The 57671-nt window shown below is 35.0% G+C and carries 62 protein-coding genes (2 of these 62 only partly in view); 39 read left to right on the forward strand and 23 right to left on the reverse strand.

Features of this window, described 5'->3' with window-relative positions:
- On the forward strand, positions 1-233 hold the 3' portion of the coding sequence (locus B9N79_RS06220) for a PhzF family phenazine biosynthesis protein (RefSeq protein ID WP_040056391.1). 637 nt of this gene lie to the left of the window's left edge; 233 of the gene's 870 nt are visible here — the last part of the coding sequence; its start codon lies beyond the left edge, outside the window; the stop codon is at positions 231-233.
- A 65-nt stretch (positions 234-298) separates the two neighbouring features.
- Here the strand turns inward: B9N79_RS06220 and B9N79_RS06225 are convergent, their stop codons facing one another.
- The gene (locus B9N79_RS06225) at positions 299-571 is read right to left on the reverse strand and encodes an HU family DNA-binding protein (RefSeq protein WP_019392321.1); all 273 of its coding nucleotides are present in this window, start codon (positions 569-571) and stop codon (positions 299-301) included.
- Positions 572-941: 370 nt separating this feature from the next.
- Between B9N79_RS06225 and B9N79_RS26015 the strand changes: the two genes are divergently transcribed.
- On the forward strand, positions 942-1106 hold the full coding sequence (locus tag B9N79_RS26015; protein WP_019392322.1) for a hypothetical protein: 165 nt from the start codon (positions 942-944) through the stop codon (positions 1104-1106).
- A 39-nt stretch (positions 1107-1145) separates the two neighbouring features.
- Here the strand turns inward: B9N79_RS26015 and B9N79_RS06230 are convergent, their stop codons facing one another.
- Both B9N79_RS06230 and B9N79_RS06235 read right to left on the reverse strand, forming a co-directional pair.
- Complete coding sequence (locus B9N79_RS06230; RefSeq protein WP_019392323.1) at positions 1146-1283, reverse strand: YycC family protein; 138 nt, start codon at positions 1281-1283, stop codon at positions 1146-1148.
- Between the two features lie 58 nt (positions 1284-1341).
- Positions 1342-2565: an MFS transporter gene (locus tag B9N79_RS06235; RefSeq protein ID WP_019392324.1), complete on the reverse strand. Its 1224-nt coding sequence runs from the start codon at positions 2563-2565 to the stop codon at positions 1342-1344.
- Positions 2566-2739: 174 nt separating this feature from the next.
- On the opposite strand from B9N79_RS06235, the gene B9N79_RS06240 reads away from it, so the two are divergent.
- On the forward strand, positions 2740-4449 hold the full coding sequence (locus tag B9N79_RS06240; RefSeq protein WP_085117975.1) for an ABC transporter ATP-binding protein: 1710 nt from the start codon (positions 2740-2742) through the stop codon (positions 4447-4449).
- Between the two features lie 34 nt (positions 4450-4483).
- Here B9N79_RS06240 and B9N79_RS06245 read toward each other — a convergent pair whose 3' ends face one another.
- A complete protein-coding gene (locus tag B9N79_RS06245) occupies positions 4484-5716 on the reverse strand; it encodes a polysaccharide deacetylase family protein (RefSeq protein ID WP_046217652.1) in 1233 nt (410 codons plus the stop codon).
- Positions 5717-5977: 261 nt separating this feature from the next.
- On the opposite strand from B9N79_RS06245, the gene B9N79_RS06250 reads away from it, so the two are divergent.
- A complete protein-coding gene (locus B9N79_RS06250; RefSeq protein WP_046217651.1) occupies positions 5978-6232 on the forward strand; it encodes a hypothetical protein in 255 nt (84 codons plus the stop codon).
- 262 nt (positions 6233-6494) lie between these two features.
- On the forward strand, positions 6495-7838 hold the full coding sequence (locus tag B9N79_RS06255; protein ID WP_019392328.1) for a hemolysin family protein: 1344 nt from the start codon (positions 6495-6497) through the stop codon (positions 7836-7838).
- A gap of 122 nt (positions 7839-7960) precedes the next feature.
- Here the strand turns inward: B9N79_RS06255 and B9N79_RS06260 are convergent, their stop codons facing one another.
- The 3 genes from B9N79_RS06260 to B9N79_RS06270 all read right to left on the reverse strand — a co-directional run bounded on the left by B9N79_RS06260 (position 7961) and on the right by B9N79_RS06270 (position 10213).
- Positions 7961-8335 (reverse strand): hypothetical protein, encoded by a 375-nt coding sequence (locus B9N79_RS06260; protein WP_040056388.1) that lies wholly within the window; start codon positions 8333-8335, stop codon positions 7961-7963.
- A gap of 119 nt (positions 8336-8454) precedes the next feature.
- Positions 8455-9318 carry a TIGR03943 family putative permease subunit gene (locus B9N79_RS06265; RefSeq protein ID WP_085117978.1) on the reverse strand — a complete coding sequence of 288 codons (864 nt, stop codon included), beginning with the start codon at positions 9316-9318 and terminating at the stop codon, positions 8455-8457.
- A gap of 13 nt (positions 9319-9331) precedes the next feature.
- Positions 9332-10213 carry a permease gene (locus B9N79_RS06270; RefSeq protein WP_019392331.1) on the reverse strand — a complete coding sequence of 294 codons (882 nt, stop codon included), beginning with the start codon at positions 10211-10213 and terminating at the stop codon, positions 9332-9334.
- Positions 10214-10392: 179 nt separating this feature from the next.
- Between B9N79_RS06270 and B9N79_RS06275 the strand changes: the two genes are divergently transcribed.
- The 4 genes from B9N79_RS06275 to B9N79_RS06290 all read left to right on the forward strand — a co-directional run bounded on the left by B9N79_RS06275 (position 10393) and on the right by B9N79_RS06290 (position 15186).
- Positions 10393-12114, forward strand: a complete 1722-nt coding sequence (locus B9N79_RS06275; protein WP_040056387.1) for a pyruvate oxidase — start codon at positions 10393-10395, stop codon at positions 12112-12114.
- A gap of 62 nt (positions 12115-12176) precedes the next feature.
- On the forward strand, positions 12177-13751 hold the full coding sequence (locus tag B9N79_RS06280) for an FMN-binding glutamate synthase family protein (RefSeq protein WP_046217650.1): 1575 nt from the start codon (positions 12177-12179) through the stop codon (positions 13749-13751).
- A gap of 129 nt (positions 13752-13880) precedes the next feature.
- Positions 13881-14741 (forward strand): CvfB family protein, encoded by an 861-nt coding sequence (locus B9N79_RS06285; protein ID WP_046217649.1) that lies wholly within the window; start codon positions 13881-13883, stop codon positions 14739-14741.
- Positions 14742-14877: 136 nt separating this feature from the next.
- Positions 14878-15186, forward strand: coding sequence for a hypothetical protein (locus B9N79_RS06290; protein WP_046217648.1), 309 nt, complete (start codon positions 14878-14880; stop codon positions 15184-15186).
- A 77-nt stretch (positions 15187-15263) separates the two neighbouring features.
- Here B9N79_RS06290 and B9N79_RS06295 read toward each other — a convergent pair whose 3' ends face one another.
- On the reverse strand, positions 15264-15737 hold the full coding sequence (locus B9N79_RS06295) for a MarR family winged helix-turn-helix transcriptional regulator (protein ID WP_046217647.1): 474 nt from the start codon (positions 15735-15737) through the stop codon (positions 15264-15266).
- A gap of 122 nt (positions 15738-15859) precedes the next feature.
- On the reverse strand, positions 15860-16300 hold the full coding sequence (locus tag B9N79_RS06300; protein WP_085117980.1) for an Lrp/AsnC family transcriptional regulator: 441 nt from the start codon (positions 16298-16300) through the stop codon (positions 15860-15862).
- A gap of 137 nt (positions 16301-16437) precedes the next feature.
- Here B9N79_RS06300 and B9N79_RS06305 point away from each other — a divergent pair, with 137 nt between their 5' ends.
- Complete coding sequence (locus B9N79_RS06305; protein WP_040056382.1) at positions 16438-16845, forward strand: carboxymuconolactone decarboxylase family protein; 408 nt, start codon at positions 16438-16440, stop codon at positions 16843-16845.
- Between the two features lie 31 nt (positions 16846-16876).
- Here B9N79_RS06305 and B9N79_RS06310 read toward each other — a convergent pair whose 3' ends face one another.
- Positions 16877-17758 (reverse strand): 5'-3' exonuclease, encoded by an 882-nt coding sequence (locus B9N79_RS06310; RefSeq protein WP_040056381.1) that lies wholly within the window; start codon positions 17756-17758, stop codon positions 16877-16879.
- 308 nt (positions 17759-18066) lie between these two features.
- On the opposite strand from B9N79_RS06310, the gene B9N79_RS06315 reads away from it, so the two are divergent.
- Genes B9N79_RS06315 through B9N79_RS06335 form a run of 5 tightly spaced genes read left to right on the forward strand, consistent with a single transcriptional unit; the run spans position 18067 to position 21760 of the window.
- Complete coding sequence (locus B9N79_RS06315; RefSeq protein WP_040056380.1) at positions 18067-18705, forward strand: biotin/lipoyl-containing protein; 639 nt, start codon at positions 18067-18069, stop codon at positions 18703-18705.
- A gap of 43 nt (positions 18706-18748) precedes the next feature.
- Complete coding sequence (locus B9N79_RS06320; protein WP_040056379.1) at positions 18749-20362, forward strand: DHA2 family efflux MFS transporter permease subunit; 1614 nt, start codon at positions 18749-18751, stop codon at positions 20360-20362.
- Positions 20363-20394: 32 nt separating this feature from the next.
- The gene (locus tag B9N79_RS06325) at positions 20395-20928 is read left to right on the forward strand and encodes an NAD(P)H-dependent oxidoreductase (protein WP_026009551.1); all 534 of its coding nucleotides are present in this window, start codon (positions 20395-20397) and stop codon (positions 20926-20928) included.
- Between the two features lie 8 nt (positions 20929-20936).
- Complete coding sequence (locus B9N79_RS06330) at positions 20937-21302, forward strand: hypothetical protein (RefSeq protein WP_040056378.1); 366 nt, start codon at positions 20937-20939, stop codon at positions 21300-21302.
- Positions 21303-21325: 23 nt separating this feature from the next.
- The gene (locus tag B9N79_RS06335; protein ID WP_019392344.1) at positions 21326-21760 is read left to right on the forward strand and encodes a MarR family winged helix-turn-helix transcriptional regulator; all 435 of its coding nucleotides are present in this window, start codon (positions 21326-21328) and stop codon (positions 21758-21760) included.
- A 32-nt stretch (positions 21761-21792) separates the two neighbouring features.
- Here B9N79_RS06335 and B9N79_RS06340 read toward each other — a convergent pair whose 3' ends face one another.
- Positions 21793-22272: a hypothetical protein gene (locus B9N79_RS06340; RefSeq protein WP_046217646.1), complete on the reverse strand. Its 480-nt coding sequence runs from the start codon at positions 22270-22272 to the stop codon at positions 21793-21795.
- A 218-nt stretch (positions 22273-22490) separates the two neighbouring features.
- Between B9N79_RS06340 and B9N79_RS06345 the strand changes: the two genes are divergently transcribed.
- The 8 genes from B9N79_RS06345 to B9N79_RS06380 all read left to right on the forward strand — a co-directional run bounded on the left by B9N79_RS06345 (position 22491) and on the right by B9N79_RS06380 (position 31792).
- Positions 22491-24014 carry a 3-hydroxybutyrate oligomer hydrolase family protein gene (locus B9N79_RS06345; protein ID WP_082864739.1) on the forward strand — a complete coding sequence of 508 codons (1524 nt, stop codon included), beginning with the start codon at positions 22491-22493 and terminating at the stop codon, positions 24012-24014.
- A 276-nt stretch (positions 24015-24290) separates the two neighbouring features.
- Positions 24291-25058, forward strand: a complete 768-nt coding sequence (locus B9N79_RS06350) for a hypothetical protein (RefSeq protein ID WP_040056376.1) — start codon at positions 24291-24293, stop codon at positions 25056-25058.
- A gap of 136 nt (positions 25059-25194) precedes the next feature.
- Complete coding sequence (locus tag B9N79_RS06355; RefSeq protein WP_040056375.1) at positions 25195-25719, forward strand: PadR family transcriptional regulator; 525 nt, start codon at positions 25195-25197, stop codon at positions 25717-25719.
- Positions 25716-27329: an MFS transporter gene (locus tag B9N79_RS06360; protein ID WP_085117983.1), complete on the forward strand. Its 1614-nt coding sequence runs from the start codon at positions 25716-25718 to the stop codon at positions 27327-27329. Before B9N79_RS06355 ends, B9N79_RS06360 begins: the two co-directional genes overlap by 4 nt.
- Before the next feature lie 257 nt (positions 27330-27586).
- Positions 27587-28657 (forward strand): ABC transporter ATP-binding protein, encoded by a 1071-nt coding sequence (locus B9N79_RS06365; RefSeq protein ID WP_085117985.1) that lies wholly within the window; start codon positions 27587-27589, stop codon positions 28655-28657.
- Positions 28657-29580 (forward strand): carbohydrate ABC transporter permease, encoded by a 924-nt coding sequence (locus B9N79_RS06370; protein ID WP_085117988.1) that lies wholly within the window; start codon positions 28657-28659, stop codon positions 29578-29580. The genes B9N79_RS06365 and B9N79_RS06370 overlap by 1 nt, the downstream gene beginning before the upstream one ends.
- Positions 29577-30395, forward strand: a complete 819-nt coding sequence (locus B9N79_RS06375; protein ID WP_046217642.1) for a carbohydrate ABC transporter permease — start codon at positions 29577-29579, stop codon at positions 30393-30395. Before B9N79_RS06370 ends, B9N79_RS06375 begins: the two co-directional genes overlap by 4 nt.
- A gap of 20 nt (positions 30396-30415) precedes the next feature.
- Positions 30416-31792 carry an ABC transporter substrate-binding protein gene (locus tag B9N79_RS06380; protein WP_085117990.1) on the forward strand — a complete coding sequence of 459 codons (1377 nt, stop codon included), beginning with the start codon at positions 30416-30418 and terminating at the stop codon, positions 31790-31792.
- Positions 31793-33223: 1431 nt separating this feature from the next.
- Here the strand turns inward: B9N79_RS06380 and B9N79_RS06390 are convergent.
- Complete coding sequence (locus B9N79_RS06390) at positions 33224-33454, reverse strand: hypothetical protein (protein WP_085117995.1); 231 nt, start codon at positions 33452-33454, stop codon at positions 33224-33226.
- A 478-nt stretch (positions 33455-33932) separates the two neighbouring features.
- Positions 33933-34451: a hypothetical protein gene (locus B9N79_RS06395; RefSeq protein WP_085117998.1), complete on the reverse strand. Its 519-nt coding sequence runs from the start codon at positions 34449-34451 to the stop codon at positions 33933-33935.
- Between the two features lie 310 nt (positions 34452-34761).
- Here B9N79_RS06395 and B9N79_RS06400 point away from each other — a divergent pair, with 310 nt between their 5' ends.
- Complete coding sequence (locus B9N79_RS06400) at positions 34762-35124, forward strand: DUF4260 family protein (protein WP_085118000.1); 363 nt, start codon at positions 34762-34764, stop codon at positions 35122-35124.
- Positions 35125-35328: 204 nt separating this feature from the next.
- On the forward strand, positions 35329-35793 hold the full coding sequence (locus B9N79_RS06405) for a MarR family transcriptional regulator (RefSeq protein ID WP_085118003.1): 465 nt from the start codon (positions 35329-35331) through the stop codon (positions 35791-35793).
- Between the two features lie 68 nt (positions 35794-35861).
- Here the strand turns inward: B9N79_RS06405 and cypX are convergent, their stop codons facing one another.
- On the reverse strand, positions 35862-37085 hold the full coding sequence (gene cypX / locus B9N79_RS06410; protein WP_085118005.1) for a pulcherriminic acid synthase: 1224 nt from the start codon (positions 37083-37085) through the stop codon (positions 35862-35864).
- Between the two features lie 33 nt (positions 37086-37118).
- A complete protein-coding gene (locus tag B9N79_RS06415) occupies positions 37119-37832 on the reverse strand; it encodes a tRNA-dependent cyclodipeptide synthase (RefSeq protein ID WP_085118007.1) in 714 nt (237 codons plus the stop codon).
- A gap of 270 nt (positions 37833-38102) precedes the next feature.
- On the opposite strand from B9N79_RS06415, the gene B9N79_RS06420 reads away from it, so the two are divergent.
- The 3 genes from B9N79_RS06420 (at position 38103) to B9N79_RS06430 (ending at position 40431) form a co-directional block, all read left to right on the forward strand.
- Complete coding sequence (locus B9N79_RS06420; protein ID WP_040060589.1) at positions 38103-38588, forward strand: MarR family transcriptional regulator; 486 nt, start codon at positions 38103-38105, stop codon at positions 38586-38588.
- 69 nt (positions 38589-38657) lie between these two features.
- Complete coding sequence (locus B9N79_RS06425) at positions 38658-39872, forward strand: MFS transporter (RefSeq protein ID WP_085118009.1); 1215 nt, start codon at positions 38658-38660, stop codon at positions 39870-39872.
- 124 nt (positions 39873-39996) lie between these two features.
- The gene (locus B9N79_RS06430) at positions 39997-40431 is read left to right on the forward strand and encodes a hypothetical protein (protein WP_040060585.1); all 435 of its coding nucleotides are present in this window, start codon (positions 39997-39999) and stop codon (positions 40429-40431) included.
- Positions 40432-40600: 169 nt separating this feature from the next.
- Here B9N79_RS06430 and B9N79_RS06435 read toward each other — a convergent pair whose 3' ends face one another.
- Both B9N79_RS06435 and B9N79_RS06440 read right to left on the reverse strand, forming a co-directional pair.
- Positions 40601-41035, reverse strand: coding sequence for an ArsI/CadI family heavy metal resistance metalloenzyme (locus B9N79_RS06435; protein ID WP_085118011.1), 435 nt, complete (start codon positions 41033-41035; stop codon positions 40601-40603).
- Positions 41036-41085: 50 nt separating this feature from the next.
- A complete protein-coding gene (locus B9N79_RS06440) occupies positions 41086-41397 on the reverse strand; it encodes an ArsR/SmtB family transcription factor (protein WP_085118080.1) in 312 nt (103 codons plus the stop codon).
- Positions 41398-41822: 425 nt separating this feature from the next.
- Here B9N79_RS06440 and B9N79_RS06450 point away from each other — a divergent pair, with 425 nt between their 5' ends.
- Genes B9N79_RS06450 through arsC form a run of 3 tightly spaced genes read left to right on the forward strand, consistent with a single transcriptional unit; the run spans position 41823 to position 43930 of the window.
- Positions 41823-42173, forward strand: coding sequence for an ArsR/SmtB family transcription factor (locus tag B9N79_RS06450; protein WP_085118015.1), 351 nt, complete (start codon positions 41823-41825; stop codon positions 42171-42173).
- Positions 42174-42185: 12 nt separating this feature from the next.
- On the forward strand, positions 42186-43484 hold the full coding sequence (locus tag B9N79_RS06455; RefSeq protein ID WP_085118017.1) for an arsenic transporter: 1299 nt from the start codon (positions 42186-42188) through the stop codon (positions 43482-43484).
- A 23-nt stretch (positions 43485-43507) separates the two neighbouring features.
- Positions 43508-43930, forward strand: coding sequence for an arsenate reductase (thioredoxin) (gene arsC, locus B9N79_RS06460; RefSeq protein ID WP_085118020.1), 423 nt, complete (start codon positions 43508-43510; stop codon positions 43928-43930).
- Between the two features lie 154 nt (positions 43931-44084).
- Here arsC and B9N79_RS06465 read toward each other — a convergent pair whose 3' ends face one another.
- From B9N79_RS06465 to B9N79_RS06475, 3 genes are all read right to left on the reverse strand, one after another.
- The gene (locus tag B9N79_RS06465; RefSeq protein WP_085118022.1) at positions 44085-44648 is read right to left on the reverse strand and encodes a YdhK family protein; all 564 of its coding nucleotides are present in this window, start codon (positions 44646-44648) and stop codon (positions 44085-44087) included.
- A 301-nt stretch (positions 44649-44949) separates the two neighbouring features.
- Complete coding sequence (locus B9N79_RS06470; protein ID WP_085118025.1) at positions 44950-45630, reverse strand: response regulator transcription factor; 681 nt, start codon at positions 45628-45630, stop codon at positions 44950-44952.
- A gap of 1 nt (position 45631) precedes the next feature.
- Positions 45632-47008: a sensor histidine kinase gene (locus B9N79_RS06475; RefSeq protein WP_085118027.1), complete on the reverse strand. Its 1377-nt coding sequence runs from the start codon at positions 47006-47008 to the stop codon at positions 45632-45634.
- A 590-nt stretch (positions 47009-47598) separates the two neighbouring features.
- On the opposite strand from B9N79_RS06475, the gene B9N79_RS26455 reads away from it, so the two are divergent.
- Together B9N79_RS26455 and B9N79_RS06490 are read left to right on the forward strand one after the other, a co-directional pair.
- Positions 47599-48387, forward strand: coding sequence for a hypothetical protein (locus B9N79_RS26455; protein ID WP_239695476.1), 789 nt, complete (start codon positions 47599-47601; stop codon positions 48385-48387).
- 983 nt (positions 48388-49370) lie between these two features.
- Positions 49371-50345: a cation diffusion facilitator family transporter gene (locus B9N79_RS06490; protein WP_046217638.1), complete on the forward strand. Its 975-nt coding sequence runs from the start codon at positions 49371-49373 to the stop codon at positions 50343-50345.
- 191 nt (positions 50346-50536) lie between these two features.
- Here the strand turns inward: B9N79_RS06490 and B9N79_RS06495 are convergent, their stop codons facing one another.
- Entirely contained in the window at positions 50537-50809 is a 273-nt protein-coding gene (locus B9N79_RS06495) for an HU family DNA-binding protein (RefSeq protein WP_040058578.1), read from the reverse strand.
- Between the two features lie 291 nt (positions 50810-51100).
- Here B9N79_RS06495 and B9N79_RS06500 point away from each other — a divergent pair, with 291 nt between their 5' ends.
- The gene (locus B9N79_RS06500; protein WP_019390974.1) at positions 51101-51553 is read left to right on the forward strand and encodes a S1 domain-containing RNA-binding protein; all 453 of its coding nucleotides are present in this window, start codon (positions 51101-51103) and stop codon (positions 51551-51553) included.
- Positions 51554-51756: 203 nt separating this feature from the next.
- Here the strand turns inward: B9N79_RS06500 and B9N79_RS06505 are convergent, their stop codons facing one another.
- Both B9N79_RS06505 and B9N79_RS06510 read right to left on the reverse strand, forming a co-directional pair.
- On the reverse strand, positions 51757-52668 hold the full coding sequence (locus B9N79_RS06505; RefSeq protein ID WP_046217637.1) for a sigma factor regulator N-terminal domain-containing protein: 912 nt from the start codon (positions 52666-52668) through the stop codon (positions 51757-51759).
- On the reverse strand, positions 52653-53159 hold the full coding sequence (locus B9N79_RS06510) for an RNA polymerase sigma factor (protein WP_040060912.1): 507 nt from the start codon (positions 53157-53159) through the stop codon (positions 52653-52655). The genes B9N79_RS06505 and B9N79_RS06510 overlap by 16 nt, the downstream gene beginning before the upstream one ends.
- Positions 53160-53458: 299 nt before the next feature.
- On the opposite strand from B9N79_RS06510, the gene B9N79_RS06515 reads away from it, so the two are divergent.
- The 5 genes from B9N79_RS06515 to B9N79_RS06540 form a co-directional block, all read left to right on the forward strand.
- Positions 53459-53887, forward strand: coding sequence for a DUF4181 domain-containing protein (locus B9N79_RS06515; protein ID WP_046217636.1), 429 nt, complete (start codon positions 53459-53461; stop codon positions 53885-53887).
- Positions 53888-54398: 511 nt separating this feature from the next.
- A complete protein-coding gene (locus B9N79_RS06525) occupies positions 54399-54854 on the forward strand; it encodes a MarR family winged helix-turn-helix transcriptional regulator (protein WP_040060915.1) in 456 nt (151 codons plus the stop codon).
- A complete protein-coding gene (locus B9N79_RS06530) occupies positions 54851-56251 on the forward strand; it encodes an MDR family MFS transporter (RefSeq protein ID WP_040060917.1) in 1401 nt (466 codons plus the stop codon). The genes B9N79_RS06525 and B9N79_RS06530 overlap by 4 nt, the downstream gene beginning before the upstream one ends.
- A gap of 129 nt (positions 56252-56380) precedes the next feature.
- A complete protein-coding gene (locus B9N79_RS06535; protein ID WP_040060919.1) occupies positions 56381-57127 on the forward strand; it encodes an SDR family NAD(P)-dependent oxidoreductase in 747 nt (248 codons plus the stop codon).
- A gap of 116 nt (positions 57128-57243) precedes the next feature.
- Positions 57244-57671, forward strand: partial view of a DUF6022 family protein gene (locus B9N79_RS06540; protein ID WP_048896828.1) — the 5' portion only. It continues 277 nt past the right edge of the window; only the first 428 of its 705 coding nucleotides appear in the window; it begins with the start codon at positions 57244-57246; its stop codon lies off the right edge, out of view.

The following is a 57671-nucleotide window of genomic DNA, read 5'->3' on the forward strand; positions in this document are numbered from 1 at the left end:
CTTACTATGGAGTCCCGGAAGATCCAGCGACAGGAAGTGCTAATGGCTGTCTTGGTGCCTACTGCATCTACCACAACTATTTTAGGGAAAGCTCTATATCTATGACGGTCGAACAAGGGTATGAGATAGGGAGACCTTCTCTTTTGTTTGTAAAAGTAAAAAAGGATGAGAAATTTTATATCGAAGTTGGTGGATATGTCGAACATATTGCTTCTGGGGCATGGAACGTATAGATTATGTATGAAAAAAAGTCGCCTTCTCATTGAGAAGGCGACTCCTTTGTAGTGACATTTTTTGTTTACTTAACAGCTTCTTTTAACTCTTTCCCTGCTTTAAAGGCAGGTACTTTTGAAGCTGGGATTTGAATTTCTTCTCCTGTTTGTGGATTACGGCCTGTACGAGCTGAGCGCTCACGTACTTCAAATGTACCGAATCCAATGAGCTGGATTTTTTCTTCTTTTGATAATGTTGATGAAATTGTGTCAAACAAAGCATCAAGAGCTTTTGTTGCATCTTTTTTGCTTAGTTCCGCTTTTTCAGCTACTGCATTAATTAAATCTGTTTTATTCACACTAAACACCTCTTCATTTTAGCTTTTGTGTAGAAATATCCTTTATATGAAACATTTTACAAGCATCATCTCTTCTACACAAGAGAAATTGTTTAAAATAAAAAATTAGTCTGGTTATACATGAAGCATGATATGTTTTTATGATAACCTGTTATCAGTAATAACCGAATCTTTCATAGAATAAACCTTTTCTATTAAAAAAATTTATTTTGCTCTCCTAAGATGACATTTGTACAATAGGAAAGATGGGGAAAAAGCACTTTATAAGCGGGAAAGAACCATCTATTGGAAGAGGATCTAGAAAGAAAAGTTTGCTATAAAGAGAGAAAAACAATCTATTTTCAAAGGAAAAGATATCAGGAGGGATACAGTGGCAGATTGGACGATGCTAACAGAACAAGAACGAGAGCAGCTTTCAAATATGATAGAGGAAATGACGTCTTCAGAAAAAGAAAGCGATGTGAAACAAACAAGCGAGAAGATTCATCGCTTTATTGATTTATTGGAAGAAAAGCAGCAATCTAAAAAAAGATAGTATTATAAAAGGCAGAAGAATTTCTTCTGCCTTTTGTTTTTATTGTTCTTCTTTTTGCATTTCCGCAAGCTTTGCAAGTAGGATATGCTGTGGCATATGCATAATTTGCTCAAGCGGCATATTTAGCGACTGTGCTAGTTTTTGAGCTGTTTCAGCCGATATTTGTAAAGGTCTCATACAAGTTTCTCCTTAGCTTTTTTTTCATCATATCATAAATCAAAGCCGTACGTGACCTTTATTTATACCACTCTTGGATCCGTTCATCTTTTGGAAGAAGAAACGTTAAAAATCCAAGGATAGGGAGGAAACCGACGCTAATAATCGTTGGATTGAGACCTATTTTATCAATGAAAAACCCTAAAGCAACGCCACCAATAGCTCCCATTCCAAATGCCAATCCAACGGTTAATCCAGACATTGTACCAATTTTTCCTGGCACAAGTTCTTGTGCATATACAACAGTTACAGAAAAACTGGACATTAAAACGAGCCCAATGAGAGCTAGAAAAACGTAAGCTAAGAGCGGACTGACATATGGTAAGGAAAGTGAGAATGGAACGGTTCCAAGCATTGAAAATAATATAACGTTTCTTTTGCCAAAACGATCTGCAAGAGGTCCGCCTAAAAATGTCCCAACAGCTCCCATGAGAAGAAAAAGAAAAATATAGCTTTGAGATTCAGAGATGCTTGCTTCATAGTTTTGAATCGTATAAAAAGCATAAAAATTAGAAATGGCACTAATATACCAAGAACGGGCAAAGATGAGAAAAATAATGATAAGTAATGCGCCTTTAATTGCTTTTTTGGATTCTACATTCATCTGGCGCTCTGCTTTTCGCTTCTTCGGCGTATACATAACAAGGCGTGAACTATACCATCTAGCAATATAAAAAAGTAGAGCAACGGCCACCCCGCCGAAGATTGTAAACCAAGCAGCTCCCCCTTGCCCAAGCTTTGCTAGCACAAGCGCTGTCATTAAAGGAGCAAGCGCTTGCCCTGAATTTCCTCCGACTTGATAAATAGATTGAGCAAGCCCGCGTCTATTTCCAGCTGCCATGTAGGCTACACGCGAACCTTCTGGATGAAAAACTGCAGATCCAAGCCCGATAAAAAATACACAAAGTAAAATAGTTTCAAATGAAGGAGCAAAAGCAAGAAAAAACATGCCAAGCATACTGCTTGTAAGCCCAAGTGGCAGAGCATAAGGGATTGGTTTCTTGTCTGTATAAAGCCCTACAACAGGCTGCATGACAGAAGAAACCATGTTAAGGGTAAAAGAAATAAGTCCAAGTTGTGTGAATGTCAATCCCATTGATCTTTCTAAAATTGGAAACATAGCAGGGATAACAGCTTGTAAGGCATCATTTAATAAATGACAAAGTCCAATAATAAATAAAATGTTGTACACTGTTATTTTTTCTATGCTATCCGGTTTTGGTGCAGCAACAGTAGTTCCCATAAAAAAATCCTCCTTTCAAAATATGTAAAATAGAAAAGCTACTCTTTATGATAGGCACAAATGAAAAGGAATTCAAGATAAGGGGGAGAAAAGAGGTAAAAAAAAGCTTGTAAAACACAATGATAATCATTATCATTGTATGGAGTTATACTATAATGATAAGGGAGGAAAAAGGTGTTAAAACGTTTTTTTTCATATTATAAACCATATAAAAAACTTTTCATCCTTGATTTTTCATGTGCTGTTTTTGTTGGGATTTTAGAGCTTGCTTTTCCGATTGCTGTAAATGAAGTGATTGATCGTTTACTTCCTATGGAAAACTGGACTGTTATCTCATTGGCATGTTTAGGTCTTTTGGTTATTTATCTTCTTAATACAGGTCTTCAGTACATTGTAACTTTTTGGGGACATAAACTTGGTATTAATATCGAAACAGATATGAGAAGAAAGCTTTTTGGTCACATGCAAAAGCTCTCTTTTAGCTACTATGACGAAAACAAAACAGGACATTCGATTTCACGGCTGACAAAAGATCTAGAAGAGATCGGGGAAGTTGCTCATCATGGGCCTGAGGATGTATTTGTCGCTATTATGACGCTTCTAGGCGCATTTGGAATTATGCTTACAATTAATTGGAAACTTGCTGTACTTTCTTTTATCGTTATCCCACTTTTAATGATTTGTGCGGTTCACTTTAACAAAAAGATGACAAAAACATTTCGTAAAATGTTTAGTGATGTAGGGGATATTAATGCCCGCGTAGAGGATAGCATTGGAGGCATTCGCGTTGTAAAAGCATTTGCAAATGAAGAACATGAACAAAAACGCTTTGAAATAAACAATGAACGCTATCGCCAAACAAAGCTTCAATCTTATAAAATTATGGCTCAAAATATTATGGCCAACTACATGCTTATGCGCACTGTAACCCTCTTTACGCTTTTGTTTGGGACGCTTTTCGTTATAAAAGGTCAGCTTACATATGGAGAGTTTGTTGCGTTTCTTCTCCTTTCTAATATTTTAATAGGACCAATCCAAAAAATTAATGCGGTAATCGAAAGTTATCCAAAAGGAATTGCCGGGTTCAAGCGTTATACTGAAATCATGGATACACATCCTGATATCGTTGATGCAGCGCACGCTAAAGATATGACGGTAAAAGGAGAAATCCGTTACGAAAACGTTGCATTTCGATACAAAAATATGGAAAGAGTCTTAAATGGACTAACCCTTTCTATTAAAGAGGGTGAGACAGTTGCGTTTGTAGGTCCATCAGGAGCAGGAAAAACAACTTTGTGCAGCTTGCTTCCTCGTTTTTATGAGATTGAAGAAGGGCAAATTACAATTGATGGCGTAGACATTCGGGACTTTACTCTTCAATCACTGCGTAGCCAAATTGGCATTGTTCAGCAAGATGTTTTCCTTTTTTCAGGTACGATTCGGGAGAATTTAAGCTATGGTAAATTAGACGCAACAGAGGAAGAGATAGAGGAAGCAGCTCGTAAAGCCCAGCTGTCTGACTTTATTTCAAATCAGCCTGACGGACTTGACACGATTATTGGAGAGCGAGGAGTCAAACTTTCTGGCGGTCAAAAACAACGCCTTGCTATTGCACGAATTTTTCTTAAAAACCCACCAATTTTAATTTTAGATGAAGCAACTTCTGCTCTTGATACGGAAACAGAAGTTGCCATCCAACAAGCGTTAAATGAGCTTTCAAAAGGGCGCACAACCCTTGTTATTGCTCATCGTCTTGCTACAATCAAAAATGCCGATCGCATTATGGTTGTCACAAAAAGTGGTATAACAGAACAAGGAACACATGATAAATTGCTGGGAGAAGAAGGAATATATAGCCGTCTTCACCAAGCACAGTTTGGATAATAAAAAAAGATTCAGCAGTTATGCTGAATCTTTTTTATTTGAAAATCTCTTGAAACTTTTCCAATGTTATGTCTGGTCCAATACCAAAACGGTTAAGCAACAGTGGGTTATCCCCAGGAAAGACATAGCCTTTTTGGGTTGTAAAGGCTAGAGTGAATCCTGCATCTTTGACAGCTTGAACAGATGTCTCATTTAAATGTCCAAAAGGATAAGCGAAATATGAAGAGTGTGCTGGAAGTGCTTGTCTACTTTGGTTGAAGTCTGCTAACACTTGCTCATAAGGAAGTTGGGTAATCATCCCGCGTTTATTCTCCTCATTCATTGAATGGAGTGCGTTTGTGTGAGAACCAAACGAGAATACATCCTTCATTTTCTCCATATCTTGATAGCTTAAAAAGTCTAATCGATCTGGATTGAATGGTTTACTTTCCTTTGGAATTCTACCTGTAATAATGAAGTTTTCTGCTTTAAATCCATATTTTTTAAGAATAGGATAAGCATAATCTCTCGAAGAAATAATCCCATCATCAAACGTAATAACAACAGATTTTTCAGGTAACGCTTTTTTTCCTTGTATGTAAGGCTCTAATTCTTTGAGCGTAATAGCCGTATAGCCATTGTCATGAAGCCACTTCATTTGCTCATCAAAGGCTTCAGGAGTGATAGTTGTTGAAACACCTCTGAAGTTATGATTCTCCTCATCTTTTAAAAGGTGATGATACATAAGAACAGGAACGCCATTTTGTTTTTCAACACTATCTTTTGGAATGTAACCGATAAGACCGCCAACGTTCACTTCCATCCAATCTTTATCTGTATCTTTTGCTTCAATTTGAGTACGCTGATCAAATTCTCCAATTTTTTTAGACGTTTTAGACATTGAGCGATAAATCGGCGTTGCTTTTTTTACTAAAAATGTTTCTCCCTCAAAAGCGCTCGTTAACGACTGATTTTTGACAGCTGTTGCACTCGCTATTTTCGTTTCCTTGCGTGGAACATAGCCAACATCGTTTCCAACAGCAACTCGCCACCAGTCTTGGTTAAACGCTATATAGTTGCGATACTCAGTATCTTTCGTTAAATACCCTTTAACTTCTCTTTCTGTGTAAGGAGAAGGAACAGAATAGATTGGCGTGTATTCCTTTTCTGTTACAAGAGCTTGTGGAGCTTCTTTTGTATTTTCTTTCTTATAGAAGAGATATGAAGCAAATCCGACAATAAACACTAAGAATAAACAAGATAAAACAATAACCCCTTTTTTCTTCATCTCAAAAACTCCTAAATTTTTTTCTCTATTTGTGAGTATAATAGACTTTATTTACATTTGCAATAAAAATGTAACGAAAGTGTAATATATAAGGTAAAAAATGATAATTAACGGAAGATATTAACTAATTTAAATTTGCTGAATATTTTTTCTATGCTTTTTGTAAATCTTTACTATATGTTAAAATAAAGGGAAGGCATATATTTCGTAAACTTTTTGAAAAAAGAAGAAAAGGAGAAGTTTTGAGAAAGGGATGGAAAGATGGATCGCTTATGTAAAGCAGGTGGTATAGTTTTTTCTATTTTCACCATCATATTGGCTTTAACTATACTCATTATGGAAAAAAAGGGGGATACTGAGAATTTTAACGTTGTTTCTTGGATGCTAGTAGCTATGTCTCTGTCACTTATCTTCAATAACATAACAGAGTTTAAAAAAGAAAAAAGGGAAGGGCATGTATCATGTGTCGTTTTAGGAGGAGCTGTGCTTCTTCTGCATTTTACAAATGTGTTGTAAAACATAGTGAAAAAAGTAAAAAACGGTTCCGGAATAATAAATATACATAGAAGTTAATATATGCTAAAATATAAGCTAATAAAAAGGGGGTGAAGACGTTGGGAAGGCGCTATGGAGAACGATTAGTCAGAAGAATGTAACCGTATTAATTGAAAACAAAGGACCATTTTGGCTTGAGTACCTATCTCATGGTCATCACTCTACGGGTAGATATAAATAATTTTTATAGCGGAGGTGATTCCCTCTTTTTAGAGGGGATAAGTTGGACACGACCATTATCATTAATTTAATATTAGTAGCTCTTTTAATAGTATTGACAGCCTTTTTTGTAGGGGCCGAATTTGCTGTTGTAAAAGTAAGAATGTCGCGAATTGAGCAGCTTATCTCAGAAGGAAATAAAAAAGCGGTTGCTGTAAAGAAACTAGTAACCAATTTGGATTATTACCTTTCAGCTTGTCAGCTCGGAATCACAGTGACAGCTTTAGGTCTTGGGACGCTCGGAGAACCTACTGTAGAGCGACTTTTGCACCCTGCATTTCATGAATTGGGCATTCCTACAGCTTGGACAACAGTTGTTTCTTACGCGCTTGCATTAGGTATTATGACGTTTTTACATGTTGTCTTAGGAGAACTTGCTCCGAAAACATTGGCTATTCAGTATACTGAGAGAGTTACACTTTTGTTAGCTCAGCCGCTTGTGCTATTTGGGAAAATTTTATTTCCTCTCATTTGGCTTTTAAACGGCTCAGCGCGCATTATCCTTCGCATATTTGGGGTAAAGCCTGCCGGTCATGAACAAGCACACTCAGAAGAAGAGCTTAAAATTATTATGACGCAGAGTTATCAAAGTGGAGAAATCAATCAAACAGAGCTTTCATATATGCAAAACATCCTTTCATTTGATGAAAGGGTTGCAAAAGATATTATGGTACCAAGAACAAGAATGATTGTTTTTGATCAGGAGATGGAAAAGGAAGAGCTTTTACAAATTATTGATGAAAACCACTTTACACGTTACCCTGTAACAGAAGAAGGAGATAAAGACAAAATTATTGGTGTTGTAAATGCTAAGGAAATGGTCACAAACCTTGTGCTTGGACGATCATTAAATATGAAAAAACATATCCATCCGATTCCTTTTATTCATGAATCAACACGTTTGCAAGATGTGTTAGTGAAGATGAAAAAAGAACACATTCATATTGCCGTTGTTATGGATGAATATGGAGGAACGTCAGGAATTATTTCGATGGAGGATATATTAGAAGAAATTGTAGGTGACATCCAAGACGAATTTGATACTGATGAAATTCCAGACGTAGTAGAACAAGAACAGGGCTACTACCTTTTAAATGGACGCGTTCTTTTAGATGATTTAGAAGAGCGATTCGGAATGACGTTTGATCAGCGAGAGAACGTTGATACAATTGGGGGATGGATGCAAGTAAAGATGGCTTCAACCCCAGATGAGAATCCTGTTGTTGAAGATGAGCAATACCGTTTTGAAGTAGTAGAAATTGAAAATCATCAAATTCTTCAAGTCTCTTTCTTAATTAAAGAATTAAATGAAGAAATGGAAGAGGATACGGAACGAAAGCACGGATAGGGAAAAAACGTAGAAGCTCCTGCCAAATAGCAGGAGCTTTTTTGGGGGCGAAATTCACTTAAACTTGTCCAATTTTTATCAATGAAGGACTCCTTTAAGAGGAAGACCTTCCACTCTAGTGTTTACATCCGGACAATAATAGATCCGCCTCCACTTGGCGCTGTGACCGTTTGACTTTGTTCAGGAGCTTTTCGATCTAAACGCTCAAGGAGCTGTTTGTTTTGCTCAATAAGTTGCTGAACTTGGTAAGAAAGATAATTCAAACGATATTCTAAACTACCTTCTCCATGCGGAAATGGGGGAGCAGTATGGTGGGCAAAATTTTTATGATGTGGCAAAGAATAATTTTGTTCATAATTACCTTCTCCATATGGAAATGGGGGAGCGGTAGGATGGGCAAAATTTTCATGATGTGATGAAGAATGATTTTGTTCATTTTTGTCGTTCGGCTTATAGTTTCTTTGATAATAACGAGGAAAGTAAGAGTGATGATGCACATGTATTACCTCCTTTTACAAGTCTCTTATAATATATACGAAAGATAAAATTCGGGGATTTGTCCTATAAAAAATAGACAATTGCCTAATGAAAAAGCCGCATTAAGCGGCTTTTTTTATTAGTATTGACGATAAACATAAGTATCTTCTGGTTCGCTTATTTTCTCGTACTTTTTCACTTTTAAAACAGGAATTGTTTTTTTGAATGGTTGATAATACATTGTATCTAGTTCTCCGCTTACACGTAGCCATTCGTCATTTTCTAAGTCCATATCGTCTGGGAATTGAATGAGCATCCCATAGACACCTGAATCTGCTACACAGTGAATGATTCCGAATCTAAATAGAAAAACTTCATTCTTCTTCAAGTCATCACTATTATAAGAAAAACCGGTTAGTGATACCGTTTTTCCTGTGAACTCTCCAGGGAAGTTATAGATAGTTTCCATTCCCTTTAAATAATTGTCGTCATTTAGAATAATGGAGTTTTTCTTTTCATACTGTTTCTTTGATTTATCCATTAATTTGTCGTAATCTTCTGCTCCGTAATATGTGCTCGTATCAGGTTGCAAAATTTGATGGTTACTTGACGCATCATCACCTTCTAGAATAGGAAAGTGAAACCCTTTTGCTTCAACCATTTTTGAATCAAGAGTTGCAATTGGGAAGCACATAACAGCAACGAGAGGGAAAATCATAATTGGATACACAATGAGCTTTTTGTACCATTTATCTTCATCATGACTGTGATCATGGCCACAGCTGCATGAATGATCATGTTCATGATCATGATCATCATGATTTTTCTTATCGCCATCTTTTACGTAAAAATAAACTTGAGCAATGGTTAGTAAAATAAAGATAAATATCGTACTAAATGAGATATAGCTATATTTCATATTAATATATTTATTAATTGTTCCTGTAGCATGAAGGTGCATAAAAATAAAACTAAAGCCAATTAAGATTAAAATGCGTACCACTTTGTCTCCTCCTTTACAAATAAGAAATAATAAGTGCTCCTAAAAAGACAAAAATCGTAACGTAAAAGAGTAGGAAAAATACGAGTTTAGACTTAAAAGTTCCGAGCATAACAAGCATATTTTTAATATCAAACATTGGACCAAATACTAAGAATGCAACAAGTGAACCATTACTGAACGTGCTTCGGAAAGATGAAGCAACAAAAGCATCAGCTGATGAGCAAAGAGAAAGAACGAAAGCGAGTGCCATCATTATTATAATAGACATAATAGGCCCATCTCCTAAAGAAAGAAGTGTGGATGTTTTAACAAATGTTTGCATCGCTGCCGCAATTAAGGCTCCAATGATAAAAAATTTACCAACTGAGAAAAATTCATCTAATGTGTGACGTACCATATCCCCAAACTTCTTTGAAAAAGCAAGAGAATGGTCATGATGATGGTGTGTAGCCTCGTTGCGTAGCTGCCCGTCCTTAAATTGAAGGGAGATAATCCAACCAGCAAAAAGAGCTACAATAAAGGATAAAATGCACCGATAGCCAACCATCTTCCAATCATTTCCGAAAGCTACATATGTAGAGAAAATCACAACAGGGTTGATAACAGGTCCTGTTAGCATAAAGCTTGTAGCTCCATGAAGAGGAACTCCTTTTCCGATAAGTCGTCTTGTAATAGGGACAATGCCGCACTCGCAAGCAGGAAAAAGGCTTCCAAGTACAGAGGTCACTATAACAGAGAGAAAACGATTCTTAGGAATAATTTTAGCTAGCATATTTTCTGTAATGAACATTTGAATCACGCCCGAGATAATAACGCCAAGAACGACGAATGGTAGGGCCTCTACTAATATACTAATAAAAACCGTATTCATTTGTAAAAAAGATTCTTTTGACATAAGTCTTCCATCTCCTTGTAAAGTAATCGTAATCCACGTTGATGAAAGAGAACAACAAAGACACATAGTTACAAACGAATAGAGAGATAAAAAGTTTCACTATGTGAAGCTTTTTTATTTAAGAATGTTTGAATTTTAGACAGCGTGGAATATTTACCTAAAAAAGGAGGAACTACATTATGGCTAAAACAACGGCTGGTCAAGCGTTAATTCGTTCACTACAAGAATGGAATATTGATCATATATATGGTCTTCCAGGAGATTCTATCAACAATGTAATGGAGGAGTTAAGAAAAGCAAAAGAGCAAATTAAATTTATTGGAGTCCGCCACGAGGAAGCAGCATCTCTAGCCGCTTCAAGCTACGCAAAAATCACAGGGAAAATAGGAGTATGTTTATCAATTGCAGGTCCTGGAGCAGTTCATCTTTTAAATGGGATGTATGATGCAGCATCAGATAGCGTTCCAATGCTCGTTCTTGCTGGACAAGTATCAACTGAAAAACTTGGGAGAGATGATTTTCAGGAAATTAATTTGCAGCGCATGTTTGATGACGTAGCCGTGTTCAATAAAACGGTGCAAAAAGCAGACACGCTCCCAGATCTTTTAAATCAAGCAATTAAAACGGCATATGCTAAAAAAGGGGTCGCTGTCTTAACCATTCCAGATGATATCCCTGTTCAAGAAATTGACGAGAGTTTAATGTATACCTCATCAGTTTTTAGAGAAGCTCAGATTGTTCCAAATGGAGAGGATCTAAAGAAAGCTGTTACATATTTAAATGAAGCAAAACGTCCTGTTATCCTAGCCGGAAAAGGAGCACTGCATGCTAGAAAAGAAGTGGAGGGCTTTTCAGAAAGATTTGGGGCTCCAGTTGTTGTGACACTACCAGGAAAAGGAGTAATTCCCGACGAGCATCCTTCAAATCTCGGAAACCTTGGTCAAATTGGAACAAAGCCAGCATATGAGGCAATGGAGGAAACGGATTTACTTATCATGATAGGTACATCTTTCCCATACCGAGATTATCTTCCTGAAAAAGCAAAAGCTATTCAAATCGATATGGAACCTACTCAGATCGGAAAACGCTATCCTGTTTCAGTAGGAATTGTAGGAGATGCAAAGGAAGTACTTCCATGGCTTACTGCACACGGAGATTTTCAAGAAGATCGACATTTTCTTGAGAAATGCCAAGAAAATATGGAAAATTGGTGGAGACATATTGGAAAAGATGAGCAAAAAGAAGAAACCCCTATTACAGCTCATCAAGTCATTCCCCAGCTTCAAAAAATCGTAGAAGATGACGCTATTTTATCTGTTGATGTTGGGAACGTTACCGTGTGGATGGCACGGCATTTCCGTGTAACAAACCAACAATTTATCATTTCGAGTTGGCTTGCTACAATGGGGTGTGGGTTACCAGGAGCAATTGCTGCAAAAATGGCGTATCCTGAGCGCCAAGCAGTCGCTGTATGCGGAGATGGTGGATTTTCAATGGTTATGCAGGACTTCTTAACTGCTGTAAAATACAATCTTCCTATTATTGTTGTTGTATTGAACAATGAAAAGATCGGGATGATTAAATACGAACAGGAAGTGGGAGGTCACCTTGATTATGCAGTTGATCTACAACCATTTAATTTTGCTCGATTTGCAGACGTATCAGGAGGTATTGGCTATAGAGTAGAAGAATTTGAAGAACTTGCTCCTGCCTTTGAAAAAGCGGCCCTTGCCACAAAACCTGTTATTCTAGATATTCACATTAAAGAGGAGCCGCCTCTTCCAGGTAAAATTGGATACAGCCAGGCTTTCTCTTATTCCAAATATTTGTTGAAGAATTTCTTTAAAAATCATGAAGTAGAAATGCCGCCGCTTAAAAAGAGCTTAAAGCGTTTCTTTTAACAAAAGAAGAGGCATGAGAATTCTCATGCTTCTTTTTTATAAAGTAAAGAGGGGGATAAAAAATGGGATGGACAATTACAATTCTAGTGGGGGCACTGCTGCTATTATTATTAATCCCAGGAGCCATATTTTTATGGATTTACATAAGAGATGAAAAGCAGAATGAACATTCTGTGCTAAGGAATTTTCCTGTTTTAGGGAAGGTACGCTACATCTTAGAGAAAATTGGTCCTGAAATGAGACAGTATTTATTTCATAATGATAATGAAAGCAAGCCATTTTCACGGTTAGAATATGAGCAAACAATGAAATCTGCTAAATATAAAAGCAGGTTAATTGGTTTTGGTTCGGAGCGTGAGTTTGAGCGTCCTGGTTACTATATTGCAAATTCTCTATTTCCAGCTCAGCGTGAGGAGCTGAAGATTGATAATAAGCAAAAAGTAAAAACAAAAATTTATAAAATAGACGAAGATAACTTGTTGAGACGAAAAGAACATCGAGAAGAGGTGGAGGCTTCCCCATATCTTCTTCATGAAGAGGATGTGCAAATTATTGGAGAGCATACATGTAAAAAGCCTTTCTATGTAAAGGGAAACGTTGGGCAATCGGCAATGAGTTATGGATCGCTTGGGGACCGGGCTATTACAGCTCTTTCTAAAGGGCTGAAACTTGCCGGAGGAACGTGGATGAATACAGGAGAAGGTGGATTGTCTCCTCATCATTTGAAAGGGGGCGCAGATATTATTTGTCAAATTGGTCCAGGTCTCTTTGGAGTGCGAACGAAAGATGGAGAGTTTTCATGGGAAGAGTTTAAAAAGAAAAGTGAAATAAAAGAACTGAAAGCATTTGAACTTAAGCTTGCTCAAGGTGCAAAAACAAGAGGAGGTCATGTTGATGGCAGAAAAGTAACAGATGAAATTGCTAAAATCCGCCAAGTTGAGGCTGGAGAATCGATTGATAGCCCAAACCGTTTCAAACAGTTTAGTAGTAGAGAAGGAATGCTTGATTTTATTGAACAGCTCCGTAGTGTTGGCGGAAAGCCGGTCGGCGTGAAGCTTGTTGTAGGGAATATAAAAGAACTTGAAGAGCTTATCGCATATATTGCAAAAAGTGGGAGAAGTCCAGATTTTTTCACAATTGATGGAGGTGAAGGAGGCACTGGAGCATCTTATTCAGAACTTGCTGATGCTGCTGGGTTGCCGATTTATACAGCTTTGCCTCTTGTAGATGATTTACTACGAAAATACGGAGTCCGAGATAAAGTAAAAGTATTTGCTTCTGGAAAGTTACTCACCCCTGACAAAATTGCAGTAGCGCTTGCAATGGGCGCTGATTTTGTGAATATTGCTCGCGGCATGATGTTTTCGGTTGGATGTATAAGAGCACAAGTTTGTCATACAAACAATTGTCCTGTTGGGGTTGCAACAACAGATCCTAAACTGCAGAAAGCCCTTATAGTAGAAGAAAAATCATTTCGTGTATGCAATTATATCTTGTCTCTTCGAGAAGGATTATACAATTTAGCTGCAGCAGCGGGAATCACTTCTCCTGTACATTTTTCAAGAGAGCATATTGTTTTTAAAGATGAAAGAGGCAACATTGAAAAACAAGAAAAAAGGGCAAAAATGTCGAGTTGAAGAATAAAAGTAGGAGAAACTAGCGCAATCTAAAACGAGTCTTTCTTGAAATAATCTATACATCTATACTAAATCATGGTAGATTTAGTAGGAGCAACAAATGCACCATTGAGGAGGAAGAGAAAGAGCATGAGTAAGATTGAAGCAGGAACGATTGTGACGCTAGAAGTGGAGCGTGAAGCACCATTCGGCGTATTTTTAACAAATGGCAGTGAAGATGTATTGCTACATGAATCAGAAATTATTGGTGAAATTGAAGTTGGCGAAGATGTAGAAGTCTTCCTTTATCATGATAAACAAGAACGTATTACAGCTACAATGAAGAAACCAAACATTCAAAAAGGGCGCTATGGCTGGGCACAAGTTGTTGGTGTTCAACGTCATTTAGGGGTTTTTGTTGATATTGGCATAAGCACAGATTTGCTTGTTTCCCTTGATGATTTATCAGCGCTTGAACATTTGTGGCCTGAAGTTGGTGATTGGTTATATGTAAGTATTAAAACGGATCGTAAAGGTCGGCTTCTTGGCCGTCTTGCGACAGAAAATATTATGGAACAAGTAGCGCGTAAAGCTCCTAAAACTGCATATAACAGCGATATTACAGGAAATGTGTATCGTTTAATGAAAATTGGCAGCTTCATGATTTCAGAAGAGGGATATCGCTGTTTTATTCATGAAAGCGAACGTAAACGTGAACCACGTTTAGGAGAAAGAATAAGTGGTCGCGTTATTGATGTAAAAGAAGATGGCACTTTAAATGTATCTCTTTTTCCACGTAAGCAAGATAAAATGAGTGATGACGCAGAAGAAATTTTAGCTTATATGGAAGGTCGAAATGGTGCGATGCCATATAGTGATAAAAGCCATCCAGATGATATTTTAGAACAGTTCGGAATGAGCAAGGGAGCTTTCAAGCGTGCGCTTGGGGGGTTAATGAAGCAAAAGAAAGTGTATCAAGAAGATGGTTGGACATATATAACGAAATCTTAACAACAAAAGCCCTTTTAGAAAGGGCTTTTGTTGAAGTGATTGAAAATTCATAAATTTTTTACATTTTAAAGCAGGATATCTCCTCTTCGTAGCGAATATTAAACTAAATAACGCAAACTAGAGGAGGTTTCTACTTATGATTATAGTAGCAGAAAAACATGCTTTACACAAAGCCGTATCTCACGGTGAACAAACGATTATGGTGAAAGGAATGATCGGAAAGCTTCTATCACCGCTCGTAAACGTACAGCAAAAACCGAAAGATCTTTGTATTACGATGACTCCAGCCGTTGCGGCTGCTATTATTGCACCTCTTGCTGATATAACAACAGCTCTTGCTATTACGCTTATTCTTGTAATCGGCCTTGTCACAATCGTATCTATTTTCAAAGATTATCATATGGAAAATACATATGACGGACTTGTACTACACAAGAAAGCGTAGCATATTTTGTATTTATTAATTGACCTGCTAACTCATATTTTGATGTAGAAAGATAATAGAGATCAAAATGATTTCTGTTATCTTTTTATCCCATCTAAATTTTTTTCAATTCCGTTTTCGATTTTTTCAAGAATACGGAAATATTCCTTTGTTTCATCCTCTGTTAAAACCGCAAGCATTTTGCCCCAAAATTCATCACGCTTTTTTAGAGCGTTGCGAACAAGTTCGTTTCCTTGTTCCGAAAGTGTTAGCCAAACAATACGACGATCCCGGCTATCACGCCGTCTTTCAATTAAATCATATTCTTCAAGCTGATTAAGAGTAATAGTTGTGGCCCCAGACGATAACTCTAGTTTTTTGGATACATCAACAACCATGCATTTTTCTTTTTCGTAAATAAATTTAAGCATATAATATTTTGTCGGAGTAATGTTGTAAGGAAGCTTACTACATAATTCTTCAACAAGCTTTTTTTTATGGCGAAAAAACGTATCCTTCATACGATCCATATGTTCTAACTGTTCTTTTATCTCTTTTGGATATTCACTCATTTTTGGTAATGCCCCCTTTATAATAAAACCAAAACGCTTTTTATTCTCCTTCTATTATAATAATAATAAAACCGTTTTCAAATAAACGTTTCTAAAAATTGTTCTTTTCTCCTTCTAATGAACTAAGTAAAAAGACTTTCATTTTGAAGTTTTACGCTTGAAAAAATAATATTTGTAAACGTTGTTGTATAAGAGGTCACATCATTAATAAAATCTTCAATCTGTTCAAGCTTTTCCACAGTTAGCATGACCATAAAACAGGACTTTCCTGTAATACGATAGCAGAATAAAGTATTAGGATGCTGCTCAATAAATGTTTTAAATGCTTCGTGTTTTCCATTTTTAACGGTAACTTCAATGATACAGTCAATAGAATAACCAAGCTTCGTTCTATTGACATCAATAGTATAGCGTTCAATGACCTCTTCATCCTCAAGTCTTCTAACTCTTTCAGCTACAGACGGTGGAGATAAATTGACTTTTTGACTAAGTTGTCGTATTGAAAGCCTCGCATTTTTCTTTAGTTCTTTCATAATTTTAATATCTAACTCGTCAATTTTCATACGCAACCTTCTTCTTCAAAATTTATATCAAATAAAATTTCTTTCTTGTTTTTTAGTTTCATTTGAAATGTGAAAAAGTTCTTTTTCTTTCTATAATTGTAACATAATTTACTTGAAAACAGGAAGGAAGAGAAACGATGACAACAATATCCCTATCATTAAATGGAGAAACTTCATTTCAAAAGCTTTTAGGACATAATAAAGAAGTAATGAAAAAGTGGAGTGAACTAGGGGAAGTACTTGAAAATACCATGTCTCTTTCAAAAGATTTAAAGGAACATGTGCGAACAGCACTTGCCCATGGAAACGGCTGTCTTTATTGCAAAGCTAAAAGAGAACCAGCAAAAGATATCCAGGATGAAAAAACGATAAAGGCACTTGGATTTGTGAGCGTTTTTTTAAGAGTAGGGAGCGCTATACCGAAGGGAACTTTTGAAGTATTAAAAGAAACATTTAATGAAAAAGAAATAAGCGAACTTTGCGCTTTTGTCTGTTTTACAACCGCTTCTCAATATTTTGGTGAAATGATGGATTTACGTCCATAATATAAAAGCTCCCCTTATACAGGGGAGCTTTTTAAAAAGAAGCGAAAATACCTACCTTATTCATTTCTTTATATACAAGTGTTTCATTAAGATCAAGAGAAAGGGTATTAAAATCAAATGCTTGAAGTTCAGGAATAGAACAGAGAATTTGAGCTAGTTCTTTACTCACAAGAGTTGTTTCCCTTCCTTCTAAAAGCTTCTTCTTATATCGATTAAACTTCTTATCGAGCGTTTCCACATTCTCATAAAGGCCGTCAATAGACCCATAAAGTTGGATAAGAGGAAGAGCCGCTTTTTCGCCAACACCACGGCAACCTGGAATATTATCACTTTTATCGCCAAGCAGTGCTTTAACATCTACCCATTGAGAAGGTGAAATACCGTATTCTGTTTGAAAATCGTCCATTGTAAAAACACTATCGCCACGTTTTCCTGCGACAATTTGAGCTACATCTTCATTTAATAGCTGAAATAAATCCTTATCATTGCTATAAATGTAACACTTTCCTTCCTCTTGAACAGTCCATGAAAGAGAGAGAGAGCCAATAAGGTCATCTGCCTCATATGGAGCAAGAGACATCTGTTTAATTGAGAGAGCATCTAATATTTTTTGACATGTTTCGTATTGCTCAATAAGAGGAGGAGGAAGTTCATTACGAGTTGCTTTGTAAAAATCATATTTTACTCGGCGATCCGTCTCATTTCTTTTTACATCCCAAGCAACTAACGCATGTGTTACGTCATATTGTCTAAAAAGCTGAAATAGCTTTCGAAAAAATACATTTAAAGCATTAATATAGGTGCCGTCGATATTTTTTGTAAGATCTTCTTCATCTCGTCCATATGCTGTAGCAAAGTAACCGCGACTAAGTAAATTGAAGCCGTCAATTAACAGCAGCGTATTTTTCTTCATTATAGTAAGCTCCTTTTGAGTTATTCCTGCTCTATTATAGAAGAAAAGGAAGAGGAAAGAAAAGGGAGATTTCATTGAAAAAATAACCAAAAAAAATATGAGGAAAAATTGTTGCCTTTATATATATTCGTATGGTAAGATTCCATATGTAAATTAACTTTATAGAAAAGTAATTATCGTAGTGAATATACAATTTTATGTAGTAAAAAAGTAGCTCTCTTAAAACAAGAGCTTATTCTACGGTTTTTATTTAATAAAGTTAAATATAAATTTAATTAATTATTTTAAGAGAAGAAAGGAGCAAGATTATGTCAAGAGGTCGTTTAGTTTTAATCAACATCATTGGTATCATCGTTATTTTAGCATTAGTTGGAGGCGGCGGGTATTACTACTACCAAAACGCTAACTACATTAAAACAGAAAATGCACAAGTTATGGGAGATGTGAAAAGCATCACTGCTCCACAATCAGGAAAATTAGCAGATTGGTCTGTTGAAGAAGGCGAAGATGTTTCAAAAGACAACGCAGTTGCTAATGTAAATACAGGAGAGGGCAGCGTAGATGTAACAGCTCCTGAAGATGGAAAAATTGTTAAAAAAGATGTTTTAAATAATGAAGTAGTGCAACAAGGTCAAGCAGTTGCTGAAGTAGTGGATATGACTCAACTTTATGTAACAGCTAACATTGAAGAAGATAAGCTAAAAGATATTGAAAAAGGTGACGATGTAGAAGTTACTGTTGATGGTGACGAAGGTACAACAATTGATGGGAAAGTAGAAGAAGTAGGTACTGCAACAAACTCTCTTTTCTCTTTAATGCCAAGTACAAATACCGACGGTAACTATACAAAAGTAACACACACAATTCCAGTTAAAATTTCAATCTCTAACTACTCTGAGAATGTTTTACCAGGAATGAATGCACAAGTAAAAATTAATAAAAACTAATTGAAATAAGTAATTCTTTTAAAAAGGGAAAGGAGGAAATTTAATGGCTTCATCTGTTAACGAAAATTCAGGTTCAAAAGGCTCTGGCCAGGGCGCTCTTCTTGGTATCGTTATGCTCGGTTTGTTCTTGGCTATTTTGAACCAAACGCTATTAAATGTAGCCTTGCCCCATTTAATCAATGAATTTGGCGTAACAGCAAGCAGTGCACAGTGGCTTTTAACAGGTTATATGCTCGTCAACGGAGCTCTTATTCCACTGTCTGCTTTCTTAATTGAACGTTTTGGAGTTCGTAAACTGTTCCTATTTGCGATGTTTGTATTTACCCTTGGATCGCTTATTTGCGGAATTGCGACAACGTTCCCAGTTATGCTTGCTGGTCGTTTAGTTCAAGCCGTTGGTGGCGGTGTACTTGCCCCACTTGTTATGGCAATTATTGTTCAGATTTTCCCGCCGGAAATGCGCGGAAAAGGAATGGGGATTTTTGGTCTTGCGATGATGTTCGCACCTGCCGTTGGTCCAACTTTATCAGGTTGGATTGTAGAAAATTATGATTGGCATCTTTTATTTGAAGGAATGGTTCCACTAGGTGTAATCGTATTTGTTTTTGCTTACTTCAAATTAAGAGATATCCAAGAAGGCAAAAAAATCAAGGTTGACGTTTTTGGAGCAACAACTTCTTTACTAGGTATGGGATTCCTTCTTTACGGATTTAGTGAAGCAGGTCAAGATGGATGGACAGATCCTATTGTTCTTTCAACAATGATTATCGGAGTTATTCTACTTGCGATGTTTGTAATTCAACAGCTGCGTTCACCACATCCAATGCTAGACATGCGTGTGTTTAAATTTAATATTTTCACACTATCAAGTGTTATTAATATCGCACTTACAATTAGCATGTATGCTGGTATGTACTTAGTGCCAATTTACTTACAAAATATTCGTGGGTATACGCCACTTGATTCTGGTTTATTACTACTACCAGGAGCGATTGTAATGCTTATTATGTCGCCGATTTCTGGGATTTTATTTGATAAGATCGGTCCAAGACCGCTTGGTATCGTTGGGATGATTATCACTGTAATTACAACATACCAATTCACACAGCTTACGTTAACAACATCATATGCTCATTTGTTAATTGTATATATGTGCCGTATGTTCGGAATGTCACTTCTTATGATGCCGATCATGACAGCAGGTTTAAACCAGTTGCCATCTCGTCTGAACAACCATGGTTCATCAATGTCAAATACGCTACGTCAAGTTAGTGGATCAATTGGAATTAGTCTTGTTACAACGATTTTTACAAATCGTACAACGTTCCATTTAGGCGCTTTAACTGAGAATATGAATACATCAAACACTGGTTTTATGCAAAGCTTTCATGAGCTAACAGTCAAAATTGCTTCAGCTATGCATTTGCCAATGGAGCAAGCACAACAAACAGCTGTAAAACAAGTGTATGCTAACGCAAGTGAGCACGCTACTGTAATGGGCATTAACGATGCTTTCTTCTGGGCAACAGGAATTGCTTTTATTGGTTTGATTTTGAGCTTTTTCTTACGTGATGTTCGTAAAGGTTCACAGCCAAAAGAAGCAATTGAACCTGTACAAGAAGAAACCAAAATGCTTCCAGCTCCGAAAACTTCTTAATAATTTAAAGGGAAAAAGGGGGAGAAATGGTTATGAAGATTTGTATTGTTTATGATAGCGAAGGCGGACATACTGAAGAGCTTGCACAATCAATTGCTGAAGGAGCTCGTATGGTACAAGGTGGAGAAGTTTTTCTCCGCTCTGTTCATGAGGCAAATGTAAGAGAACTTCCAGAAATGGACGCAATTATCTGGGGATGTCCAGGTCACTTTGGAACAATTAGTTCAGGCTTAAAAGCTTGGATTGATAAGCTTGGATATCTTTGGGCAGAAGGAAAATTGATTAATAAAGTTGGGGCTGTATTTTGTACAACAGCGACAACACATGGTGGACTTGAAGCTACGATGCTTAATTTAATTACACCAATGCTTCATCAAGGTATGATTATTACAGGTCTCACTGGAAATATCCCAGAAAATGCCCTTTACGGTTCTTACTACGGTGTAGGCATTACTTGTCCTGTTGAAAGCAATGGCCTTCTTTCTGAAGAGGACAAACAGCTAGGAATGGCACTAGGAAAACGCGTTGCAGGAGTAACAGCTAAATTCAAAGGTCAGCAACTGTAGGTGATTATATGTTAACAATTATAATCATTGCGGTTATTGCTGTTGTACTTATTGCACTTATTGTTTCTGTGAATATTAGAAGTCTTTCTCGTTCAAATGAGAAAAAAACAGTGAAAACACAGCCTTCCGAGGAAAAGACACAACAACCAACAGAAACGAAGAAAAGCGAAAAGCCTGCTGTTGAAAAACGTGAAGAGCCAAGAGTTGTAAAAAGAAATTCAAACGAAATGAACGATAATGCGTATCGCCAAGCGCTAAAGAACATGAGTGATAAAGAAAAGAAACCAGCGTCTTCATCATCATCATCTAATGAAATGAACGACGATGCTTTTCGAAAAGCACTTAAATCTATGAACAAAAAAGATCATGAATAGCGATGGAGAAGGGATGAGACAGGATGGCTAACGGAGAAACGATTAATAAAGCCCACAAAACGATGATGAGTATTACAAAGAAAATCAGGTTAGCGGCTAAGCATAATCTTCATCCTTATAACATCACGCCCCTTCAGTTTCAAACGTTGTTTTTACTTGACTGTGAACGTTCTCTCTACGTGAAAGAACTTGTTACAGAGCTTAATATTAAGCCAAGCGCTGCAACTCTTATTGTGGATCGACTTAGTGAACAAGAACTTGTGCATCGCTATCATGATAAGAAAGATCGCCGCATGGTTAAGGTAGAACTTGCTACAAAAGGACGTGCGCTTGTGCGAGAAGTAAAAGGAAAGCATTTAGAAATGCTAACGGCCTATTTCGCTGTTCTAGCGCCAAAAGAGCAAGAAACGTTGGTGGATTTGCTCGGCAAATTAGAGAAGAATATCCCTGTCGCTTAAAAAAAAACGCGTGCCTATCGGCGCGCGTTTTTTTATATAGATACTTCCTTTATAGGTTCTGCGCTTTTTTCATCATCAGGTTCTTCTATTCTTCTTAGAATTTCATCTTTTATAAAGGGAAGCGAACTCCCTATTAGAAGGAGGATAGCCGGAAGAAAGGTCAAGCTGAATGAGAATATAAGAGAGATCAGTGCACAAGAAGCGATTGAAATGGAATATGCTTTAATCTGAATAGGAGACAGAATCAACAAAACCATCGTAATGCTTGCAATAAGACAAAGGTAGCTCCCAGAAAGTCCACTATACTGCCCTGTTGCTTGAAGATTGACTAGTAAAAGGCCGATGTAAAAAAGGAGAAAACCACCTACGCTGTTTAAGATAAAGCTTTCTTTCTTTATATGATATCCACGTTTTTTTTGAAGCAAGACTCCGACTGTGAGTAAAAGAGAAAGACAGAAGGCAAAAGGAATAAAGGTAAGGAAACTATACAGAACGCTAATAACTTCAAGCAATAAAAAAACTCCTTTCTTGCATTGTTTATTAAATATATGTGAAAAACAAAAAGAAAAGTACCTTGTTTTTACTAGTTTCTTGTCTTGTTCTTTTCCCCTTTTTTTTGTTTTTTAAGCTTTTTTTCATAGGACAAAAAGAGCAGGACTTTACAGAAAGAACAAGAATATAAAAGGTACGTAAGTTGGGAGAAAGCGTTTTCTTAAAAAGGAGGAGTACAGTGAAAAAAAAGCTTTTAAAATGGGGAATAGCTCTTTTAGCTTTAAGCTTTGTCACGGTAGGAGGAGGAAAGAAAACAGAGGGGGCATTCTCGCCTGTTGTGAAAGGGGCTCATGGTGTAGAAGTTACTGTATTTGATGGGAAAGAAGGAAGATTTCTTACAACAGTAAATAGTGAGCAGTATCAAAAAGCTGCACTTTTTGGAAACGAAAGCTTAATTCCTTATAAATGGGGAAGCAAAGCAGACAATACGGGATGGTATAACTACTATAAGCCCCAAAAGATAACGGGAAGGGAGATAAGTGGGAACTTTGACGATTCAAAATTTATCATCCGGGTGCCAGATAAATGGAATGGAAAACTGGTTGTTTCTGCTTCACCAGCTACACGAAATGAAACAAGTACAGATTTGTTGTTTAGCGACTATATGTTAGGAAAAGGCTACGCTTATGCAGTAACAGATAAAGGAACACAGGGGGAGATTGGTCCTAATGATGCTCTTGCCAAAGTGAAAAATGCGCTTATTTCCGAGGAAGACAGCATAAAAGAATGGAATGAGCGATTTCGACAGCTAACGAAAGCTGCACAAACCTATTTAGTGAACAACCATGCTTCATCCCTGATTAAAAAAGGAGATAAATCAAATAGCGCGAGTAAGCTTATTACAAAAGACCATAAAGTTCCAACATATGCTATTGGAATTTCTAACAGTGGCTATGTTGTTCGCTACGCCCTTGAGCATGACGGAGTAAAATACAGCGGAGAGCCACCTTTATATGATGGTGGGGTAGATTGGGAAGGTGTTCTTTGGCAAAGTAATAACGATAATTTAATTACTTCTCTTACAGATGTTGTAAATAATGCTGAGCCTGCTCTATATGGAGAAGGGAAGGAAAAGCAAAAAGCAATAAAAAAAATGTATAAAGCAGGATTACCAAAAGGATCTGAAGAACTCTGGCCTTATCATGATTTAGCGTACTGGTTTGTTACGCTAAATATATACCGAGATGAATTCGATCCTAACGCTCCAAAAAAACTAACATGGGAAGATTATTTAACGATCATAAACGGAGTACGTGATCGCTCAAATGACCGTATTTTTAAAAATTATAACTACTTCAAGCGTCCTAAACAAGTAAGAGAAAACGTGGCTCAGATTGAGAATACAGGAAACATCCAGGCGCCTCTTATTAGCATAGCTGGATCGCTTGATGCTCTCATTCCACCAAGCATTCATGCAAATCCGTATGAAAAGCTCGTAAAGAAAAATAAAAAGGACCATATACATCGCCTTTATACGATTGAAAATGGCAATCACGTTGATAGTCTTGTTTGGGATCCAAGTGCTGATTCAAAAAAGAAGCTTCAGCCACTCCTTCCTTATGCCCATCAGTCATTTGATTTATTAGTTAATTGGGTAGAGAAAGGGACGCCACCACCATCAAGCGGCACAATTCAGGCACCTACAAACCCTCTTCATGTAAGAGATATTGTAACAGGTAAAGAAAAAGATCCTTCTATGTAAATAAAGCTAGGAGCAAACAGTCTTGTTTTGTTAAAAGCAAGGCTGTTTGTGTTTTGTGGGAGATTGATGAAAGTGTATGCCTTTAATAAGGTGAGATAGGAGCTGAAACTTTCAAAAAAATTTGAAATACGATACAATGAAAATAAGTCTTATTACAGAAGATTTCAAAAATACTCCAGCGGATGCTAGGAGATTTATTTTTACAAGATTATAGTGTTCAAGTGGTATAAAAATAATTCAGCAACTAAATATTATGATGAGAAAGGAGAGGTGTTTATGAAACAAGTATCCTTTTCGCTGTTGCCTAGACAAGCAGGAACGTATAAATCACTTGTTGATTCGTCTATGCAGTCTAAAATTTTGCGGAATTATATTTTACATGAATATCAATTGCCAGAGCAGCTTAGCATTATTAATGAAGGAGATAAGAAAGGATTAAAACTTGAGAAATTTTTATTTGATGAACCTACAAATATAAGACTAAATGAACTTGTAAAATATGTTCGAAAAAACGGTTATATTGCAAATAGATCTTCTCTTATGAGACATATTTTATCCCAGCTTATCACAAACTTAAAGAAAAACAGCACCATTCCTCCAAAAGAAAGAGCTGTGCGCCCACTTAACTTTTATTTTAAAAAAGGGACAAAAGAAGTACTGGAGCAATTCGTATCTTTTCGCAATCGGAATGCCGTTATTGAGCGATTTATCCTTGAGGACTACAAGCCAAGTGATGTGAAACACCTTCTTGATAAACCAAAAGAACTAGAACAAATGAGAATAAGTGTAGATAGGACAGCAATTGAAAAGCTTGATGAATTTGTTGAAAACATCGCACAAAAAGGTGTTACAAGAACTGCTCTTATGCGAGACGTCGTTGAAAATATTATTGCTAAATTGTCAAACACAGATACACGGAAGCTTATTGCAGAAGCCCGTTTGCAAAATGCTCTTTTTGAATATGAACAAGCATTTGGGAAAGATGTGCTAAGAGACCAACTCTACAAATATGTCACATATGATGAATCAGACCCTGTGCATTAAAGGCTAACAAAAAGGAACTTATAAAGAAAAAGTAAAAGGAATGATTTTAAAATCATTCCTTTTTTTGTATAAAGAGATTGATTTTCATATTAACAATGTTAATATTAATATTGTTAATATGAAAGGGGAACTGTTGATGAATATTAAACATGTTATACTAGGATTCTTACTGGAGGAGCCGATGAGCGGATATGATTTAAAAGGGAAGATAGAAAACTCTGTCTCCTATTTTTTTGATGCTTCCTTTGGGGCTATCTATCCAGCACTCAAGCGTCTTGAAAAAGAACAGCTTATTTACAAACAAATTATTCAACAAGATGGAAAGCCTAATAAAAATCTATTTGCGATAACTGAACAAGGAAGAGAAGAGTTTTTAAATTATATAGAAAGTCCGCTTCATCCAACTCTTATTCGTTCAGATTTGCTTATTCGCATCTTTTTTGGAAGGCATACGAGCAGGGAAAAGTTAATAGAGTGGCTCTTAGTAGAAAAACAGAGAGCAAGCAAACAAGCTGAACATCTAACAAGTTTGAATGAAAAATATCCTAAAATGGAACGTTATCGAAAAATTACGCTTCTCTACGGAATTGATGAAGCACTATTTACGTTAGAGTGGATTAACAGGGAACTAGCTTCTTTAGAAAAAGAGGAAGAGAGATGAGAGGAAAACGGATTGTATTTATCATGTGTATTGGAATGTTTCTATGCATGTTAGATTCTACTATTATGAACATTACGCTGCCAGCCATCCAACATGATTTAGGCACAACGCTTGAACAAAGCTCATGGATGTTGAATATCTATACGATGACAATTGCTGTATTAGCTATTCCACTTACTCGCTATGCTACAATGGTGGGGAAGAACAAAGTATATATAGGAGGGCTACTTTTATTTGGACTTGGTTCCTTACTATGTGGATTTTCCTCAAGCGGTACATTTTTAGTTTTTTCTCGCTTTGTTCAAAGCCTAGGAGCCGCTGCTCTTATTCCCTTAAGTCTTGTTATTAGTATAAGTGCTCTTCCTAATACAAAACGTGCTTTTGCGTTAACGCTGTTAGGAGCTACGCAAGGCCTTTCCACAGCTCTTGGCCCTTCAATAGGAGGAGCTATTACAGAATTACTAAGCTGGCACTGGGTTTTTTATATAAATATTCCTCTCTGTTTAATAGGAGTGCTCGCATGTCTACGTTTTCTAAACGTAAAGAATGAAGAGAAAGTAAAAGCAAAAATGGATGGTGGTGGCCTTCTTTTTTCGACCGTTTTTTTATTTTCTGTGTCACTCGTGCTCATTAAAGGAAATGAGTGGGGCTGGAATAGCGGCTATGCATGGAGCTGTTATATCTTAAGTTTTCTATCTTTCCTTTTCTTTATTTTCATAGAAAAGAGAGTGAAAAGCCCAATGATTGATTTCTCACTTTTTAAAGATCGACTTTTTCTCGGTTCTATTTTTACAGCTTCAACAGGTTACCTTTTTTTAATAGGTGTTATGGTTCTTTTACCTCAGTTTCTGACACGCTTTCAAGGGAAAAGCGAGCTTGAAGCAGCTTTTCTTGTAACACCTGTTTCAGCAGCTATCTTTCTTTTTTCTCAATTTGCAGCTCTTCTGGTGAAAAAAATAGGATTTATTATTCCTGTTGTCATTGGTTTTTGTACGATGGGGGTTGCATATTATTTACTATCAAAACTGACTGTTGAAAGTACATCGCAACAAATTGTAACGTTGTGTATTCTACTTGGAATAGGATTTAGTTTTCTTATTGCGACTTCTACAATTGCAAGTACGTCTAACTTTGAAGGAGAGTTGTTAGCTTCTTCGCAAAGTGTCTTCTCAATGCTTCGCGGTGTTGGGACTGTGCTTGCTGTAGCTATCTTTGTTGGTTCTTTAACAGCACAAATGAACACCGAAAAACAGAAAGTTGTAAATTATGCACAAGGAGTACTTGAAAAATCAAACTTGATTCAAAATAAAGAAGAATTGCTACAGTTAACAAGTAACGTAATCGATGCAAACAACGAGATGATGCAAGAAGAAATTATTAAAAGTTCCATACATAGTAAGTTTGGGAATCAAAATGAAGAAGAAAATGTTCAAGAAGCTCTTGCTGTGAAAAGGGAGCTACAAAATTACGTTGCTAATGTTTCCAAAGAAGCAAAATATAAAATGGGAGAAAGCTTCGGCAATTTATATAAAACGGCATTTCCTTTTCTTTTCCTCTGTGCTTTTCTTGGCCTTTCTTTACGCTTTCCCTTTATCAAAAGAAGAATTTAATAACAGAAACCTCCTCCGGGAAACAGAGGAGGTTTTTTCTTTCTCTTTTTTCTTCTTCCTTTAACAAAATCTACAACATCTATTAAAACTAGCTTAATATATCAACGATATAGTAAAGACCATAGAAGGATTCTGGTAGAAGTTAGCTAAAAATACCTCTTTTTACTAATGGCTTTTTCTTATAAGTAAAATATGGTAAAAATCACTGTTCGGCTAGTGTTGGAACGCTTGGAATAGAAGTTAGAGGAGGATGTAAGTTGATTACATTAAATGAAATTTCAAAAGTGTATGCTAACTCACAGAAGAGGGCAGTAAATACGGTTTCTGCAACAATTGAAAAAGGAGAATTTTTCGTTCTTGTCGGTCCATCAGGTTGTGGAAAGAGTACGCTTCTTCGCATGTTAGCGGGTCTTGAAGACATTACAGATGGAACGATGTACATAAAAGGAGAGTGTGCGAACTCTTTGCCACCTAAAGATCGTCATCTCTCAATGGTATTTCAGAATTATGCTCTTTATCCTCATTTAACTGTAGGAGAAAATATTGTTTTTGGACTCAAAGTCCGAAAAGTCAAAAAGGATGAGCGAGAAAAAAGATTGAAAGAAGCTGCAGAAATGGTTGGATTAATAGAATACTTAAAGGTAAAGCCAGGGCAGCTTTCAGGTGGACAGCGTCAGCGTGTTGCCTTAGCTCGAGCTATCGTCAGCCAAACGCCTATTTGTCTTATGGATGAACCACTTTCTAACCTTGATGCTAAGCTTAGGGGGCAAATGAGAATTGAAATTAGAGAAATTCAACGGCGGCTTGGTATTACGATGATTTACGTTACACATGACCAAATTGAAGCAATGACAATGGGAGATAGAATCATGGTTTTAAACAATGGAGAAGTTCAGCAAATTGGAACGCCACTTTGTATTTATAATGAGCCCGAAAATGAATTTGTTGCTTCTTTCATTGGGTCACCCTCCATGAATATCGGAAAAGGAACTTTTATAGATAACGGGGTAGAAATAGGAGATCTCCATATTCCTTTTTATAGTAATAAGAGAGGGGGAGTAAAAGTAGGAATTCGCCCTGAACATATTCAACTAGATGAGAATGGGCAAGAAGTTACCATTCATTCTGTTGAGGTATTAGGTTACGAATCAATTATTAATTTTTATATGGGAGAGTCCGTTTGGAAAGCAAAAGTTTCTTCCCAAGTGATGTTAGGAAAAGGGGACAAAATAAAAATTGGTTTCCCTTTAAATAAACTTTATTACTTTGATGCAGAAACTTCAGAACGCATTCTTATACAAGAAATGAAGGAAATGGTGGGCGTGTAATGGAACTTGCTAGAGATATAGATCAAGAACCAAAGTCTAACAAGACGTCAGTGAGAAAATCTGATTTAAAAGTAGGGCTTCTTTTTCTTGCTCCCTCTATTTTGCTGTTTTCTGTTTTTCTTTTTTATCCGCTTGTAAGAACCGTCTACTATAGCTTTCATATTACAGATATAACAGGAGAACAAAGCGTTTATGTAGGACTGGAAAATTATCTGTTTTTATTTCAAGACCCCGTCTTCTATGAGAGTTTGAAAGCTACTTTCTTATTTGTACTCTATACTGTGCCAACAAGCATTGTAGCAGCTCTTTTTCTTGCACTTCTCTCAAATGAAAAACTAAAAGGAATTGGTTTTTTTAGAGTGATTTTCTCCTCTACGATGGGCATATCAGCAGCGGCAAGTGCTGTTATTTGGCTGTTTTTATTTCATCCAAGCGTTGGCTTTTTTAACAACGTATTAAATTCACTAAACTTACCTGTTGTTCAGTGGCTTATCAATCCAGATTGGGCGCTTTTGTCTGTGTCTATCACAACAATATGGATGAACCTTGGGTTTTCATTTTTAATTTTACTAGGTGGTCTGCAAAATATTGATCAAACATTATATGAAAGTGCAGCTATTGATGGGGCTGGGTATTTTACTAGACTATGGCGCATTACTCTTCCATCCCTTTCCCCGACGCTCTTTTTCATTACAACCATTACGCTTATTAACGCATTTCAAAGCTTTGGGCAAATTGATATTTTAACAGGAGGAGGGCCAAATGATGCGACAAACTTACTTGTCTATTCCATTTATAAAGAAGCCTTTGTTAACTATCACTTTGGAACAGCAAGTGCACAGGCCATCGTACTTTTTGTCTTCATCTTCGTTCTTACCATTTTACAGTTCAAATTTGCTGAACGAAAGGTGCATTATCAATGAGAGAGAAAAGGAGCAAGAAATTTATTTTTTATACACTATTAATTATTAGTGCTCTCGTTATCTTCTTTCCAATCTTCTATGCTGTTTCTGTGAGCTTTATGAGTGAGGGAGATGTAAGAGCGAGAAAATTGTGGCCGTCAAATTTTACATTTTCTAACTATAGAAGTGCTTTTGAACAAATGCCTCTTCTTCATTACCTAAAAAATAGTTTTATTGTTTCATCAGTTGTGATGATTGGTCAGCTTGTTTTATCAAGTCTAGCAGCTTATACATTTGCTTTTTTGCAGTTTAAAGGAAGAAATGTACTATTTTTTATCTTTATTTCTACAATGCTCATTCCTTGGGAAGCTACGATGATTCCGAACTTTCTTATGGTTCAAGGTCTTGGTTGGACGAACTCTTATGTTGGCTTAACTATTCCTTTTTTCGCAACAGCTTTTGGCATCTTTTTATTAAGGCAGCATTTTCTTACTGTTCCGTATGAACTTCGGGAGGCATCTTTGATTGAAGGATTGGGACACTTTGGTTTTTTAACGAAAGTCGTTGTGCCGTACTGTAAAACAAGTTTTATTACGCTTGGTGTATACAGTTTTCTTACAACATGGAACATGTATCTTTGGCCACTTCTTGTCACAAGCGATGATAGTGCAAGAACGGTTCAAATTGGAATGAAGCAGCTTCGCTCTCAAGAAGTTGCAACAGATTGGGGAGGTGTTATGGCAGGGGCTACGATTATTGTAATTCCAACGTTAATACTTTTGTTTTTAGGACAAAAACAGCTACAGCAAGGATTAACAAAAGGAGCTATTAAATAAGGAAAGGAAAGGTGAAAATTATGATGCTTTTGAAAAAAGGTACGGCCGTATTGGCGGCTGGATTTATGGCCATGAGCTTAGCGGCCTGTTCCTCTAATAGTAGCAGTGGAAATGCAAGTGAAAAAAAAGAGGTAGCTCCTGTTGAAAAAGAAGGAGATAAAACGGTTGTTAGGTTTTGGCATGCTATGGGTGGGGATACCCAAAAAGTATTAGATGATATCGTACAAGATTATAATGAATCACAAGATAAGTATGAGATTAAAGCAGAATTTCAAGGCACATATGAAGAATCTTTAACAAAGTTTAGAAGTACAAAAACATCTAAGACTGCTCCTGCTCTTGTCCAATCAAGTGAAATTACAACGAAATATATGATTGACAGTGGGAAGATTACCCCTGTGCAAGAGTGGATGGATAAAGATAATTACGACACATCTCAGCTAGAAGAAGCCATCACCAACTATTACACAGTGGACGATAAAATGTATTCGATGCCTTTTAACTCATCTACACCTGTTTTGATTTATAATAAAGACGCATTCAAAGAAGCTGGATTAGATCCTGAGAAAGCGCCGCGTACATATTCAGAATTACAAAGAGCAGCAAAAGCTTTAACAAAGAAAGAAGGAAATTCCACAAAGCAATACGGATTTTCAATGCTTAACTATGGATGGTTCTTCGAGGAACTTCTCGCAACGCAAGGCGGTCTTTACGTTGATCAAGAAAACGGTCGCGAGGGTACAGCAGAAAAAGCAACATTCCAAGGTAAAGAAGGGGAGCGTATTTTTAATTTATTAAATGATATGAATAAAGAAGGTTCTCTTGGAAACTATGGTACAAACTGGGATGATATTCGAGCAGCCTTTCAGTCAAAGCAGGTTGCGATGTATTTAGATTCTTCAGCGGGCGTACGGAATACTATTGATACAGCAGACTTTAACGTTGGTGTTGCTTATATTCCTCATCCTGATGAAGTAGATCCAGAAGGTGTGATTATTGGAGGAGCATCTCTATGGATGACAAATATGGTAAGTGATGAAACTCAGCAAGGAGCTTGGGATTTTATGAAGTATCTTGCTACAAAAGAAGTACAAGCAAAATGGCATACAGGAACAGGATATTCATCAATCAATCCTGAGGCTTATGAAGAAGAGCTTGTGAAAGAGCAGTATAAAAAATATCCACAGCTTCGAGTAACCGTTGAACAACTTCAATCAACAAAGACATCTCCTGCAACGCAAGGAGCGCTTATTTCAGTATTACCAGAGTCTCGTGAAGCCATTGTAAAAGCTTTAGAATCGATGTATGAAGGAAAAGATCCAAAACAAGCTCTTAAAGAAGCAGCAGAAGCAACCGAAAGAGCAATGAAGCTTTCAAATCGTACAACTCAAAAATAAAGGATAAAGAAGTCGGCCTTATAAAGATCGGCTTCTTTATCCTTTATTTTTAATCAAATACTTCGTCTTGCCATTTTTGATACTGAATCATCTAAAAAGGAGAGGACTAAAGTGGAAATAAGTAAGTTGTCTATATCAGAATTTTTTCAACGAGAAGCAGAGAAAGTGAAAGAATTAAAGATTACAAACGGATTTTGTGCTTAAGGCAAGGTAAAAAGAGTATGGTCGTTCACGCCTTTGCAGTGCTTCATAGTGAATGTGAACTGGTATATTACCAAAATAAGAGGTTTTTTAAAATTTTCTTAGAAGTTAAAGATAATATGCCTCTTAAAAAAACAAAGAAGGGGAGAATAGATTAACCGACGGCCGATTCAAAACCTGTGTTTTGATTTATCTTATTACAAAACTTTTGTTCTATTCTTTTAAACAATATGAAGACAGAAAAAAGAACAGGGTATGATAATGAAGATAATTTTTCCTCTAACAATATATTTGTAAATTATATACATTTATTCCAAGTATATTCTTCTAATCAAGAGCGGCTTTTTTCATTTCCTCTCTTCTCCAACATTTCACTGAAAATGTTCGTTAAAATTTATATGTTTTAGAGAACGTCCGAAATAGATTGTGGACTTAAACAAACATTAAAAAGAAGAAACTTCTTTTAAAACTTATTAGTTTGTAAAAGTAAACTTTTACGGACGTCCTCTTTGCGAACTATAAAGTTATATTTACTTTTTGTGGAGTGGAAAGGTAATTAAAGGATATAACAAGTATGCTTATTCATGATATAAAAAAAGCACTGACTTGTTTACGATAAACAATTTTTTCCAATTGAAAACTTTATTGTTATATTTACATAAACTAGTCCTCTATATTACATATGAAACGAACTAATTCCATTAATTTGTTAGAATGTAAATATAAAGATTTTTATAGAGGGGTTCTGCGCGTGCAAATCAATAGCAAGAAAACAATATATTATCTTAGCTTCATTGCTACTATAATATTTTCGTTTATCCCAAAGATTGGAATTCGAGTTGCTAATGAAGTTTTTCAAACTTATTACTTTGGCTTCCCAACGCAATGGTTAGGATATCATGAAGGTGGCCAATTCAGTTTTCAAGTATTTAATCTATTGTTTAACTTTTTTGTCTTTTACTTCTTGTTTCGTATAGTGATGAAAATTCTGAAGTCCTTAAAAAATCGGTGACTTATCAATTCTGATAATAGCATCTGTAGATACAAAATCAATGTAAATCTTTAAGAACGAATAGAAGAGATAAAAGAAATTATCACTAGATATAATGAAGAAGATTTAGAAGCCTAATAGCAATTAGCAATCCATCTGTAAAAGTATAACTATGAGAAAAGAAAAAGCACAAACCCGTTGGTAATCAATCAGTTTGTGCTTTTTTACTACATTTAACATTAACATGTTTTATCTTTTTCTTTTATATAATTGTTATAAGCTGTTTCCACTTTGTTTGGTTTTGGAGATGTTTTTGAAATACTTTGGCTTATATCTTTCAATAAATATAAAGCTCTAAGCAAGCAGCCTACTATAATACCGAAAGCAATAATTCCTCCAAGTAAAGGACCAAGAAGAAATAAAAGATAACCCACAATGGTTGATAAAATGATACACAATAATAAATACATAGTAATCCTCACTTTAACCTTATAAAAAAGGATTTATTTAGTAATGAATGAGGTGCAAGTATATCGCAAATCGTACCCTTTGAGAAGCCGAAGTAACAAAGTTCCTAGTTTAAAGTAATGTTTTTCATTTACATTCAAAGGAATATTGGCTAGTAATCGGGTTATGTATTTCTAATATGACTTCACCGTCATTTTCATAACATTGTGAGCTAAAGTTTTGTATCTCTTTACTGTTAAAATAATGATCGCAATTGATTAGAATGGAGATTACAAATAATAAGATAAATATAATAACAAATATTTCTTTAAATCTTCTTTGAATAAGGGATTTAATGTTTTATTCTCCTTTACTAATGAGTTTAGTTTTTATTAACTTTTATGTAATATAATACTATAAAAAGAACCTTCTTTCATTTTTAAGCAACTTACTTCTCTCTGAACAGAACTTTAATACATCCACAAGTATAGTATGAAAATCTTAATCAATCTTTGATACCATAATCCCTTCTACATGATCAGTAAGAGAAAATTCTATATTAACTTTTCTCTTTTTATCAAAATACCCGATTATCTTCAAGCCTGTCTCATCTCTCTGATAGTAGCTTTTACCATAATTTTTTATAATCTCTTTTTTAGAAGCGCCCTTTGTTATACCTTTTGTTGCGCTATATTTGTCACTATAGAAGAAATATCTACTGACCTTTCCATCAGAAATTTGTAACTCTATTTCTGGTTTTTCCTTATCCCGTCCATAAATAAGGTTATTAAACATCTTATCCTCTGACTTTTCAATAAAGTCAGGTTTTCCTAATACCTCTTTAACTTTATCTTCTGTTGCATCTAAAGATATACCATTTACTTCTTCCGACAACTCTGTACTTTTTGTATCATCGTAATACTCCATTTTATCTACTGTTCCACAACCAAATAGAATAGCAACTAATAACGATGATAAAATAAGCAAAATGAACTTACCTTTGTAAAAATATTTAAACATTATACGGTCTCCTATAATTATCTTCTCTATATTAGATGATACAACTATTGGAAAAAATGTTCAAATCGGTATTTTTGTAAAATTATAGATTTTAATTACCTCAATAGAAAATATAACTCCTTTTCATATCAAAAATGCTGAACAAAAGTAAAACCCATAAGTCCGTAAAAGTATACTTAAAGGGCAAGAAAAAGCCCAAACTCGTTGTAATTCGATGAGTTTGAGCTTTTATTACTTACTAGAAACTCTATTATGTAAACCAAATAATTAACTAATTGTGTTAAAATAAGGAAAAGTTAGGAGGGCTTATTTGATTAAGAAAACCTTACATCTAGAAGCATTACTATTTTTCTTGATAGTAGTATGGATTTATTTTTATCATTTTCATTTTAGCTTACTTTGGTTTTTAGTCTTGCTTTTAAGTCCAGATTTTGCTGCTTTTGGTTATCTTATTAATAAGAATGTAGGATCTATTACTTATAACCTTTTTCATACATATCTCTTCTCTGTTTTATGTATTATTTTAGGGAACTGGATAGATAACAAATTAATAACTATGCTTGGACTAATTTGGACATCTCATATTGCTATGGACCGAGTAGTAGGCTACGGTTTAAAGAAGAAAAATTCGACAAAAGAAACACACTTACAAATGCTTGAACAAAGAACCTAATTGATATCAATTAGGTTCTTTGTTCCGATAACATGTTATATGTTAACTAGCATTTACATATAATATGTGTTCTTTTATATGGGTAATCAAATCTTGAATTTATTTAATGAATAATTATATTTAGCTTGACAACAATTTTATTAACCAGTAAACTTTATTATATAGTTAACTAGTAAACAATATAATAAAGTTGGGGTGTTTTGAATGGAAGATCTTCATAGAGAAGTAGTTCAAGCCATTGAATGCTTAATAATGACTAGAGAAAAGAAAGTCCAAAATAGACAAGCAATTGCAAACAAGTTAGCTCAAGATGTAAGCAGTGCTGATAACAAGTGGACTATTACTCAATTGCATATTGTTTCTTTAATAAATAGGCACAAGGATGTAAATAATACTTTTCTTGCTAACGAACTTAAAATTTCAAAACCTGCAGTATCTAAGGCAATCCATATTCTTATCCAATATGCCATAGTTATAGCTCATAAAAATGAGGGCAATAATAAGGAAACCTTTTACTCCTTAACTAGTGAGGGAGTAAAATTAGCTACTATTCATGATAAGATGCACGAAATAACGAAGGAAAAATATTTAAAATTGCTTAATAAATTTTCAGATTCTGAATTGAAGATTATTATTAGGTTTTTAGATGAGTGGGCAAAACAGATCTAATATTAAAATTATGGCATGCTAAATTAACATGCCATAATCAAATGTCTTTAGTAAAAACAGAGCCGAATTTATTCTTTAATTGGAGTAAATGTTAGTGGAAGGGAGACAGGGCCACGTGTATAGAGACCATTTTCTTTATAATTAAATCCATCTTCTAGTTTCATATTTTTCAGTTTATCTAAAACAATGTTAGCTACTACTTCAATTTCTGTGCCTGCAAAAGCTGCACCTACACAATTATGGATACCAGAGCCAAAAGCTACATGTCGAGCAATACCTGTAAAAGCTGTTTTAACATCTAAATCTGGACGATGAAGGTTAAAGACATCTGGATTTTCGAATGCTTTAGGATCTCGATTGGCAGCTCCAATCATACAAAATACTGTCGTTCCTTTAGATAAGGTTTTCCCAGCTATAATAGCATCTTGAGATAACTGTCTTGGTATAAGTTGAACTGGAGGCTTAAATCTCAGAGTTTCTGCGATTGCCTGTTTTAATAATGAACGATTCTCCATCACATCTTGCATCTGTAAAGGATTATTTAGTAGATAGTAAATCAATAAGGCTAGTGTCTTGTCTGCAGGTTCTGTAGCTGCTAACAATATATTAAGAATGAGTGCTAAGATATTTGTATCGGACATCTCTACTCCTTCATATTCAGACTGGCACAATATTGAAATAAGATCCGATTTAGGATTCTTTCTACGCTCTTCTATAATTGGATAAAGATAGTTTGCTAATTGCTCACTACAATGTAATGAATGGGCGCGCTCCTCAGGTGATAACTGTATACTAGTGATAAAGTTAGCTACTCCACTATGCCAATCAGCAATAAGTTTATGATCTTTCTTGTCTAGACCTAGCATATCCATTGTGACATACACTGCAAAAGTTTTTCCGAAATCATTAACTAAATCTATTTTACCCCTGCTTAAGTGTGGTGCTAGTAATACTTCTGCATTTTCTTTAATTAAGGGAATTAGTCGTTTAAGTGCATCTCCTATAAAGCTTTTTACTACAATTTTACGCTTAGCCGTATGTTCCTTACCATGCATTTGAGCAAGGACAGGACCTCGCATAACAGGTTCTGCACGTTTTGCTAAGGATTTAGTTGTGAAAATATCTGTGTTCTGCAAGACGTATCTTACGTCTTCATACCTACTAATAAAGTAACTATCAATCTCTTTTTCATAATAAACAGGATGTGAATCCCGAAGCTCCGCAAAATGTTTGTATGGATCTTCATGGAATTGCTTTGATAAAATACTAAATGCTTTAACTGACGTATTCATGTCTACTCCTCCTAAAAGTTTAGGTATATAGATTTATCGAACTTCATCGACAACTATGTATCCTTGATTTTTTTGCATTTTTATAGAAAATTGTTCAGCTTTTATTTGTTCGCCTAATTTCCATGGTTTATGGTACGCAAGTACAGTTTCTTCAATTCCTAAGATATCAGGTGCCCCAATGAAGAATGGGAGCTCAGCTAAAACATATTGAACAGCAGTATTTAACATTTCATCACTAACCGATGAAATATCCATATTTGTTCCAGAAGCTCTTCCTAAAATGGCTGCATGTGACATTTCTAAACAGGCATTACGAAAATTTGGTTGATTTAAAAAGGCATTCTCTATTTCTCTACGCATCTCAGAATATATAGGTTGAGTATTAAAGTCAGAAAAAGTACAAATGGATTCCGGGTTACCACCGTTTGCGGCAAGTGCTCTTTCAGCAAACCGGCGATTACGATTCACTTCTTTTCTAACCTTACGTTCAGCTTTAGTTCTAGGTGTACCTAAAGCTTCCAAGAGATTTGCAGCCTCATTTCCGGCTAAAAGGACCGATACATCCTTGAACTCTTGAGTTCCCCATTCAATTAGTCGATAAATATATTCTTCTGAAAATCTGCTGTTGAAAGGGCTAATCCCAATTAATAAATGCTTTTTTCTGTTGAAAATATTTTCGCAATTTTTCGATAGATGATGGACGTTAAATAGTTTTGTAGCTAATTTCTCTAAAAAGACCTGGGTCATAGCTATTTTCACTCCTATAAATAAACAATTAATGTTTACTAGTAAACAAAACCTATTTTAAATCTATGTATTTGTAAAAGTCAACATTTTTTAAAAAAATTGTAAATTATGAGGTGAATAAAGTCTTACGTATTAGTCTTTATTCACTTCATAATTTATTTAATAATGTTACTTAAACCTATATTTGACATATGGGTAATAAACGGTTAATATTTTATTGTTTACCTGTAAACGATAAAATATTAACTATTGGAAAGGTAAGGAATTTATATGTCTCAATTATCGAAACATTTAATATATGAAAGCTATTTACAATTACTACACCTTAATGAACAAAAGGTTGACACAGTCTCCCAAACATTTTCTCATTATCTTGATGAGCAAGAATTTAATCAATTAGAACTATTGCCTAGTAATATGAGTAGTATCCATGTAATTGAATGTATAGGACATAATGAACCTATTAATAATATAGGAATAGCTACGAAAATGAATTTGTCAAAGGCGAATATTACCAAAATCACCCGTAAATTAACAAAAGATGAGCTAATTAAAAGATTTCAATTGTCTGATAATAAAAAGGAAATCTATTTTAAGCTTACATCGAGAGGAAAACAGGTATTTGCCCTTCATGAAAAATTACATAACAAAAAGAGAGACCAATTCTATGAATTAATAGATAACTTTTCAGATGATAAGCAAAAAGTAATATTAGAGTTCCTTGGAAAAATGATAAATCAGTTAACTGAAGAATAATAAAAACTTAAATTGTAAAAATATGTAATTAATTGTTATTTGAATAAATCTATAAGGTAGGAGATCAACATGAAATATCGGAATCCTAAATCTTCAGTTGTTTTGTATATAGTTTGTGTAAGTGCTTTTTTTGCATCTTTAAATCAAAATATTTATTCACCCATTATTCCTTTAATTAAAGATTCATTTCACGTAACAACAACAATGGTTAACTTAACGGTTTCGTTATTTATCTTTATCACGGCTATTATGCAAATCGTCTATGGTACAATTCTTGACTTAAAAGGAAGCCGTTTTATTCTCTTTCCATGTCTCATACTTACAGTAGTCGCTAGTGTTGGATGTGCGGTTACAAGTAACTTTACTTTATTTCTAATTTTTCGCTCTTTGCAAGCCCTTGGGACAGCAGCTATTCCATTAATTGCTGCTGCAACCATTACAGATCTTTTTGATGGAAATAAACGCGGAAGTGCTATGGGTACTTATCAAACTCTTTTATCCATTGCTCCTGCAGTAGCCCCAATTTTAGGGGGGATAATAGGTGAACAATATAATTATTATGGTGTGTTTTGGATACTAGTAGGTATATCTGTACTTTTACTTATTATTAATATTTTATTCTTTCCTAAAGATCAAAAGAAACAAAAGAAAAATAAGGGTAATACCCTTAAGTTTTACCCCATAATTATTCAAGATAAAATAGGGAGTTTATTATTGTCATTAAGCTTTTTAAACTTTCTAGTCTACTTCTCAATCTTGGTCTATCTGCCTATATTACTAACCGACCATTATCACTTAAATCTAAATGTTGTGGGTTTGCTTTACTTACCTATGACTATAAGTCTTATAGCTGGGAGTTTAATTTTTAAATATGTTCAAAAGAATATTTCTTTAATGAAAGTGTTTACGTTTACTAATCTTATTATCACTCTTAGTATTATCGGTTTTGGAATTACACATAAGGTTTCCTTAGTTCCCATGTCTCTAAGCTTATTAGTCTACGGAATAGGTATTGGAATTTTAACACCTTGTTACGCAACCATATTAACTAATAAATTTGAACAATATAGGGCTAGTGCTATGGGAGTATTTAACTTTGTAAGATATATAGGTATGGCTATAGGCCCTATCTTATCAAGTTTATTACTCGAAGTTTTACAAAGTAAGTTGGTATTTACATTATTCGGTGTTTCATTTGGTATTATAAGTTTTTTTGCGTACTTATTGGTCCATAGAACAGAAAACGCAAGTAAAAGAAATTCTACCAATAAACCTTCTTTTTAAGGAGATATAGTTATTATATAGAATACACGATTCAGCATTATAGAAATTATATTTCTAGTAACGACAATTCCACTTTTATACAAATGGAATACAGAAGAAAAAGCAAGGAGTTGAGGAATAAAAAATGGAAAAACTATATAAATGTATTGAATATGGAGACTTTAATGGAGCTCTTGAAATAGTTCAAAACTCTAGAATTAAAGATGTAGAAGAAACTCTAATAAAAGCCATGTTTGAAACAAGAAGTATGATTCCTTATACAATAGTCTGTCATCTTATTTCTCATAATGAAAACGCATCTTTACACCACATGGCTTCTGTAATGTTATCTCAGCCTTTATGCATTATACCAGGATCCTATCAATGTTCACTTTTCCATCTTAAACAAGCAATGAGATTGGATCCTTATAATATTGATTTAAAAGAATACTTTTTATTTTTTTATGGTAATCCAGATAAACTTATTACTATAGAAGAAGCTATTGATATGGCTAATTTTATACTTTCTGTTGACTCTAATAACCAAACAGCATTAAGATTCTTATCAGAAGCAATTTAAAAATAAAAAAGCATGAATTTGTTATTTCTCAACAAATTCATGCTTTTTTTACTTCCTGTAAACTGTGTTATGTTAACTGGAAAATTACATATTATAAAGTAAAACAGAGCTTCCAAACCAAGGAGGCTCTGCTTTTTTAAAGATGTTGTTCTTTCTTAGTAAGAATCCATTAACAACATGAGTTGTTAGAAGGTGCTGTTTGATTAGATTCCGAAGGGTTTTCAATTTTGTGTACTTCACTGTCTGATTTAGTATAGAAAAACTCCCATTCGTTTCCGTCAGGATCAGTTACCCAGAATTTATCTTGAACAGCATAACAGCACGTCGTATCCATTTCCTCCCGAGCAAAGAAGCCTTCTTTCTCTAGTCGTGTTTTATGTGATTCAATTTCTTTCTGTGTTTCCACTTGAAAACCAAAATGATTAACTTGATTTCCTTCAACTTTGTCACGCACATTTAAGGTAAAATTCAATCCTGGTTCATCCAATAAGAATTTAGCATAGTCATCTTTCACCTTCACAGGCTCTGTCCCAAAAACTTTTTGATAAAACTCGATAGACGATTCTAAATTAGTAACATTAATTCCTACATGTACATATTTCACTTTTTATTCCTCCTGTTAAATCAAATTTTTTTGATGTATTAATTAAAAAATTAAGAGCATGAACAGCTATCTGTATTTTCTTTTCTAAAAAGACAGCAAAGCTCTTCGGATAATACATGATTGACTTCTTTATCATTTAAATCATAGTAACTCCATGTTCCCTTCGTTTCTTTTGTGATAAGGTTGGCATCTAATAAGATCTTCAAATGATAAGAGAGTTTGGATTGTGCCATCTCAAAATGTTCCGTTAAATCACATACACAGGTCTGGCCTCGTTGGCAAAGTTCATACATAATCTCTAGTCTCTTTTGATCGGCAAGTGCCTTAAATTTTTTTTCATATTGTTCAAAGGTTTTTTTCATATCCTTTACTGTCTCCAATATCATCCCTCTTTATCAACTTTTTTTGATTTAATAATTAAAACTTTGATAGGCTTTTTCAAAGTTTCTGTAGGTAATCGGACCTCTAGACATAGGATTTTGATTAAAGAAACGATGAAAGATGAAATGTTTAGCTTCTTCTTTTTTCATTTGTTGCGTATTCATAATGAGTTGAAAATAAGATTGAAAATACGCTATGGATAAGTTTCCCGAGTTATTAACGATCATCTTATAGACCTCACTTCCTATTAATCAAATTTTCTTGATGAATCTATAGTATCTGAAAAATTAACCAAAAGCAAACATTAAATCAAGAAAATTTGATGAAATAAAAAAAGGAGATTTCAGCTTGAATATATAAGCGTATAATTATATAATGATTTTGTTATCAGAAAGGGGTGTACATTATGAGCGTAAAAACCACTATCGACATGGAGAATGCTGCTCAAATCCTAAAGTTATTATCAGACAAGAGAAGACTGTCAATGATGAGATTATTGCAGCACCATGAATGTTGTGTATGTGAATTAGTCGAAATCTATGGAACAAGTCAGCCAGCCATTAGCCAGCATTTACGAAAACTCCGAGATTCTGGGGTTGTAAAGGAAAGAAGAAAAGGTCAATGGATCTTTTACTCGATTAACAAGGAAAGTGAATATTATGAGTTTGTTTCTGTAATACTTGATAGATTACCAAGTCAAGATCAGAAGTTAACGGATTTAGAAAATCAAGGGTTGCGCATTAATTGTTGTGAATAGGAGGTGTAAATATTGATATCGGTTTTATTAGCATCATTGATATTCCTCCTCACATTAGTTTTGGTCATTTGGCAACCTAAAAATCTATCCATTGGTTGGTCGGCCTGTGGAGGAGCTGTTTTAGCTTTACTTGTAGGCGTTGTTGATTTTCACGACGTTGTAGATGTAACGGGAATCGTATGGAATGCTACTTTAACGTTTATTGCTGTTATTATTATTTCTTTAATTTTAGATGAAATTGGATTCTTTGAATGGGCAGCCTTACATATGGCGAGAGCTGCTGGTGGTAATGGTGTTCGAATGTTTGTTTATGTTTCTCTTCTTGGAGCTGTAGTGGCTGCATTATTTGCAAACGACGGAGCAGCATTGATTCTAACACCCATTGTATTAGCTATGGTACGAGCATTAAAATTTGAAGATCATATGGTCTTTCCTTTTATTATTGCAAGTGGGTTTATTGCTGATACCACGTCATTACCCCTTGTTGTCAGTAACTTAGTCAATATTGTATCAGCTGACTTCTTCGGGATTAGTTTCTCTGAGTTTGCTTCACGCATGATTGTACCGGATTTATTTGCTCTGTTCGCTAGCATCATCGTGTTGTACCTCTACTTCCGTCGAAATATACCAAAGACGTACAACGTAGCTGATTTACAAAAACCACGTGAGGCCATCAAAGATGAGAAGATGTTCCGACTATCTGGAATTGTGCTTGTGGTTTTAGTACTAGGCTACTTTATTGGAGAATTCTTTAATATACCGGTTTCTATCATTGCTGGCATTATTTCTATCTTGTTCTTACTAATGGCTAGAAGAAGCTCAGCTGTGCAAACGAAAAAGGTATTGCAGGGTGCTCCATGGGCTATCGTTTTCTTCTCGATAGGTATGTATGTAGTTGTCTATGGACTACGAAATGTTGGTTTAACAGAAGTATTAGCGAGTGTGATTCAAGCAACGGCTGATCAGGGATTGTTTGCAGCTACGATGGGTATGGGATTCATTGCAGCTATCCTATCATCTATTATGAATAACATGCCAACGGTCATGATTGACGCCTTGGCTATTGATGCTACTTCTGCAACAGGGACCATTAAAGAAGCCTTAATTTATGCGAATGTAATCGGTTCGGATTTAGGGCCGAAAATTACGCCAATTGGTTCTCTAGCAACCCTTTTATGGCTTCATGTTCTTTCTACAAAAGGAGTTAAGATTTCTTGGGGAACCTACTTTAAAACGGGCATCATCTTAACCATCCCAACATTGTTTATTACACTCGTTGGTTTATATATTTGGTTACTTATTATTTCATAACACATCAAAAGGAGATTTAACACATGTCTAAAAAAACACTTTATTTCTTATGTACAGGAAACTCTTGTCGTAGCCAAATGGCAGAAGGTTGGGCAAAGAAATATTTAGATTCTAATGAATGGAATGTATACAGCGCTGGCATTGAAGCACATGGTCTTAACCCAAATGCGGTTAAAGCAATGAAAGAAGCAGATGTTGATATTTCAAACCAAACCTCTGATATTATTGATCCTGAAATCCTAAATAACGCAGATTTAGTAGTGACTCTATGTGGAGATGCAGCTGATAAATGTCCAATGACACCTCCTCATGTAAAACGTGAGCACTGGGGATTTGATGATCCAGCAAAAGCAGAAGGAACAGATGAAGAGAAATGGGCCTTCTTCCAACGTGTACGTGATGAAATTGCAGAACGTATTCAACGTTTTGCAGAAACAGGTAAATAATTAAGAAAAAGCAGCCTAGGTGTTAACGGGCTGCTTTTTTACTTCCTCTAACAAATTTTATGTAAACTAACTTTGGATACAATTAGAATATATACAATAATTAAAACGAGCATGCTTAAGAAACGAGCATGCTCCTTCAACTTACTAAAATTATTTACTTAGCTGAAAGCTCACTCTCAGTAATCCATTTATGATTGGTTACCTTTTCTCCACCTGTAGTTGGGGTATAATCTACTACATAAACAATAGTTTGTTCAGATGAATCAATGGTGGCCTTTGCCCCCTTCATACCTTCCATATGATCTGCTTGTAGAGTAACTTCAGTGCCTGGTTTTAAGGTCTTATCGCCAGCATCCTTAATTTCCCCTTGAACCACCCATTTATGATTTGTAACCTTCTCTCCACCAGTTGTCGGAGTATAAGAAACTGTATAAACTGTGGTATCATAAGCGCCTACAATTGTCGCTTTTGCCCCTTTCATATCTTTCATATGGTCTGCTTGAATAATGGCTTCACTTCCTACTTTATATTTCGGATTCTTAGCTTCTTTTAATCCTTCAGGAAGATTATCTGAACCGGAATGATTCATTTCCGAATGGTCCATCTCGGAGTGATTTGATTCTTTCTTAGTATCTGTCTCATTTCCATTAGAATTATTTGCGCATCCACTTAGTCCTATAATAGTGGCTACGCCAAGAATAAAAAGTTGCTTTTTCATTTTCATCCCTCTTCCCAGTTAACAAAATTTGCTTGTGAAAAACATAAAAATATACAATAGTAGATGGAATACCAAAATTAGAATTTATAGACTCTTTTTAGCCAATTTCTACTTTGTTATATTGCACTAATTACTTAAATTAGTAACAAATTACATGCCCCTTTTGGAAATCAATTTTTCACCTATATGTGTAGGATAAATAATACTTATGCAGATTTTGTGCAGTTTTTATGAATTTTATGATGGATTGTTTTTAGTTATTATCCTTCGGTTGGAGATAACCATTGAATAACAACTGGTTCTATTTGTTGTCAACCCATTTGTAGCCTAGTCCCCATACAGTTTGAAGATGCTCATCTACAGGAAATTCTGCTCTCCGTAGTTTATCTCTTACATTACGGACATGAGAATCAATAGTACGACCTTCAATTTCGGTATCGTATCCCCATACTAATGTTAGTAAATCTTCCCGACTAAATACCCGATTTGGATATTGCAACAGTAATCCTACTAATTCAAATTCTTTTGGAGTAACTTGTATGCTTGCATTTTTATATTTTAATAGGTGATGCTCTCGACTCCATAATAATCCTTTGTAGTTAATTTCCTCATTTTCAGTTGAAGCTCTTCTTAGCACTGCTCGAATACGAGCAATTAATTCTCCCTCACTAAAAGGTTTGACAATATAATCATCAGCCCCCATATTCAAACCCTTTATTATATCAACGGTTTGATCACGTGCAGTTAGCATGATTATGGGAACTTTAGAACTATTCCTAATCTCTCGACATATCTCCCATCCGTCTTTTTCAGGCATCATAATATCTAGCAGCATTAAATCAGCTTTATTTCCTTCTTCTATATAATTTAATGCTTCCGTTCCAGAATCAAACTTGATACAAGTAAAACCATTTGGAGTAAGATACAGTTCAAGTAAATCTAACATTCTTAATTCATCATCAACTAACAAAATAATGGGCATCTTAAACATCCTTTCTTAATGAGATTTCAACGGTTGTTCCTTTTCCTACTCCACTTTTGATTGCTACTTCTCCTTCATGTGCTTCCACAATTTCTTTTACAATCGACAGTCCTAAACCATACCCTCCACTCTTTCTGGACCGAGATTTCTCCACTCTATACAATTTATCAAAGACATAAGGGAGATCTGTTGATGGGATTCCTATTCCTTGATCCCTTAAAGTTATTGTCACCTTTGTAGGAAGTTCTCTCGCTCGTACAGAAATCTGCGTACCACTTTCAGAATACTTTAATGCATTATCTAATAGGTTAAGAATGACTTGTTGGAATCTTACAGGGTCAATATATAATTCGATTGCTTGAGGGCAATCAAATTGTAGTTGTATATCCTTTTCTTTTAGAGCTAAATCAAAATGTTGAATGATATTATGTAAATAGGGATATAATTTCACATTTTGTTTCTGAATTAAAAATGTGTGTTGATCAAGTCTGGCAAGTTGAAATAAATCTTTAACCAATTGGGATAACCTTTGAGCTTCTTCTTGAATGATAGTAAGGTGGTTATTTCGTTCCTCTTCACTGTTAAATGACCGTTTCGCTACATCAGCATACCCTTTTAAATACATAAGAGGTGTTTGGAGTTCATGGGAGATACTGCTCAAAAATTCATTACGTTCTTGTTTTAAACGATGTAGTTCATTAGAAAGTGTCTGAATAGAGGTTCCTAACTGTCCTAATTCGTCTCTTGAATGCGCACCTAGTTTTACAGAAAAATCCCCTTGACTAAGCTTTTGAGTGGCCTGTTTCATTCTGATGAGGGGGAGAGTTATAAATTTAGAAAGTGCAAAAACAGTGATAATTGAAAACAACACGGAAATGATTCCAACTATATAAAAATGATGTTGAAGCCTAGAAATCATATCTTGTATGTCTTTCGTATTTTTAAACATATATACCGTTCCGACATTTTTATCCTTTATTTTAATTGGAGATGCAGTGGCAATATAAGATTTCTCCTTCTGATATTCTTGGATAATTTCTCCTCTGTATCTAAAAGAATGACCTTTCCATTGTTCTACCGTTTTTCTAGCTCCTTTAACCAAGGGATGAGAGGACCCTATAACTTTTCCAGTTTTATCTGTAATAATGACATCTGTTTCCGCCTCTGATTCCATCAAAGCAACGTGACTTAGCGTAGGTGAATCATGGTGTTTCTCTAATACTTCACGATGGCTGTTTCCCCTTAGTCTTAAACTCTCTAATTCCTCTGAAATTCTGGTGTCTGCCAACCCAGTATACAAATAAAAAAATAAACCAATTTCGATTAATAAAATAAAGGCTAAGAATAATAAGCCAAGTTTTATTGAGATTCTATTCATGTTTTCACATCCTCCAACCTAGCCTTCGATAAATTTTAGAAAAAATATGTGAAGAAAATGTGCAGATTAGATATTAATCCTACACTATTTCTAGACAACTTTCACAACGTATAAATTTATAATAGTAACCATGTTAGATAAATTTTAATGTTAAGAGCCCTTCAATAAAGAAGGGCTTCTTTTTATTTGATTTCCGATAATCAACATTATGTAAATTGTAACCTTTTTGTAACAATAATGGAAAATACATTAGTATAATGGATATAGGAAACAAAAAAGAGAGTTAATGTAAAATATGGTTTTAAATATCGTTGATAAAACATTATTTACATTTATTGCAATGCTGATTTGATTATCTAAACTGTATGTTAGCTCTAAAATACCTGGTGATAATATTGTGACTCTAGGAGTAAATATATAGGTCACCTACTATCAATATATAATTTTTGAAAATCAAAAGTTGTATATTAATAGTAAATTTTATCGGTTACCTATAGAGGAAGGAGAAAAAGGAAGGATTAAAAAAAGTAACACCTAGTAGTACTTTTTAGACTAAGTTAATATCAGAATACTTGTGTAGGGGGATTACTTTGATTAAGAAATCATTACTAAAGAAAGTCACTTTGGTGACTGCATTAACATTAACATTGGGTTCTTTATCTTCTTTAGGTAATTTAGCAGATAAAGATGTATTAGCAGAAGGGGTTTCAACAGATGGCATTGAGCTAAATAAAAATGTTTTATCTGATGACTTCGACCTTGAAGAATCAGTAGAAAATATGCCCTCATTAGACCAAATGACTTCAGAGGAAAAGGAATTATTCAATTCAATTGTACAAGAACAGGTTTCCTTAGCTGGATTAGAAAATAAAAAAGAAGAGGGATTATTTACTGAAGCTATGGTGGACTTCTTTGACAAGAGTTCTGATACATATAATGACTTTGACTTAGCACAATCTGAGTTAGAAGAACAGTTTGAAGAAAGTAATACTGGAGATTTTAATAACGAGGAAGATCAGGTTGCTGTAAATGAAATTTTAAATCAAACATTTGGAGTGGGAAAAGCAGATGCTGCTCAAGTTAAAGTTGGTGTAAAATTTGCTGGTGCTGTATTTAATACAGCAATTGGTTTTGCTATAGGTGGTGGAGCCGGAGCTATTCAAGCTTTCATTGTAAAAAAAGGGAAAAAAGAGGCCCAAAAATTATTTACACGAACTGTAGTCAGTCGCTTGAAAGCATGGGGTGCACCAAAATTAGCTGCAGCTGTAGGTACTAGTGTTACTATTGCTTTAAACTATGCAGATGTTGGCACTCAAATTGCTAAACAACTTGATAAAAGAGATAAGAGACCTAATAATGGGTGGATAGATCTTTATTAAATTTATTTAAGGGATGATAGATTGATAATGAGAAAACTAAGTAAATATGTGGTTCTATTTCTATGGGTAGTATTGTTTTTATATTTTTACAACATGTTCATGCCAAAAGGTGTCCTTTATTTTGTGGTAGGAATACCAGTCCTTTTCTTCAGTTCAATCCTTATTTTAAAAATCTTTGGCAAATCAAAAGATGTGAGGAATTAGTGGAATAAGCAATAAGGAAATTTTAGGATTTAGATGAGTTAGGCTGTCGATTTTATCGACAGCCATTTTTTTATAAATAATGTTTTATAAATATGTATGATTTATTAGATTTAGAAAAGGATCTCCATTATATCTTGACGATTAAAATTACGTCCATAAAAAAATATATAAATGAAAAGAAAAAGCACAAACTCGTTGTTATTGAACTTGTTTGTGTTTTTTTACTTCTTAGAAGATCTATTATGTTAACTAAGAATGTATATGATACAGTTTAAAGGCAGAAAAACAACCAATGAGAAGAGATTGTTTTTCTGCCTTTAACAAAGATTTATGTTGGATACCTCACAGTATCTTTAGTAGTTTATTCAAACTATGGGATGCTATCCATTTTATTTTTGACCTACAGCTTTTGAGTTCAAATTAGATCCCAAGTTCGATAAGGAGTAGCGCCAACTTTTTATCATGTTTCCCACGTTAAGATTGAAATCTTTGATAAATAAGGAAACTTCCTAAAACGATCATTTTAGGGAATTTGTGATAAGATTCCTCTGATAATCCAAAATATATATATTTCTGTTCTTTCAACCTATCCTTAAATCAAATACCCTTTCTACATGGGGATTTACCTTAAAGGGAAATCTTAAAATTTTACTACTATAAAATATCTTAGCGTGGGGTTTACGTCAAAATGTCGGTGGAACCCCAAGTAGATTTTTAATGAAAATTCACTTTTGTAGCACACTAATATTATGAGAAAAAGGGAAGAAGGTGATGATGTGATGAAAGAATTATTTTTACTATTAAAAAAAGGAAGCAAATCCGCCCTTTTAGCTTCTATTGTTAATGCAGTAATTTCAATCATAAAAGGTATTGCATATGTAATGACGGGGAATGTAGCGATGTTTGCCGAAACAATGCATAGCTTGGGGGATATGGCAAACCAATTTTTCGTTTTTATTGGTTCTGCGCTGAGTAAAAAAGCACCAACAAAACGTTTTCCAAATGGATTTGGTAGGTTAGTAAATTTAGTATTGTTAGGTGCAGTATTAGTCGTTGGGGTTATGGCATATGAAACAATTATTGAGGGGTACCATCATATCTTACATCCAGTAGAATCTAAAGGGTTTATGATTAATGTTATTGTGTTATCCATTGCTGTAATCTTGGAAGCCTTTGTTTTATTCAAAGCAATGAAAGAAACGTTACATGATGTAGGCATTCATGCACAAGGGTTGGAAATTATCACGAAAAGTCTTGCTAACGTTAATAAAGCTAAGCCAGCAACAAAGCTTGTTTTTCTGGAAGATTCCGTAGCAACTGGTGGTGGTTTATTAGCCTTAATAGCTGTAGTGATTTCTGAATTCACTTTATTTCATCAGGCAGAAGGAATCGCTTCTATTATAATAGGACTTTTAATGTTCTTTGTTGTTGGTAAAATTTTTCTCGATAATGCAGCAGGTGTTTTGGGTGAAGCAGATGAAATTATGCAAGATAAAATTGGAAGCCTTGTTTTGGAAGATCCAGATGTCAAAGATATACCTGAAATTACTGTTTTAAAAGAGGGAGACGAATTCCACGTTGAAATTAAAATTGAAGTTGATCCAAAGATATCTTTAGCAACTGCAGATGACATTAAAGATCGGTTAGAGGAAAAAATAATAAAAGAAAAAGGAGTTACAGATGTCATTGTTGAGTTTGATGAAGATGACAATTTTAGCTCTTGGGATAACAGAAAAAAAAGTAAGGATGATTAAGAAAGAAAATTTAAAATTCAAGTCATATCCATCACTTTCTTTTAATTACCCAGTAATGTTATAAAAAAAGAGCATAAATAGATTCGCAAAGTTAATGTCCGTAAAAGTATACTTATGGGAAAAGAAAAAGCGTAAAATCCTTGTCAGTCAAGGGTTTTACGCTTTTTTACGTCTGATAAGACCTATTATGTTTATTTTACAGCTTCTTTCAATTCTTTTCCTGGTTTAAAAGCAGGAACTTTTGAAGCAGCAATCTGCATTTCTTCGCCGGTTTGAGGGTTACGTCCTGTTCGTGCCGCACGCTCACGCACTTCAAATGTTCCAAATCCAATCAATTGAATTTTCTCTTCCTTTGAAAGAGTGTCAGAAATGGTTTTAAATAATGCATCTACAGCTTTTGCCGCATCCTGCTTTGTTAGTTCTGATTGTGCTGCAACAGCATTCACTAATTCAGTCTTGTTCATATTGAACACCTCATCCTTTTATTTTGGAATCCTATGTAGAAAGATTACTATAACACAGGTTTGAGATATCTGTCTCTTAATTAAATTAGATAAACGGAAGCGAAACTCCTTTTTTGTAAGATGTATGTTGGGATTAACTCTATGGGACAGTTAGGTGAGCGATTGTTACATTTGAATTACTCTAATGGTGGACAAATAGAGAAAAAATAGGAAAGGAACTCTTATTGATATTATTTCACACACTTTGTTATAATGAATTGTTTTTAACATTATTGAGGGGGAACATTTTCCATGTCAATCGAAGTAGGTAGCAAGGTACGAGGTAAAGTAACAGGCATCACTAATTTTGGAGCATTTGTAGAATTATCTGGAGGTCAAACAGGCCTTGTACATATCAGTGAGGTAGCTGACAGCTATGTAAAAGACATTAACGACCACCTTAAAGTTGGTCAAGAAATTGAAGTAAAAGTTGTGAACGAGAAAGACGGAAAAATTGGATTATCCATTAAAAAAGCTATAGATAAACCTGAGAGACAACCTTCTTCTTATTCACAACGCCTACCACGACAGGCAAGAAGTAATGATAACCGTTCCAAAGACTTTCGTTCAAAAAGTAATTTTCAACCCAAGGAAAACTTCGAACAAAAAATGGCGCGTTTTTTAAAAGATAGTGAAGAAAATTTATCCACACTCAAACGTAGTACGGAAACAAAACGAGGTGGTAGAGGAGGAAGACGCGGATAAACTTTACTACTTCATGATATAGATACAGGCAAGCCAGTAGAGAGTGGCTTGCCTTGTTTGTTTCCTTTAATCTACTAAAAGGAATAATAATAACTGTTGTTCGTCGTTCCACAAAGCTACTTCCTGTAATTCGTGTTATGTTAAGTAGTTTTTGGATATCCTGCATCACCTAATAATAGATTTTTCATATAGTCCTTTGCTTGTTATTTTGTTGGTTTAATATAAGGAACAATTTGTGCAGTGGCCCCTACAGAAGCCCCATGAATAAAGCTCTTATTTTCTAGACTTTTAAAGTTTTTAGTTTGGCCCGTCACCATGACTCCCAAAACTTTGACATCTTCAAACGGTTTATTTTTATTTGACTGTAAGAAGTTTTGGATAGTCTCTTCATTCCCATTTTTATCGTACTCTTTAAGGGATTTAATAAATCTATGGTAGGCCCCCTTTGGTAAATCGGATGGGTTAAACCCATAAACTGGCATACCAGCAGGTCCCTTGCTTTCATCTCCAACCGGCGATGTCATATACAACCACACAATGTTCAAGTTATCAGGTATCTGTTTTTGAATCTCTTGGAATGTATAAGGCTTGTCAAAAGAAAGTGCAACTTCTGCTACATAATCATCCATTTGTGAAATTTCCTCTAAATCATTTTGTACACCGTCATGGGACTTTTGAATAGATGGATGATAAAAGGTTGCCACTTTATTCTTCGTTTGTTTATCATACTCATAGAGTTCTGTACCTTCTCCATAGAATCCTGGTATTAACTCGTTATGATCAATATTAATACGAAGCCAATCATAGGAACTTGTAAGCGTACTCCATGGCACTAAATAGCCATCTACATTTTTAGAACGATTTGTAATAATATTACCGCCAAACATGGAAGAATTATTCGTAACCTGAGAATCAATTTGAATATTAGGTTCAGCAATCTCATTATGTAAAAAGAGCTGTTCATGAAGTCTTGTAGAACTTTTTGCAGCAAAGTAATTTCCTATTTTATAAAGGACGGGTAAAGTAATGAGTACCACAATAATTGAGATGATAATAATCTTTAGTAATTGTCGTCGCTTTGCTTTTCTTAAAGCATCTTTTAACGAATGTTCCATCTATGTCTTCCTCCTATTTTTGAGTGAATCGACTTACGTGCGCGGAATAATTTTTGCTTCACACTACTTACTTTAAGATTCAAAATAACTGCAATTTCTTCGTATGAAAAATCATAGTAATACTTTAAAAAGAAAACTTCTCTATATTCTTTTTTGATGTCTTTTAATAAATAGAAAATCTCCTCTTTATTTAAAAGAGCCTCCAGTTCACCATCTGTGTATTGGAGCTTTGAATAAATTTTCTCCGTTAAGTAGATGTTTTGGTGCTCCTTCTTTCTCTTTAAATCAATGTACTCGTTAAGTGCGACTCTAAAGAACCATGGACGAATATTGTTTTCTGTTAGGTCATCTAATAGCGTGTACACTTTGTAAAACGTATTTTGAATAATATCCTCCGCATCTTCTTTTGCCGATCCTTTTGTCAGTAAGAACTTCAATACTTCTTCTCCTAAATGGATAAGGTAGGAGGCTAATTCATCGTCTTGTTTCATCATTTTTCCTCCCTATACTTATACAACGAATAGGTAACAACAAAAGTATACACTTTTGATAAAAAGTGGAATAACCTAAATTTTATAATGAAAACCTTAATTTTCATTATAATTAAGATACAAATCAAAACGTTCGTAAAAATATATACACAAAAGTAAAAAAGCGCAGACTCGTTGTTACTGAACACGTCTACGCTTTTTTACTTTCTCCGCCATGCTTTATGTTAACTAAAATTGAAACCAAAATAATACAGCAGCGTATAGAAAAGTGGTAAGGGGAAGAATAGGAGAGGCCATTTATGTATAGCATAGAGTCTACTTTCGGGCTGAGATTCATATCGTTATTAGCTATTGTTTTATTATTAGGGGTTTCATTTAATATCATCATGAGGAAATGGCTAAAAGTAGAGAGAAAGAAACTCTTTTCATATAACCATGTTAATGAGAAACATAAAAAAATAGATTGGACCATGAGAATGATTACGATAGCTAGTATCTTGTTAGGATTTATTATAAACATGAGCAGAGCCTCGACCGACTGGTTTTGGTTTTTACAATCTTGGGTAGTCTTATTCATTTTTATTGTGGTTTCCGAAACGGTTAGAGCTGTTATGGAGAAAAAGTATGCCAAAAACCTTAATGCTTATAAGTTAACTATTAGTGAACTACTATTTGTTCTTATATTGTTTTTTATCCTATTCAAGACTGATTTTTTTGGATTATTATAAATAACGAAAAAACAATATTTATGGAAGTAAAGAATCCTTTAGAGTAATGTTGTGACGTATAAGGAAGTGGTAAGGGGAAGAGCAGGAAGGTACAGGTACTTGGTCTTTCTAAAAAAGTTACAAAGTATAGGAGTTATAGATATTAAATTAGAGAAGGTGCATTTTTGAAAAAAGCTATTTTAAAATTCTTCATCTATTTTTCAATCTTTTTCACTAGTAATTTAATTAGCGATATACTGTTTAAACCCCATATCTATTTTCTAACAGCCTTTTCAACAGCCTTTGGTGTTTCGTTAGGTATAGCTACCATCGAACTCTATATAAATAAAAAATCTAAGGAAGTATAAGAATCCTTAGATTTTTTATTTCCAATAAGATTTATTATGTAACCTAAACTTATATATCTTATCCAATAAAAATTTATTCCCGCCTATAAAGGTCAACATGTTGACTTTTTTAATTAGGTTCTTTAAAATGGTCAACATGTTGATTATTTTAAAGGAGAATGAGTATGGATTCTAAAGTGAAAATTATTATGAACTTCCTTCGTGCCTCTACATTGCTTAATCGAACAGGCCTCAGACTCGTAGAAGGCACGGATTTAGCTAGTGTCCAACAGTGGCAGTTGTTAGGAATCATTAATCGAAATGAGGGAATTTCCTTAGCTAAATTATGTGAGGAAACGCTTGTGACTAAACAAAATATTACAGGGCTGGTTGAGCGTTTGCGTAAAGCAGAGTTAATTACAACATGGACCGATTCAAATGATAAGCGTATAACAAGGGTTGGAATTACGGCTAAAGGGAAGAAAACCATGGAGAAAATGAAACCTCGAACAGAAATAAGCAATAATACAACCTTTGCTGACTTTACTACAGAAGAGCTCGACATGTTTGATAATATGCTTGAGCGTTTCGTTACTTCTTTACTTATTGAATCAAATGAAAAGAAAGGAACAAAAGAATGAACGCATATCAACGTAAAATAACAATTGCTTTACTTATTGCAACTTTTTTATCTGCGATAGAAGGAACGATTGTTAGTACTGCAACACCAGCTATTGTAGAAAAACTAGGTGGAATCGATCTGATTAGTTGGGTATTTGCTCTCTATTTACTTACTTCCGCCGTCACAACCCCTATCTTTGGTAAACTAGCCGATCTTTTTGGGCGAAAAAAAGTCTTTATAGTGGGGACTTCCTTATTTTTAGTAGGATCCTTATTATGCGGGATTTCACAAAATATGGGGCAATTGATTGTGTTTCGTGCTATTCAAGGAATCGGGGCTGGCGCTGTTATTCCCATTACCTTTACGATTATCGGAGATATTTTTACTTTCGAACAACGGGCGAAGGTTCAGGGGTTATTTAGCTCCGTTTGGGGAATTGCGGGTCTCTTTGGACCATTAGTTGGAGGTTTTTTAGTCGATTATGTGAGTTGGCATTGGATCTTTTTCATTAATCTTCCTTTTGGTCTAATCTCGATGTGGATTATTGGAAAGCATTTAGAGGAAAATATTGAAAAACAAGAACGGAAAATTGATTATGGGGGAGCCATTACGTTTACCATCGGCACCACAGCCCTATTATATCTCCTTCTTTCAGGAGGAAGTAGTTTCCCTTGGAATTCTATGATAACGTACATACTTTTAGTGGTATCCATCATTCTTCTGGTGGTGTTTGTACGTATTCAAATGAAGCACCCTGAACCCATCATTCCGGTTAAACTGTTTCATTATCGAGAAATCTTAGTATCAAATCTTGTTGCTTTTTTAGCTAGTACTATTTTGATTGGACTTACAACCTACATCCCTTTATGGATTCAAAGTGTGCTTCATAAAGGAGCTACGGCTTCGGGTTTTATCTTACTACCTATGTCTATTGGCTGGCCACTTGCAGCAACATTCGGCAGTCGCTTCTTGATTAAAGTAGGTCCTAAACCGGTTTCACTTATTGGAATATGTTTTGTTACACTGGGTTCATTCGCTTTAACATTTATTACTCCATCATCTCCTATCTGGATGATGCTTGGTATTACCTTTGTTATGGGATTAGGATTTGGTTTGTCGATTACTACATTTACAATCGTTGTACAGTCTGCAGTTGGCTGGAACCTTAGAGGAGTCGCTACTTCTTCGAATACCTTTGTTCGTACATTCGGACAAACATTAGGAGTAGCTGTATTAGGAACATTCTTAAATCAACACTTAGGTGGTTCAACAGACTCTGCATCAGAAGTAGCTTCTCATTCTCTTGCAAATGGAATTCATAACATCTTTCTAATTATGGCAGGAATAGCTGTAATCAGTTTAGTTGTTACGTTCTGGGTGCCTAAGAAGAAAAAAGAAGAAGAACAAGCTATATAATATAATGATTTGAGATTCCACGATTGGAAAATCTGATTTCTTATAGAAGGCTTCCAATCGTTGTATCCATATAACACACAAGAAATAACAAATTTCAACGAAATCAAAATACTAAAGGAGAGAGAAAAAGTGAATAATAAAGTAGCTATTGTCACAGGATCCAGCCGAGGAATTGGCGCAGAAACAGCTAAATTACTAGCTCAACGTGGAGCGAAAGTAGTAGTTAACTATGCAAGAAGCGCCACTGCAGCAGAAGAAGTCGTAGCCTCTATTCAAAAAAAAGGTGGCCAAGCCATCGCTATACAAGCTGATGCTAGAAATATGGAACAAATGAGTCAGCTGGTCGAAGAAACCGTAAAAGCATATGGAACCGTAGATATCCTTGTTCATAACGCAGGGATGAGTTTTCCGAAAAAGACATTTGAAGATATGGAATGGGAAGAATTTATTCAAAAAACAAATGATGAACTTCAGGCTGCATTTGTGTCAACCAAAGCCGTACTGCCTTACATGAAAAAGCAGCAGTATGGAAAACTTGTATATGTATCAAGTGGCTTAAGCAATCATCCAGCTCCATCTTTTATTGCTCATGGAACATCCAAAGGAGGGCTTAATAGTTTTGTAAGATATATTGCCCAAGAAGTAGGTAAGCAGGGAATTACAGCAAATGTCATTTCTCCAGGCTTAGTCGAAACGGATGCTACGGCTGATCTACCACAAGGGTTTAAACAACAACAAGAATCTTTCCTACCACTTGGAAGACTTGGGCGTCCTGAAGATATTGCCAAAGCCATTGCTTTCTATGCAAGTGATGACAGTTCTTATATTACAGGGAGTTATACGCCAGTAAGTGGTGGCGGTGAAATGAATTCATAAAATGGCTAAAACAACTTAGATACGTCCTTGAAGTCATTATATATCTATACATGAAAGAAAATAATAGACGAATAAACTAAATCATGATGGATAAATGAAAGAGGGAGTTGTGGAGAGTGAAAAAGTGGCATGAGTTTTTTTCATCCAACAAAGAGATAACGATACGAAACCTGGCCAGATATATGAATCAATTTGTACAGCAGCAATGGGATTTGATTTTAAAAGAAAATCACGATGAATTAATAGAGCATTTTCGAACAATAGGTGAGCCTGCTTATGGTGTGTATTTAAATAAGCTTCTAAAACCTATTTTTAAGCAACTGACAGATGCAGGATTGAATGTGAAGCCTGGCTTTATTATGCCTAATTCTATAGAACACTGGGGACCACCAGAGGAACGCGAAAGATGTATCTGGTGCGTAGTAAGGAAAAAAGATGAAACGCCTTTAGGTACACTTGTATTACGAATGTTTCATTCTCATACGAAGTTTGATGTTCCAAGGGCTCCCAATTTCTTTTCATTAGAAGAAGTAGATAAAGAAGC

The organism is Priestia filamentosa (assembly GCF_900177535.1).
GTDB classification, from domain to species: Bacteria; Bacillota; Bacilli; order Bacillales; family Bacillaceae_H; genus Bacillus_I; species Bacillus_I filamentosa.

Coding starts and splice junctions, on each gene's coding strand:
- B9N79_RS06415 (WP_085118007.1), bottom strand. CDS start 37,832: ATGACCCAGGTCTTTTTAGAGAAATTAGCTACAAAACTATTTAACGTC.
- B9N79_RS06395 (WP_085117998.1), bottom strand. CDS start 34,451: ATGTTTAAATATTTTTACAAAGGTAAGTTCATTTTGCTTATTTTATCA.
- B9N79_RS06430 (WP_040060585.1), top strand. CDS start 39,997: ATGGAAAAACTATATAAATGTATTGAATATGGAGACTTTAATGGAGCT.
- B9N79_RS06370 (WP_085117988.1), top strand. CDS start 28,657: ATGGAACTTGCTAGAGATATAGATCAAGAACCAAAGTCTAACAAGACG.
- B9N79_RS06250 (WP_046217651.1), top strand. CDS start 5,978: ATGGATCGCTTATGTAAAGCAGGTGGTATAGTTTTTTCTATTTTCACC.
- B9N79_RS06425 (WP_085118009.1), top strand. CDS start 38,658: ATGAAATATCGGAATCCTAAATCTTCAGTTGTTTTGTATATAGTTTGT.
- B9N79_RS06440 (WP_085118080.1), bottom strand. CDS start 41,397: ATGAAAAAAACCTTTGAACAATATGAAAAAAAATTTAAGGCACTTGCC.
- B9N79_RS06305 (WP_040056382.1), top strand. CDS start 16,438: ATGACAACAATATCCCTATCATTAAATGGAGAAACTTCATTTCAAAAG.
- B9N79_RS06380 (WP_085117990.1), top strand. CDS start 30,416: ATGATGCTTTTGAAAAAAGGTACGGCCGTATTGGCGGCTGGATTTATG.
- B9N79_RS06330 (WP_040056378.1), top strand. CDS start 20,937: ATGTTAACAATTATAATCATTGCGGTTATTGCTGTTGTACTTATTGCA.
- B9N79_RS06275 (WP_040056387.1), top strand. CDS start 10,393: ATGGCTAAAACAACGGCTGGTCAAGCGTTAATTCGTTCACTACAAGAA.
- B9N79_RS06325 (WP_026009551.1), top strand. CDS start 20,395: ATGAAGATTTGTATTGTTTATGATAGCGAAGGCGGACATACTGAAGAG.
- B9N79_RS06235 (WP_019392324.1), bottom strand. CDS start 2,565: ATGGGAACTACTGTTGCTGCACCAAAACCGGATAGCATAGAAAAAATA.
- B9N79_RS06320 (WP_040056379.1), top strand. CDS start 18,749: ATGGCTTCATCTGTTAACGAAAATTCAGGTTCAAAAGGCTCTGGCCAG.
- B9N79_RS06495 (WP_040058578.1), bottom strand. CDS start 50,809: ATGAACAAGACTGAATTAGTGAATGCTGTTGCAGCACAATCAGAACTA.
- B9N79_RS06530 (WP_040060917.1), top strand. CDS start 54,851: ATGAACGCATATCAACGTAAAATAACAATTGCTTTACTTATTGCAACT.
- B9N79_RS06315 (WP_040056380.1), top strand. CDS start 18,067: ATGTCAAGAGGTCGTTTAGTTTTAATCAACATCATTGGTATCATCGTT.
- B9N79_RS06285 (WP_046217649.1), top strand. CDS start 13,881: ATGAGTAAGATTGAAGCAGGAACGATTGTGACGCTAGAAGTGGAGCGT.
- B9N79_RS06525 (WP_040060915.1), top strand. CDS start 54,399: ATGGATTCTAAAGTGAAAATTATTATGAACTTCCTTCGTGCCTCTACA.
- B9N79_RS06335 (WP_019392344.1), top strand. CDS start 21,326: ATGGCTAACGGAGAAACGATTAATAAAGCCCACAAAACGATGATGAGT.
- B9N79_RS06505 (WP_046217637.1), bottom strand. CDS start 52,668: ATGGAACATTCGTTAAAAGATGCTTTAAGAAAAGCAAAGCGACGACAA.
- B9N79_RS06295 (WP_046217647.1), bottom strand. CDS start 15,737: ATGAGTGAATATCCAAAAGAGATAAAAGAACAGTTAGAACATATGGAT.
- B9N79_RS06300 (WP_085117980.1), bottom strand. CDS start 16,300: ATGAAAATTGACGAGTTAGATATTAAAATTATGAAAGAACTAAAGAAA.
- cypX (WP_085118005.1), bottom strand. CDS start 37,085: ATGAATACGTCAGTTAAAGCATTTAGTATTTTATCAAAGCAATTCCAT.
- B9N79_RS06355 (WP_040056375.1), top strand. CDS start 25,195: ATGAATATTAAACATGTTATACTAGGATTCTTACTGGAGGAGCCGATG.
- B9N79_RS06405 (WP_085118003.1), top strand. CDS start 35,329: ATGGAAGATCTTCATAGAGAAGTAGTTCAAGCCATTGAATGCTTAATA.
- arsC (WP_085118020.1), top strand. CDS start 43,508: ATGTCTAAAAAAACACTTTATTTCTTATGTACAGGAAACTCTTGTCGT.
- B9N79_RS06350 (WP_040056376.1), top strand. CDS start 24,291: ATGAAACAAGTATCCTTTTCGCTGTTGCCTAGACAAGCAGGAACGTAT.
- B9N79_RS06270 (WP_019392331.1), bottom strand. CDS start 10,213: ATGTCAAAAGAATCTTTTTTACAAATGAATACGGTTTTTATTAGTATA.
- B9N79_RS06390 (WP_085117995.1), bottom strand. CDS start 33,454: ATGTATTTATTATTGTGTATCATTTTATCAACCATTGTGGGTTATCTT.
- B9N79_RS06280 (WP_046217650.1), top strand. CDS start 12,177: ATGGGATGGACAATTACAATTCTAGTGGGGGCACTGCTGCTATTATTA.
- B9N79_RS06450 (WP_085118015.1), top strand. CDS start 41,823: ATGAGCGTAAAAACCACTATCGACATGGAGAATGCTGCTCAAATCCTA.
- B9N79_RS06245 (WP_046217652.1), bottom strand. CDS start 5,716: ATGAAGAAAAAAGGGGTTATTGTTTTATCTTGTTTATTCTTAGTGTTT.
- B9N79_RS06290 (WP_046217648.1), top strand. CDS start 14,878: ATGATTATAGTAGCAGAAAAACATGCTTTACACAAAGCCGTATCTCAC.
- B9N79_RS06510 (WP_040060912.1), bottom strand. CDS start 53,159: ATGAAACAAGACGATGAATTAGCCTCCTACCTTATCCATTTAGGAGAA.
- B9N79_RS06375 (WP_046217642.1), top strand. CDS start 29,577: ATGAGAGAGAAAAGGAGCAAGAAATTTATTTTTTATACACTATTAATT.
- B9N79_RS06230 (WP_019392323.1), bottom strand. CDS start 1,283: ATGAGACCTTTACAAATATCGGCTGAAACAGCTCAAAAACTAGCACAG.
- B9N79_RS06490 (WP_046217638.1), top strand. CDS start 49,371: ATGAAAGAATTATTTTTACTATTAAAAAAAGGAAGCAAATCCGCCCTT.
- B9N79_RS06360 (WP_085117983.1), top strand. CDS start 25,716: ATGAGAGGAAAACGGATTGTATTTATCATGTGTATTGGAATGTTTCTA.
- B9N79_RS06475 (WP_085118027.1), bottom strand. CDS start 47,008: ATGAATAGAATCTCAATAAAACTTGGCTTATTATTCTTAGCCTTTATT.
- B9N79_RS06515 (WP_046217636.1), top strand. CDS start 53,459: ATGTATAGCATAGAGTCTACTTTCGGGCTGAGATTCATATCGTTATTA.
- B9N79_RS06420 (WP_040060589.1), top strand. CDS start 38,103: ATGTCTCAATTATCGAAACATTTAATATATGAAAGCTATTTACAATTA.
- B9N79_RS06465 (WP_085118022.1), bottom strand. CDS start 44,648: ATGAAAAAGCAACTTTTTATTCTTGGCGTAGCCACTATTATAGGACTA.
- B9N79_RS06470 (WP_085118025.1), bottom strand. CDS start 45,630: ATGCCCATTATTTTGTTAGTTGATGATGAATTAAGAATGTTAGATTTA.
- B9N79_RS06310 (WP_040056381.1), bottom strand. CDS start 17,758: ATGAAGAAAAATACGCTGCTGTTAATTGACGGCTTCAATTTACTTAGT.
- B9N79_RS06500 (WP_019390974.1), top strand. CDS start 51,101: ATGTCAATCGAAGTAGGTAGCAAGGTACGAGGTAAAGTAACAGGCATC.